General features: G+C 62.2%; 54 protein-coding genes (2 of these 54 cut by a window edge). 34 read left to right on the top strand and 20 right to left on the bottom strand.

The genetic code is table 11. The features are described from left to right. From AC1DY9_RS18820 to AC1DY9_RS18790, 7 genes are all read right to left on the bottom strand, one after another. On the bottom strand, positions 1 to 398 hold the beginning of the coding sequence (locus AC1DY9_RS18820; RefSeq protein WP_477667322.1) for a sulfate/molybdate ABC transporter ATP-binding protein. It extends 691 nt beyond the left edge of the window; 398 of the gene's 1,089 nt are visible here — the first part of the coding sequence; the start codon lies at positions 396 to 398; its stop codon lies beyond the left edge, outside the window. An 11-nt stretch (positions 399 to 409) separates the two neighbouring features. Then, positions 410 to 1,420 carry a sulfate ABC transporter permease subunit CysW gene (gene cysW / locus AC1DY9_RS18815; RefSeq protein ID WP_477667321.1) on the bottom strand — a complete coding sequence of 337 codons (1,011 nt, stop codon included), beginning with the start codon at positions 1,418 to 1,420 and terminating at the stop codon, positions 410 to 412. Next, positions 1,417 to 2,310, bottom strand: coding sequence for a sulfate ABC transporter permease subunit CysT (gene cysT / locus AC1DY9_RS18810; protein WP_457282718.1), 894 nt, complete (start codon positions 2,308 to 2,310; stop codon positions 1,417 to 1,419). The genes cysW and cysT overlap by 4 nt, the downstream gene beginning before the upstream one ends. Positions 2,311 to 2,321: 11 nt before the next feature. Continuing rightward, on the bottom strand, positions 2,322 to 3,329 hold the full coding sequence (locus tag AC1DY9_RS18805) for a sulfate ABC transporter substrate-binding protein (RefSeq protein ID WP_477667320.1): 1,008 nt from the start codon (positions 3,327 to 3,329) through the stop codon (positions 2,322 to 2,324). Continuing rightward, positions 3,326 to 3,925: an RBBP9/YdeN family alpha/beta hydrolase gene (locus AC1DY9_RS18800; RefSeq protein WP_477667319.1), complete on the bottom strand. Its 600-nt coding sequence runs from the start codon at positions 3,923 to 3,925 to the stop codon at positions 3,326 to 3,328. Before AC1DY9_RS18800 ends, AC1DY9_RS18805 begins: the two co-directional genes overlap by 4 nt. A 19-nt stretch (positions 3,926 to 3,944) precedes the next feature. Continuing rightward, on the bottom strand, positions 3,945 to 4,595 hold the full coding sequence (locus tag AC1DY9_RS18795) for a peroxiredoxin (RefSeq protein ID WP_457282715.1): 651 nt from the start codon (positions 4,593 to 4,595) through the stop codon (positions 3,945 to 3,947). A 387-nt stretch (positions 4,596 to 4,982) separates the two neighbouring features. Then, the gene (locus AC1DY9_RS18790; RefSeq protein ID WP_477667318.1) at positions 4,983 to 5,915 is read right to left on the bottom strand and encodes a LysR family transcriptional regulator; all 933 of its coding nucleotides are present in this window, start codon (positions 5,913 to 5,915) and stop codon (positions 4,983 to 4,985) included. 183 nt (positions 5,916 to 6,098) lie between these two features. Between AC1DY9_RS18790 and AC1DY9_RS18785 the strand changes: the two genes are divergently transcribed. From AC1DY9_RS18785 to AC1DY9_RS18735, 11 genes are all read left to right on the top strand, one after another. Further along, on the top strand, positions 6,099 to 7,610 hold the full coding sequence (locus AC1DY9_RS18785; RefSeq protein WP_457282795.1) for an ABC transporter substrate-binding protein: 1,512 nt from the start codon (positions 6,099 to 6,101) through the stop codon (positions 7,608 to 7,610). 76 nt (positions 7,611 to 7,686) lie between these two features. Beyond that, positions 7,687 to 8,604, top strand: a complete 918-nt coding sequence (locus tag AC1DY9_RS18780; protein ID WP_457282713.1) for an ABC transporter permease — start codon at positions 7,687 to 7,689, stop codon at positions 8,602 to 8,604. Between the two features lie 9 nt (positions 8,605 to 8,613). Further along, positions 8,614 to 9,525: an ABC transporter permease gene (locus AC1DY9_RS18775; RefSeq protein WP_457282712.1), complete on the top strand. Its 912-nt coding sequence runs from the start codon at positions 8,614 to 8,616 to the stop codon at positions 9,523 to 9,525. Positions 9,526 to 9,537: 12 nt separating this feature from the next. Continuing rightward, a complete protein-coding gene (locus tag AC1DY9_RS18770; RefSeq protein ID WP_477667317.1) occupies positions 9,538 to 10,524 on the top strand; it encodes an ABC transporter ATP-binding protein in 987 nt (328 codons plus the stop codon). Further along, entirely contained in the window at positions 10,521 to 11,381 is an 861-nt protein-coding gene (locus tag AC1DY9_RS18765; protein ID WP_477667316.1) for an ATP-binding cassette domain-containing protein, read from the top strand. The genes AC1DY9_RS18770 and AC1DY9_RS18765 overlap by 4 nt, the downstream gene beginning before the upstream one ends. Before the next feature lie 55 nt (positions 11,382 to 11,436). Next, positions 11,437 to 12,840: a M20 family metallopeptidase gene (locus tag AC1DY9_RS18760; RefSeq protein ID WP_477667315.1), complete on the top strand. Its 1,404-nt coding sequence runs from the start codon at positions 11,437 to 11,439 to the stop codon at positions 12,838 to 12,840. Beyond that, a complete protein-coding gene (locus AC1DY9_RS18755; protein WP_477667314.1) occupies positions 12,837 to 14,024 on the top strand; it encodes a M20 family metallopeptidase in 1,188 nt (395 codons plus the stop codon). The genes AC1DY9_RS18760 and AC1DY9_RS18755 overlap by 4 nt, the downstream gene beginning before the upstream one ends. 779 nt (positions 14,025 to 14,803) lie before the next feature. After that, a complete protein-coding gene (locus AC1DY9_RS18750) occupies positions 14,804 to 15,205 on the top strand; it encodes a hypothetical protein (protein ID WP_477667313.1) in 402 nt (133 codons plus the stop codon). Positions 15,206 to 15,252: 47 nt separating this feature from the next. Beyond that, on the top strand, positions 15,253 to 15,636 hold the full coding sequence (locus AC1DY9_RS18745) for a hypothetical protein (RefSeq protein WP_477667312.1): 384 nt from the start codon (positions 15,253 to 15,255) through the stop codon (positions 15,634 to 15,636). A gap of 191 nt (positions 15,637 to 15,827) precedes the next feature. After that, on the top strand, positions 15,828 to 16,610 hold the full coding sequence (locus tag AC1DY9_RS18740) for a hypothetical protein (protein ID WP_477667311.1): 783 nt from the start codon (positions 15,828 to 15,830) through the stop codon (positions 16,608 to 16,610). An 866-nt stretch (positions 16,611 to 17,476) separates the two neighbouring features. Next, entirely contained in the window at positions 17,477 to 22,267 is a 4,791-nt protein-coding gene (locus AC1DY9_RS18735) for a calcium-binding protein (protein ID WP_477667310.1), read from the top strand. A gap of 340 nt (positions 22,268 to 22,607) precedes the next feature. Here AC1DY9_RS18735 and AC1DY9_RS18730 read toward each other — a convergent pair whose 3' ends face one another. Next, positions 22,608 to 23,513: a LysR substrate-binding domain-containing protein gene (locus AC1DY9_RS18730; RefSeq protein WP_457278533.1), complete on the bottom strand. Its 906-nt coding sequence runs from the start codon at positions 23,511 to 23,513 to the stop codon at positions 22,608 to 22,610. A 243-nt stretch (positions 23,514 to 23,756) separates the two neighbouring features. On the opposite strand from AC1DY9_RS18730, the gene AC1DY9_RS18725 reads away from it, so the two are divergent. Next, positions 23,757 to 24,407 (top strand): FMN-dependent NADH-azoreductase, encoded by a 651-nt coding sequence (locus tag AC1DY9_RS18725; RefSeq protein WP_457278534.1) that lies wholly within the window; start codon positions 23,757 to 23,759, stop codon positions 24,405 to 24,407. Between the two features lie 125 nt (positions 24,408 to 24,532). Here AC1DY9_RS18725 and AC1DY9_RS18720 read toward each other — a convergent pair whose 3' ends face one another. Both AC1DY9_RS18720 and AC1DY9_RS18715 read right to left on the bottom strand, forming a co-directional pair. Beyond that, entirely contained in the window at positions 24,533 to 24,889 is a 357-nt protein-coding gene (locus tag AC1DY9_RS18720) for a cyclophilin-like fold protein (protein WP_457278535.1), read from the bottom strand. A gap of 206 nt (positions 24,890 to 25,095) precedes the next feature. Further along, on the bottom strand, positions 25,096 to 26,241 hold the full coding sequence (locus AC1DY9_RS18715) for an alpha/beta hydrolase (protein ID WP_457278536.1): 1,146 nt from the start codon (positions 26,239 to 26,241) through the stop codon (positions 25,096 to 25,098). Between the two features lie 185 nt (positions 26,242 to 26,426). Here AC1DY9_RS18715 and AC1DY9_RS18710 point away from each other — a divergent pair, with 185 nt between their 5' ends. Together AC1DY9_RS18710 and AC1DY9_RS18705 are read left to right on the top strand one after the other, a co-directional pair. After that, positions 26,427 to 27,329: a LysR family transcriptional regulator gene (locus AC1DY9_RS18710; protein WP_457278537.1), complete on the top strand. Its 903-nt coding sequence runs from the start codon at positions 26,427 to 26,429 to the stop codon at positions 27,327 to 27,329. 142 nt (positions 27,330 to 27,471) lie between these two features. Continuing rightward, positions 27,472 to 28,383, top strand: a complete 912-nt coding sequence (locus AC1DY9_RS18705; protein WP_477667309.1) for a TauD/TfdA dioxygenase family protein — start codon at positions 27,472 to 27,474, stop codon at positions 28,381 to 28,383. A gap of 343 nt (positions 28,384 to 28,726) precedes the next feature. On the opposite strand, the gene AC1DY9_RS18700 is transcribed toward AC1DY9_RS18705, so the two are convergent. After that, complete coding sequence (locus AC1DY9_RS18700) at positions 28,727 to 29,275, bottom strand: NADPH-dependent FMN reductase (protein WP_477667308.1); 549 nt, start codon at positions 29,273 to 29,275, stop codon at positions 28,727 to 28,729. Positions 29,276 to 29,607: 332 nt separating this feature from the next. Here AC1DY9_RS18700 and AC1DY9_RS18695 point away from each other — a divergent pair, with 332 nt between their 5' ends. From AC1DY9_RS18695 to AC1DY9_RS18670, 6 genes are read left to right on the top strand one after another with little or no spacing between them, the layout of a single operon-like run. Then, entirely contained in the window at positions 29,608 to 30,636 is a 1,029-nt protein-coding gene (locus tag AC1DY9_RS18695) for an ABC transporter substrate-binding protein (protein WP_477667307.1), read from the top strand. Continuing rightward, the gene (locus AC1DY9_RS18690) at positions 30,633 to 31,487 is read left to right on the top strand and encodes an ABC transporter ATP-binding protein (RefSeq protein ID WP_477667306.1); all 855 of its coding nucleotides are present in this window, start codon (positions 30,633 to 30,635) and stop codon (positions 31,485 to 31,487) included. The genes AC1DY9_RS18695 and AC1DY9_RS18690 overlap by 4 nt, the downstream gene beginning before the upstream one ends. Next, the gene (locus tag AC1DY9_RS18685; protein WP_477667305.1) at positions 31,480 to 32,319 is read left to right on the top strand and encodes an ABC transporter permease; all 840 of its coding nucleotides are present in this window, start codon (positions 31,480 to 31,482) and stop codon (positions 32,317 to 32,319) included. Before AC1DY9_RS18690 ends, AC1DY9_RS18685 begins: the two co-directional genes overlap by 8 nt. 28 nt (positions 32,320 to 32,347) lie before the next feature. Next, the gene (locus AC1DY9_RS18680) at positions 32,348 to 33,700 is read left to right on the top strand and encodes an LLM class flavin-dependent oxidoreductase (protein WP_477667304.1); all 1,353 of its coding nucleotides are present in this window, start codon (positions 32,348 to 32,350) and stop codon (positions 33,698 to 33,700) included. Beyond that, positions 33,700 to 35,301: an FAD-binding protein gene (locus tag AC1DY9_RS18675; RefSeq protein ID WP_477667303.1), complete on the top strand. Its 1,602-nt coding sequence runs from the start codon at positions 33,700 to 33,702 to the stop codon at positions 35,299 to 35,301. The genes AC1DY9_RS18680 and AC1DY9_RS18675 overlap by 1 nt, the downstream gene beginning before the upstream one ends. Then, the gene (locus AC1DY9_RS18670) at positions 35,298 to 35,624 is read left to right on the top strand and encodes a 4Fe-4S dicluster domain-containing protein (protein WP_477667302.1); all 327 of its coding nucleotides are present in this window, start codon (positions 35,298 to 35,300) and stop codon (positions 35,622 to 35,624) included. Before AC1DY9_RS18675 ends, AC1DY9_RS18670 begins: the two co-directional genes overlap by 4 nt. 195 nt (positions 35,625 to 35,819) lie before the next feature. On the opposite strand, the gene AC1DY9_RS18665 is transcribed toward AC1DY9_RS18670, so the two are convergent. The 5 genes from AC1DY9_RS18665 to AC1DY9_RS18645 all read right to left on the bottom strand — a co-directional run bounded on the left by AC1DY9_RS18665 (position 35,820) and on the right by AC1DY9_RS18645 (position 40,813). Then, a complete protein-coding gene (locus AC1DY9_RS18665) occupies positions 35,820 to 36,758 on the bottom strand; it encodes a TauD/TfdA dioxygenase family protein (protein ID WP_477667301.1) in 939 nt (312 codons plus the stop codon). A 197-nt stretch (positions 36,759 to 36,955) separates the two neighbouring features. Then, positions 36,956 to 38,092: a sigma-54 interaction domain-containing protein gene (locus tag AC1DY9_RS18660; protein ID WP_477667300.1), complete on the bottom strand. Its 1,137-nt coding sequence runs from the start codon at positions 38,090 to 38,092 to the stop codon at positions 36,956 to 36,958. Positions 38,093 to 38,116: 24 nt separating this feature from the next. Next, entirely contained in the window at positions 38,117 to 38,911 is a 795-nt protein-coding gene (locus tag AC1DY9_RS18655) for a MetQ/NlpA family ABC transporter substrate-binding protein (RefSeq protein ID WP_457278548.1), read from the bottom strand. Positions 38,912 to 39,082: 171 nt separating this feature from the next. Beyond that, positions 39,083 to 39,748: a methionine ABC transporter permease gene (locus AC1DY9_RS18650; protein WP_457278549.1), complete on the bottom strand. Its 666-nt coding sequence runs from the start codon at positions 39,746 to 39,748 to the stop codon at positions 39,083 to 39,085. A 3-nt stretch (positions 39,749 to 39,751) separates the two neighbouring features. Beyond that, complete coding sequence (locus AC1DY9_RS18645) at positions 39,752 to 40,813, bottom strand: methionine ABC transporter ATP-binding protein (protein WP_477667299.1); 1,062 nt, start codon at positions 40,811 to 40,813, stop codon at positions 39,752 to 39,754. Positions 40,814 to 41,066: 253 nt separating this feature from the next. Here AC1DY9_RS18645 and AC1DY9_RS18640 point away from each other — a divergent pair, with 253 nt between their 5' ends. The 10 genes from AC1DY9_RS18640 (at position 41,067) to AC1DY9_RS18595 (ending at position 48,185) form a co-directional block, all read left to right on the top strand. After that, positions 41,067 to 41,666: a DUF2239 family protein gene (locus AC1DY9_RS18640; RefSeq protein ID WP_477667298.1), complete on the top strand. Its 600-nt coding sequence runs from the start codon at positions 41,067 to 41,069 to the stop codon at positions 41,664 to 41,666. A gap of 188 nt (positions 41,667 to 41,854) precedes the next feature. Beyond that, positions 41,855 to 43,186 (top strand): MATE family efflux transporter, encoded by a 1,332-nt coding sequence (locus AC1DY9_RS18635; protein ID WP_457279758.1) that lies wholly within the window; start codon positions 41,855 to 41,857, stop codon positions 43,184 to 43,186. A 28-nt stretch (positions 43,187 to 43,214) separates the two neighbouring features. Further along, positions 43,215 to 44,309: an acyltransferase family protein gene (locus AC1DY9_RS18630; protein ID WP_477667297.1), complete on the top strand. Its 1,095-nt coding sequence runs from the start codon at positions 43,215 to 43,217 to the stop codon at positions 44,307 to 44,309. Positions 44,310 to 44,477: 168 nt separating this feature from the next. Next, positions 44,478 to 44,984: a putative immunity protein gene (locus AC1DY9_RS18625; protein ID WP_457278553.1), complete on the top strand. Its 507-nt coding sequence runs from the start codon at positions 44,478 to 44,480 to the stop codon at positions 44,982 to 44,984. A gap of 64 nt (positions 44,985 to 45,048) precedes the next feature. Then, a complete protein-coding gene (yidD, locus tag AC1DY9_RS18620) occupies positions 45,049 to 45,390 on the top strand; it encodes a membrane protein insertion efficiency factor YidD (RefSeq protein ID WP_457278554.1) in 342 nt (113 codons plus the stop codon). 71 nt (positions 45,391 to 45,461) lie between these two features. Continuing rightward, positions 45,462 to 46,106: a glutathione S-transferase gene (locus AC1DY9_RS18615; RefSeq protein WP_477667296.1), complete on the top strand. Its 645-nt coding sequence runs from the start codon at positions 45,462 to 45,464 to the stop codon at positions 46,104 to 46,106. 74 nt (positions 46,107 to 46,180) lie between these two features. Continuing rightward, entirely contained in the window at positions 46,181 to 46,603 is a 423-nt protein-coding gene (locus AC1DY9_RS18610; RefSeq protein ID WP_477667295.1) for a VOC family protein, read from the top strand. Positions 46,604 to 46,640: 37 nt separating this feature from the next. Beyond that, entirely contained in the window at positions 46,641 to 47,261 is a 621-nt protein-coding gene (locus AC1DY9_RS18605; RefSeq protein ID WP_457278557.1) for an HAD family hydrolase, read from the top strand. Between the two features lie 112 nt (positions 47,262 to 47,373). Then, on the top strand, positions 47,374 to 47,871 hold the full coding sequence (locus AC1DY9_RS18600; RefSeq protein WP_477667294.1) for a hypothetical protein: 498 nt from the start codon (positions 47,374 to 47,376) through the stop codon (positions 47,869 to 47,871). Between the two features lie 59 nt (positions 47,872 to 47,930). After that, on the top strand, positions 47,931 to 48,185 hold the full coding sequence (locus AC1DY9_RS18595) for a hypothetical protein (protein WP_477667293.1): 255 nt from the start codon (positions 47,931 to 47,933) through the stop codon (positions 48,183 to 48,185). Positions 48,186 to 48,296: 111 nt separating this feature from the next. Here AC1DY9_RS18595 and AC1DY9_RS18590 read toward each other — a convergent pair whose 3' ends face one another. Both AC1DY9_RS18590 and AC1DY9_RS18585 read right to left on the bottom strand, forming a co-directional pair. Continuing rightward, entirely contained in the window at positions 48,297 to 48,557 is a 261-nt protein-coding gene (locus AC1DY9_RS18590; protein WP_477667292.1) for a UBP-type zinc finger domain-containing protein, read from the bottom strand. Between the two features lie 12 nt (positions 48,558 to 48,569). Next, a complete protein-coding gene (locus AC1DY9_RS18585) occupies positions 48,570 to 50,306 on the bottom strand; it encodes an FAD-dependent oxidoreductase (protein ID WP_477667291.1) in 1,737 nt (578 codons plus the stop codon). A gap of 199 nt (positions 50,307 to 50,505) precedes the next feature. On the opposite strand from AC1DY9_RS18585, the gene AC1DY9_RS18580 reads away from it, so the two are divergent. Then, complete coding sequence (locus tag AC1DY9_RS18580) at positions 50,506 to 51,303, top strand: extensin-like domain-containing protein (protein WP_477667290.1); 798 nt, start codon at positions 50,506 to 50,508, stop codon at positions 51,301 to 51,303. 102 nt (positions 51,304 to 51,405) lie between these two features. On the opposite strand, the gene AC1DY9_RS18575 is transcribed toward AC1DY9_RS18580, so the two are convergent. Further along, positions 51,406 to 52,554: a DSD1 family PLP-dependent enzyme gene (locus AC1DY9_RS18575; RefSeq protein WP_477667289.1), complete on the bottom strand. Its 1,149-nt coding sequence runs from the start codon at positions 52,552 to 52,554 to the stop codon at positions 51,406 to 51,408. A 31-nt stretch (positions 52,555 to 52,585) separates the two neighbouring features. Next, positions 52,586 to 53,596, bottom strand: coding sequence for an ornithine cyclodeaminase family protein (locus AC1DY9_RS18570; RefSeq protein ID WP_477667354.1), 1,011 nt, complete (start codon positions 53,594 to 53,596; stop codon positions 52,586 to 52,588). A 103-nt stretch (positions 53,597 to 53,699) separates the two neighbouring features. Between AC1DY9_RS18570 and AC1DY9_RS18565 the strand changes: the two genes are divergently transcribed. The 3 genes from AC1DY9_RS18565 to AC1DY9_RS18555 all read left to right on the top strand — a co-directional run. Beyond that, entirely contained in the window at positions 53,700 to 55,178 is a 1,479-nt protein-coding gene (locus AC1DY9_RS18565) for an MFS transporter (RefSeq protein WP_477667288.1), read from the top strand. Between the two features lie 49 nt (positions 55,179 to 55,227). Beyond that, positions 55,228 to 55,521: a hypothetical protein gene (locus AC1DY9_RS18560; RefSeq protein ID WP_477667287.1), complete on the top strand. Its 294-nt coding sequence runs from the start codon at positions 55,228 to 55,230 to the stop codon at positions 55,519 to 55,521. Between the two features lie 138 nt (positions 55,522 to 55,659). Then, positions 55,660 to 56,782 carry the 5' portion of a DEAD/DEAH box helicase gene (locus tag AC1DY9_RS18555; protein WP_477667286.1) on the top strand. It continues 146 nt past the right edge of the window, so the window shows 1,123 of its 1,269 coding nt (coding positions 1-1,123); the start codon lies at positions 55,660 to 55,662; its stop codon lies off the right edge, out of view.

The raw sequence follows: 56,782 nt of genomic DNA, 5'->3' as shown, positions 1-56,782 counted from the left end.
AAGCGCTCGGCCAGCCAGTCAAGCTGCACGAGGTTGAGCAGCGAATGCACTTTTTCCTTGATCTGCGCATCGCTGGGCCGCTGGCCGCGCGGTTTGACGCGCAGGCCGAAGGCCACGTTTTCAAAGACGGTCATGTGGCGGAACAAGGCGTAATGCTGGAACACGAAGCCGACCTGGCGCTCACGCACATGCACCTCGGTGGTGTCTTCGCCGCTGAAGAGGATGCTGCCGCGGTCAGCGGTTTCCAGCCCGGCAATGATGCGCAGCAGCGTGGTCTTGCCGCAGCCCGAGGGGCCAAGCAAGGCGACCAGTTCGCCGGATTGAATGTCCAGGCTGACGTCGCCCAGTGCCTGGAAGTCGCCAAAATGTTTGCTGACGTTGCGGATTTCGATGCTCATGATGTTTTCCTTTAGCGAGCGGCTGCCACGGCGGCCCCGTCAACGGGACTCTGCGGGCGCTCAGGCGGCAAATCGGCCGCGGCTTTCATTTCTGCTTCGTGGCGCCATTCGGCCACCGACTTGATGACCAGCGTGACCAGCGCGAGGATGGCCAGCAGCGATGCCACGGCGAATGCAGCCACCGACTGGTATTCGTTGTACAGAATTTCCACATGCAGCGGCAACGTGTTGGTCTGCCCGCGGATGTGGCCCGACACCACCGACACCGCGCCAAACTCTCCCATGGCCCGTGCGTTGCACAAAATCACGCCATACACCAGGCCCCATTTGATGTTGGGCAGGGTCACATGCCAGAAAGTCTGCCAGCCGGTAGCGCCCAGCACGATGGCGGCCTGCTCTTCGTCGTTGCCCTGCGCCTGCATCAGCGGAATCAGCTCACGCGCGATGAACGGAAACGTCACGAACACGGTGGCCAGCACAATGCCGGGCACGGCAAAGATGATCTTGATGTCATGCGCCAGCAGCCACGGCCCGAACCAGCCCTGCGCACCGAAGATCAGCACGTAGATCAGGCCAGCCACCACGGGCGACACGGAAAACGGCAAGTCAACCAGCGTCGTCAATACCGATTTGCCGCGGAATTCGTACTTGGCAATCGCCCAGGCCGCGGCCACGCCAAACACCAGGTTCAGCGGCACGGCAATCGCCGCGGCAATCAAGGTGAGCTTGATGGCCGACCAGGCGTCGGGCTCCTGCAGCGCGGCAATGTAGGCGCCAAAGCCCTTGCGCAGGCCTTCGGTGAACACGGCGGCCAGCGGCAGGATCAAAAACAGGAACACAAACAGCAACGCCACCGTGATCAAGGTGTAGCGCACCCAGCGTGCTTCGGTGGTGCCGGCGGTGACACGGCGTTTAATGGAGGAGGAAGCAGTCGAGCGCAGCGAAGGGCCGCCCCGAGCAAGCTCAGCCCCCTCGGGGGGCAGCGCAGTACGCGAAGCGACAAGCGTGGGGGCCTGTTTCATGCTGGGGCTCCCGCGTTTCGGCGCTGCCAGGCCTGCAGGCCGTTAATGACCAGCAGCAGCACAAACGACACCAGCAGCATGACCACCGCCACGGCAGTTGCGCCGGCGTAGTCGTATTGCTCCAGCTTGCCAATGATGATGAGCGGCGTGATTTCAGAAATCATGGGCATGTTGCCCGCGATGAAGATGACCGAGCCGTATTCGCCGATCGCCCTTGCGAACGCCATGGCAAAGCCAGTCAGCAAGGCAGGCGTGATGTGCGGCAGGATGACCTTGGTGAAAATCTGCAGGCGCGTGGCGCCCAGCGAGGTGGCGGCTTCTTCGAGTTCTTTCTCGGCGTCTTCCAGCACTGGCTGCACCGTGCGCACCACAAACGGCAGGCCGATGAAAATCAAAGCGATCACCACCCCAGCCGGCGTAAATGCCAACTTGATGCCCATGGGTTCGAGGTACTGACCGATCCAGCCGTTGCCGGCCAGTAAAGCCGTGAGCGAAATACCGGCCACAGCGGTCGGCAAGGCAAACGGCAGGTCCACCAGCGCATCGACGATTTTTTTGCCCGGGAATTTGTAGCGCACCAGCACCCAGGCCAGCAGCAGGCCAAACACCAGGTTCACGAGCGCAGCGATCAGCGATGCCCCAAACGTGAGTCGGTAAGACGCCAGCACGCGTGGCGATGTCACCGCGGTGACGAACTGGTCCCAGCTCAGCGTGAACGTTTTGAAAAACAGCGCGGAGATCGGGATCAGCACGATCAGGCTCAGGTACAGCACGGTGTAGCCCAGCGTGAGGCGGAAACCGGGCAGCACGCGCTTTGCGGCGCGTTTGCTACCCGCAGGAACACCCGGCACCACCGCGGAAGGCGGTGCCACAGAAGACAAGGCAGTCATGGTGGTGCGGTCTACTTGACGGTGTACAGCTTGTCGAACTGGCCGCCGTCGTTGAAGTGCACTTTTTGTGCTTCACCGAGGCTGCCAAAGACGTCTTGCACCGTGAAGAGCTGCAGCGGCTTGAAGGTGCTGGCGTATTTTTTCAGGATGGCCTGTGAGCGCGGACGCAATGCATGGCGTGCGGCGATTTCCTGGCCTTCGTCTGAATAGAGGTAGTTCAGGTAGGCCTTGGCCAGATCGGCCGTGCCCTTCTTGGCCACGGTGCGCTCTACCACCGCCACCGGGTTTTCCGCCACGATGCTGATGGACGGGTAGACCGCGTCCACCTTGCCTTCGCCAAACTCCTTGTTCACCGACAACACTTCGGACTCAAACGTAATCAGCACGTCGCCAATATTGCGTTGCAGGAACACGGTGGTCGCGTCGCGCCCGCCCTTGCCCAGCACCGGCACGTTTTTGTAGAGCTTGCCGACGAACTCGGCGGCCTGCGCATCGGTGGCGCCCTTCTTCTTCGCGTAACCCCAAGCGGCCAGATAGGCGTAGCGGCCATTGCCGCCGGTTTTCGGGTTCACCAGAATCACCTGGATGCCGGGCTTGACGAGGTCGTCCCAGTCCTTGATGCCCTTGGGGTTGCCATTGCGCACCAGGAACAGCATGGTCGACGTGGTGGGCGATGCATTGTCCGGAAACTTCTTCGTCCAGTCTTTGGCGACCACGCCGGCGCCGGCCAGGAAGTCGACGTCGGTCGAGGTGTTCATGGTCACCACATCAGCATCCAGGCCGTCGGCTACCGAGCGTGCGATGGCGCTGGAGCCGCCGTGCGACTGGTCAATCTTGATGTCTTTGCCTGCGGTCTTTTTGTAGTGGGCAATGAAAGCGGCGTTGTATTCCTTGTAAAACTCGCGCGCCACGTCATACGAGCCATTGAGAAGCGTTTGTGCCGAAGCCGTGCCGGAGAACGAAGCGCCCGCGGCCAGTGCCAGCGTTGCAAGCGCGATTTTTATTTTTGAAGAAGTCATGCCGTTTCCAGGGATCCAAAAGAAGAAGACGAAGAATTTGCCGAAGAAGAAAAGTCAAGACGGGGCGCCGTCAGCGATGCATCACCTGCCAGCGACTGCAACAGCGCAATGCCCAGCGGCCATTCGCCGTGGCCCGACTCCACATTGATGTGGCCGGCGTCCTGCATGCGCACAAATTCGCTGCCCCAGGCGCGGGCATAGGCACCGGCCAGGCGCACCGGGCAATACGGGTCGTTGCTGCTGGCCACCAGCACGCTGCGGTAAGGCAGCTTCTGGTAGGGCACGGGCGCAAAGTCGCTCAGCACGGCGCGGCGCTCCGGGTCTGCCGGCGCCACCAGCAAGGCGCCGTGAATACGCTCTGCCGCCTCAGGCGGCAAGTGCGCCGTGGCAATGCAGCCCAGGCTGTGCGCCACGATGACGACCGGCTCGTCCTGCAGCACGATGGTGTTGGCCAGCGACGCGACCCAGGCCTTGCGCGAAGGCGTGATCCAGTCGTCCTGGCGCACGCGCACCGCATTGCTCAGGCGTTCGGCCCACAGGCTTTGCCAGTGGCCGGGGCCCGAGTCACGCCAGCCAGGGACGATGATGAAACGCACTTCGCGTGAACCCGTCTGATTACTTGTTGGGTTGCGGCGTGACGCGCAGGTACGGCTTGATGGCCTTGAAGCCCTTGGGGAAACGCTGGGCAAGTTCAGCCGGGTCTTGCAGGCTGGGCACGATGATCACGTCGTCGCCGTCTTTCCAGTTCACCGGCGTGGCCACCTTGTAGCCGTCGGTCAGCTGCAGCGAGTCGATGACGCGCAGGATCTCGTCGAAGTTGCGGCCCGTGCTGGCGGGGTAGGTAAACGTGGTGCGGATGGCCTTTTTCGGGTCAATGATGAACACGCTGCGCACGGTGGCCGTGGGGCCGGTGCTCAGGGCATTCGGGTGAATCATGTCGTACAGGTTGGCCACCTTGCGGTCGGCATCGGCCAGGATGGGGAAATTCACCGTGGTGTTTTGCGTCTCGTTGATGTCGTTGACCCACTTGCCGTGGGATTCCAGCGCATCCACGCTGATGGCGATGGGTTTGACGTTGCGTTTGGCAAATTCACCGCCCAGGGCCGCGGTTTTGCCCAGTTCGGTGGTGCAGACGGGTGTGAAATCTGCTGGGTGCGAAAACAGCACCACCCAGGAATCGCCTGCCCACTGGTGAAAGGAAATCTTGCCGGCGGTGGAGTCCTGGGTGAAATCGGGGGCGGTGTCGCCGAGTCTGAGAGTGGTCATGCTGTGCTCCTTGATTGCTGATCAAAGCATTGTGGGGAGCAAGCGTTAAAACTCAAAAGAATATATCGCTCTTAATTTATCTCAATAATCGAATAACGATTCGAGGAATTGGTGTTTTCGGTGCTATGTTTTTGATAGCATCTGGCGCATGCTGTTATTGGGCTAGCGGCTATTTCTGTGCTAGATAGCCGTGCCGGAACCCGCCTGGCAGCATCAAAACACAGCCCAACCATCCTCGCCCAGGGTGTTTTTGAGGCATTTTCAAGTATAAAAACGGCCTCCAGCCCAATAACAACATGCGCGAGCAGCTATGTTATTGATAGCAATTCGGCACAGAGTTCTTGTGGCACCGCCCTGCACCGGCAAGCCTTCCCGGCAATTGGCAGCTCAGGCCGGTGAACCCGACAGCTCCGTCTTCAGGTGCGCCAGAAAGGCCTGCGCCGCCCGCGACAGCGTGCGGCCCGTCGCCGTTTGCACTTCCACATTGCGCAAATCCAGGCCACGGTCACGCAGGCGTATGCACGCAAACTCGCCGCGCTGGACCTTGTAGCGGACCGATATTTCGCCCGCAATGGTGACGCTTTCCGGGTAATGGCGCAAAAAGTCGTTCAGGCTGGTGATGTAGTTGCTGGTCAGCACCGGCGACACGGTCAGGCCCTGCAGGCTGCAGGCGATGTCAAACAGCTGGCGCACGGTGGTGTTTGCTTCCGGCAGCACGATCGGGTAGACCAGCAGCTGCTTCAGGTTGATCTGTTTGAACTGGGTCAGCGGGTGGTCAAAGCGCATGGCCGCCATCACCGGCGACGGCTGCACGTGCTCTACCTGGATGCCGCTTTCGGGAGTCCGGCTCATGGTGAGGCCGATGTCGGCATCCCCATGCAGGACGCGGCGTGAGCATTCCGCCGGGGGGTGCGCACCCAGGTGAAACTGGATGCCGGGATGCTTCTTCATGAAGTCGCTGATGGCCTTGGGCAGGAACTCCATTGCAAAACCTTCGGTGCAGGCCAGGCGCACCCGCCCGCGCTGCATGCCTTGCAGCGCCTGGATCTCATGCACCACACGCTCCGAGTCGTGTGCCGATTTGAGCGCGTGCACGGCCAGCATCTCCCCGGCGGCGCTGGGCACCATGCCCCTGGGATGACGGTCAAAAAGCGTTGCACCCAGCAGGTCTTCCAGGTGCGCTATGTGGCGGCTGATGGCAGACCCCGCCACATTCAGGCGCTGGGAGGCTTCGCTGATGGAGCCGCAGCGCACGACCTCCAGGAAGTAGCGCAGCGCGGTGTCCTGCAATTGACGGGCAACCTGGGGAGAAAGGGTCATGGGCGTCGGGTGGTGGCGGAGCGGCCAGGGCATGGGCAGCCAGAGCATTGCTGATTTGGCAACGCAATCATACATATTCTCTAATGCATGGAATGGTCTTTCGGTCTGGTTCTTGCGCAGAATGAGCCGTCTCCACTCCCCACGCCATGACGAAGGACTTTTATGAAGCAATTTTTCACCACGATGGTGCGTCAAAGTTTTGTGCTTGCGGCCTTCGGTGCAGGCCTGACTGCAGCCCATGCCGGCAAAGCCAACGACACCCTGGTTTACGCCTCGGACAGCGAGGTTGAAAACGTCAGCCCGTACCACAACAACATGCGTGAAGGCGTGATCCTGGCCAACCTGGCCTGGGACACACTGGTCTACCGTGACCCCAAAACCGGTGAGTTCAAACCCCAGCTGGCCACCGCCTGGAAATGGGAATCCGCCACCGCGTTGCTGGTCACCCTGCGCCAGGGTGTCACCTTCCACAACGGTGACAAGTTCAGTGCCGACGATGTGGCCTACACCTTCAATGTGGTCACGGCGCCGGAGGCCAAAATCGCCACGCGCCAGAACACGGGCTGGATCAAAAACGTCGAAAAGCTCGGCGACTACCAGGTCCGCATCAATTTGAAGGCGCCGTTTCCGGCCGCGATGGACTACCTGGCCGGGCCCACGCCGATCTACCCCGCCGCTTACATGAAGAAGGTGGGCCTGGAGGGCTACAGCAAGGCGCCCATTGGCACCGGTGCCTACAAGATCACCGCCGTGGTGCCAGGCCAGGGCGTGACCATGGTGAAGAACACGGCCTACTTCAAGGACAGCCCGGCGGGCCAGCCGAATATCGGCACGGTGAAGTTTGTGGTGATCCGCGACCCGGAAGCGCGCGTGGCCCAGCTGATGACGGGCGCGGTGGACTGGATCTGGCGCGTGCCGTCCGACCAGGCCGAGTCGCTCAAGTCCAGGCCCAACACCACCGTGCTGAGCGGTGAAACCATGCGCGTGGGTTTCATGTCGATCAACAGCAACGGCACCACGCCGGAAGCCCTGCCCTTCAAGGACATCCGCGTACGCCAGGCCGTCAACCACGCCATCAACCGCAAGGGCCTGGCCGACAGCCTGGTGCGCGGCGGCAGCCAGCCGGTGTATTCGCCGTGCTTTCGCACCCAGTTCGGCTGCGAAACCGAAAAAGAGGTGAAGTACACCTACGACCCGGCCAAGGCCAAGGCACTGCTGGCGGCCGCGGGTTACCCCAACGGCTTCGACACCGACCTGTGGGCTTACCGCGAGCGTGAATATGCCGAAGCCATGGTGGGCGACCTGCGCAAGGTGGGCATACGCGCACGCCTGCATTTTGTGCAGTACCCGGTGCTGCGCACCGAAATCTACTCGGGCCGCGCGCCGCTGACCTTCCAGTCCTGGGGATCGTTTTCCATCAACGACGCGTCCGCGTTTGTCGGCAACTACTTTGAAGGCGGCCCGGACGACACGGCCAAAGACCCGCAGGTGATCGCACTGCTGAAAACCGCCGACAGCACGGTTGACAAGACCGAGCGCAAGAAGAAATATGCGCAGGCCCTGCAGCGCATCAGCGAGCAGGCCTACATGGCGCCCATGTTCTCCTACTCCACCAACTACGCCTTCACGCCGGACCTCAAATTCACGGCGCATGCGGACGAGCTGCCACGCTTCATCCAGGCCAGCTGGAAGTAGCCACGATGGCCCGGCCGTGCGCCGCATGGCTGGGCTGACCCGCGCAGTCCGCTAACGCAACAACCGGGGCATTCCCATGCTGCAATACATATTCCGCCGCTTTCTGGTGGCCCTGAGCGTCATGCTCACGGTGGCCGTCGTCAGTTTCATGCTGCTGCACCTTTCCGGCGACCTGGCGGCCTCCATCGCCGGTGCCGAGGCCAACGCCGCAGCCGTCGAGGAAGTGCGCGTCCAGTACGGCCTGAACCGCCCCATCACCACCCAGTTTTTTGACTGGCTGTGGGGCGCGCTGCACCTGGACTTCGGGCGTTCGTTCTTCTTCCAGAACACCGTGATGGAACTCATCGGCGAGCGCCTGCCCATCACGCTCAAGCTGGGTGCCGTGTCCCTGCTGCTGGCGGTGTCGGTGGCGATTCCGCTGGGCGTGCTGGCCGCCGTCTACCGCGACACCTGGATAGACCGGCTGGCCTTGATGGTGGCGGTGGTCGGCCAGGCCATGCCCAACTTCTGGTTTGCGCTGACGCTGATCCTGCTCTTCGCCGTCGGGCTGCACTGGTTGCCCGTTGCGGGCAACACCACCTGGCAGCACTTTGTGTTGCCGGCCATTGCGCTGGGCTACTACGCCATGCCGTCGCTGATGCGCCTGACGCGCGCAGGCATGCTCGACGTGCTGGGCGCGGACTACATCCGCACTGCGCGCGCCAAGGGCCTGAGCCCGGCACGCGTGGTGTTCAAGCACGCCTTGCGCAACGCCATCATTCCGGTTGTCGCCCTTGCGGCCGTGGAGCTGGGCTTCATGCTGGGCGGCTCGGTCGTCATTGAATCGGTCTATTCCATGCAGGGCCTGGGCCAACTCGCCTGGGACTCCATTTCGCGCAACGACTACCCCGTGGTGCAGGCCGTGGTGCTGATCATCGCCGTGTTCTACATCGGGCTGACATTCCTGGCCGATGTCTTCAACGCCGCGCTCGACCCCCGCATGCGCACACGCTAGGACATCACCATGAACGCACCTTCCCTGACCGTTTCCGCCGCGCCGGCGCTGCCGCTGCCGCCCGTCCCCGCCTGGCGCCGCAGCCTGCGGCGTGTGCTGGGCCACCGCGGCATGACGCTGGGCAGCATCCTGCTGGGCCTGGCCGTGGTGGCCGCCCTGTTCGCGCCCTGGCTCAGCCCGCATGACCCGTATGCGCAAGACGTGACCCAGCGCCTGATCCCGCCGTTCTGGCACGACAAGGGCAGCTGGGAGCACGTCTTCGGCACCGACAAGCTCGGCCGCGACTACCTGAGCCGCCTTTTGTACGGCGCCCGCGTATCGCTGGGCATCGGGCTGGTCGCGGCACTGGTGTCCGGGCTGATCGGCACCACCATGGGCGTGCTGGCGGGCTATTTCGGCGGCCGCGTCGACGCCGTGGTCAGCTACATCATCACCACCCGGCTGGCCATGCCGGTGGTGCTGGTGGCGCTGGCCACAGCTTCCCTCATCGGCGGCTCATTGCAGGTGGTCATCATCCTGCTGGGCCTGTTGCTGTGGGACCGCTTCGCCATCGTCACGCGCTCGGCCACGCAGCAGCTGCGCGACGCCGAATTCATCGCCGCCGCCAAGGCGCTCGGCGCGTCCACGCCCTACATCCTGGTGCGCGAACTGCTGCCCAACCTGATGGGCCCGCTGACCGTGGTGGCCACGCTCGAGATGGCGCACGCGATCCTGCTGGAATCCACCCTCTCCTTCCTGGGCCTGGGCGTGCAGCCGCCCACGCCGTCGTGGGGGCTGATGGTGGCCGAAGGGAAGGCCTACATGTTCTTCCAGCCCTGGGTCATCCTGGTGCCCGGGGTGGTGCTGGCCCTGCTGGTGCTGGCCATCAACCTGGTGGGCGACGGCCTGCGTGACCTGACCGCGCCCGACGGCCGCAACTGAAAGGGAACCCCCATGGACATTTTGCTGGACGTGAAAAACCTGCGTGTGGACCTGCCGACACCGGGCGGCATGCTGCATGCCGTGCGCGGCATCGACTTCCAGGTGCGGCGCGGGGAAATGCTGTGCCTGGTCGGCGAGTCCGGCTGTGGCAAGTCGATGACGTCGCTTGCGCTGATGGGCCTGCTGCCGCGCAAGGCCGTGCGCACCGCCGACCACATCCGCTTCGGCGGTGTGGACCTGCAGGGACTGCCCGAGCGGGAAATGTCCGCGCTGCGCGGCTCGCGCATGGCGATGATTTTCCAGGAGCCGATGACGGCGCTGAACCCGTCGTACACGCTGGGCGACCAGCTGTGCGAGGCGCTGCGCGCACACCGCAAGGTCAGCATGGCCGAGGCGCGTGAGCGTGCGCTGTACCTGCTCGAACGCGCGGGCGTTCCGCAGGCCGCAGACCGTTTGCGGCAGTACCCGCACCAGCTATCGGGCGGCCTGCGCCAGCGCGTGGTGATTGCCATGGCCCTGATGTGCGAGCCGGACCTGATCATTGCCGACGAACCCACCACCGCGCTGGACGTCACCATCCAGGCGCAGATCCTTAGGCTGATCCGTGAGCTGCAAAAAGAGTTCGGCACCGCGGTGGTCTTCATCACACACGACCTCGGCGTGGTGGCGCGCATCGCAGACCGCGTGGCCGTGATGTATGCGGGCGAAGTGGTGGAAACCGCGCCGGTGGCCGAACTGTTCGCCCACCCCGCCCATCCCTACACCCGCGGGCTGCTCAACTGCATTCCGGTACGCGGCAAGACCCTGCCCGGCAGCCGCCTGCAGGCCATCCCCGGCGTGGTGCCCAGCCTGGTGGGCAAGGTAGAGGGCTGTGCCTTTGCCAACCGCTGCAGCCAGGTACAGGCAGGCTGCGCCGCCACCCCGCCCTATGTGGCGCTGGACGCGGAGCATGCCGTGCGCTGCGTCGCGGCTTCACCCTTGCTGGCGGAGGCCGCATGAACCCCACCACCCCTTTGGCAACGCCCCCCGGCGGCAGCGAAGACATTGCGCTGGAGCTGTGCGCACTCAGCCGCGTCTTCAAACTCAAGCGCGGGCTGTTCACAGCGCCCGGTGAAATCAGGGCGGTGAATAACGTCTCCCTGCGCATCCGCAAGGGCGAAACCCTGGGCCTGGTCGGGGAGTCCGGCTGCGGCAAAAGCACCCTGGCCAAGATGCTGCTCGGGTTGCTGCCGCCCACCTCCGGCAATGTGCTGGTCAACGGCAAGGAAGTCGACAGCAGCCAACGCCGCGCCCTGGCGCGCCACATCCAGCCGATTTTTCAGGACCCGTATTCATCACTGAACCCACGCCGCACGGTGGCAGGCATTGTCGGGGTGCCCCTGGCCCTGCACAAAGTGGGCACTGCGCAGGAACAGCAGCGCAAGGTACGCGAGATGCTCGACCTGGTCGGCATGCCCGAGCGCACGCACAGCCAGTACCCCAACCAGCTTTCGGGTGGGCAGCGCCAGCGCGTGGCGATTGCGCGAGCGCTGGTGCTGCGCCCCGACATCCTGATTTGCGATGAGCCGACATCGGCGCTCGACGTGTCGGTGCAGGCGCAGATCCTGAACCTGCTGATGGACCTGAAGGCAGAGTTTGGGCTGACCTACTTCTTTATCAGCCACGACCTGGGTGTGGTCGAACACCTGGTGGACCGCGTGGCCGTGATGCATCGCGGCGCCATCGTTGAGCTGGGCACGCGCGAACAGGTCTTTGCCCGGCCCGAGCACCCCTACACCCGCATGCTGCTGGCCTCTGCCCTCACGCCCGAGCCCGGGCTGGGCGTGCCGGACATTGCCGCCGAAGCCATCGCCTGACGTTTTACCCATTCATTTCAACCGCGCAATTTCCCTTCAATTTCAAGGACCTCTCATGAGCCGTACCCAAGCCGTGGCCCAGACCCTCGCCTGTTTCGACGACGGGCGTTTCCAGCAAACGCTGGACCGACGCGTTGCCTACAAAACCGAAAGCCAGGACGCCGCCAGCGGCCCCATCCTGCACGCCTATCTGCAGGACGAAATCACGCCCAAGCTCAAGGAGCTGGGTTTTGCCTGCCGCATCGTCGACAACCCGGTGCCGGGCAAAAGCCCTTTCCTGCTGGCCGAGCGCATCGAGCCCGGCGCCGCCTTCACCGTGCTGACCTACGGCCACGGCGACGTGGTGCGCGGCTACGATGCCCAGTGGCGTGAAGGCCTGAGCCCATGGAAGATCGTGGTGGACGGCAACCGTTGGTACGGCCGCGGCACCGCCGACAACAAGGGGCAGCACACCATCAACCTGACCGCGCTGGAACAGGTGCTGGCCGTGCGCAGCGGGCGCCTGGGCTACAACGTGAAAATCATCCTGGAAATGGGTGAAGAAGACGGCTCACCGGGCCTGAACGAGGTCTGTGCCCTGCACCGCGATGCGCTGGCGGCCGACCTGTTCCTGGCCTCCGACGGCCCGCGTGTGTCGGCTTCGCGCGCCACGCTGTTTCTCGGCTCGCGCGGCGTTTTCAACTTCGACCTGCACCTCAAGCTGCGCGACGGTGGCCACCATTCGGGCAACTGGGGCGGCCTTTTGCGCAACCCCGGCATCCGCCTGGCCCACGCGATTGCCAGCCTGGTGGACGCCCGCGGCCGCATCCTGGTGCCCGGCCTGCTGCCCACCGCCATTCCGGCCAGCGTGCGCACCGCGCTGCAGGACATCGAGGTCGGCGGCGGCCCGAACGATCCCGAGATCGATCCCGACTGGGGCGAGCCAGGCCTCTCGCCGGCCGAGCGCGTGATCGGCTGGAACAGCCTGGAGGTGCTGGCCTTCACCACCGGCAACCCGGCCATGCCAGTGCATGCCATTCCGGCCGAGGCACGCGCGCACTGCCACATGCGTTATGTGGTGGGCAGCGACCCGGCGAGTTTTCTGGCGCACATCCGCAAGCACTTGCTGGCCCACGGCTTTGACGATGTGGAAGTGCGCGGCACCGACGTGAACATGGCCGCCACCCGCCTCGACCCCGACAACGCCTGGGTGCGCTGGGGCATGGCTTCCATCGAGCGCAGCACCGGCCGCCGCCCGGCCCTGCTGCCCAACCTCGGCGGCTCGCTGCCGAACGACGTGTTTTCTGAAACGCTGGGCCTGCCCACGCTGTGGGTGCCGCATTCGTACCCCGCCTGCTCCCAGCACGCCCCCAATGAACACATCCTGGTGGACACCACCCGCGAATCGCTGCAGATCATGGCCGGCATGTTCTGGGACCTGGCTGAAGAAGGCGCCGGCGTGATGGAGGAATGCGCATGAGCGCCGCGATGAATGCCGTGACGAACGACGTACAAGTGCCAGGCTGCGCCGCCACCGAATGGCTGGCCGGCCAGCGCCCCGCCATGCAGGCGGCCCTGGCCACGCTGGTCGACATCGACTCCAGCAGCCACGACAAGCCAGGCACAGACCGCGTGGCCCAGGCCATGGCAGGCTGGCTGCAAACCGCGGGCATCAGCGCCGAACACCGCGGTGATGTCGCCGAGGGAGACGTGCTGCTGGCCCGCCTGCCGGGCGCGCAACCTGCGGCAGCGCCGGTGGTGTTAATGGGCCACCGCGACACCGTGTTCCCCACCGGCACCGTGGCCCAGCGGCCCTGGCGCGTGGACGGCGAGCGCAGCTACGGCCCCGGTGTGTCCGACATGAAGTCCGGCCTGGTGCTGCAATGTTTTGTGATGATGGCGCTGCAGAAGCTGCCGCTGCTGCCCTTCCCTGTGCTGGGCCTTTTCACGGCCGACGAAGAAATCGGCTCGCAAAACGGGCGCATCGCCATCGAAAACCACGCGCGCGGCGCGCGGGCAGTCTTCAACTCCGAACCCGGCCGCGTCAGCGGCAACCTGGTCACCGAGCGCAAGGGCGGCGCCACCTTTTTGATCGAAGTCACGGGCCGCGCCGCCCACTCGGGCATGAACCACGCCGACGGCGCCAGCGCCATCGGTGCCCTGGCGCAACTGGTCACCGCCTTGCATGCCTTGACAGATTACAGCTGCGGCATCACCACCAATGTCGGCCTGATCAGCGGCGGCATGTCGACCAACACCGTGGCGCCCGCCGCGCAGGCCAAGCTGGACGTGCGCTTTCGCACCCTGCCCGAACGCCAGGCGGTGTTCGCCAGCATCCACGCCCTGGCCGCCGCGCCCGGCGTGCCGGGTACCACCATCCGCATCACACAAATGTCGGAGTCGCTGCCCCTGGAGCCCGAAGCCAGCAGCGACCTGATGCGGCGCTACAAAACGAGTGCGGCCCAGGTCGGCTTCGACGTTGCCGGTGAAGCCACGGGCGGTTGTTCCGACGCCGGGTTCACAGCCTCGCTCGGTATTCCCACGCTGTGCGGCGTTGGCCCGGTGGGCGCCAAGGCGCATACCGATAACGAATACTGCTGTCTCGATACGTTGGTGCCGCGTGCGCAGGCGCTGGTCAAAACGGTGTTGAGCCTGGCGGCTTGAACTGGCTAGCCGCGGCGATGTGACAAGCAGCGGGTCAGCGCAAGCGCTCCTGTTTTTATAGCTTCTCGCGCTTTCCCCAATTGGCTTGCAGGCATATTTCTCATGAAGAATTGGGCTTTCAGTGGCTGACTACCGGTCCCGCCAGCGTTAAGAATGGGCATTGAGGCATCTGCCCACGACTGGTTGTAAGTAACGTAGAGATGGAGTGATCCCCTCGGGTCAGACTTCAGCGCAACTCAACAAGGTGATGAAAGATTTTGTGGCGACCTAACGATGGACGCCATTTGCTTCTGCGCTCAATTCTCTCGAAAAGGCGCCGTCTGCTCTAAGCGGCCGCGGTGTGGGCTGTTCATGTTCAGTTGTTGTGCCGTAGGTGAATTTTCACTATCGCGTGTAGGTTACCTCTGCCCGGTCCGCACCAAGCCGCTTGATTAAAACGTTTGCTGAACTTCCTCTGCGCTAACTAATGAAAACGACTTGTGGCGGCCAGACGACGAGTGCGATTTAATTTGGTTTGCCGGAGCCGTTCAACATAAACTGGCAGTGGCTACCAATAAATAACGAATGGGCAGGGAGTGTATGACTCAGGCAGAAGCAGCTGTGGCGAAGGAGACGCCAGCGCGCGCACAAAGAACCAATAAGACAAGTTGTATTGCCGCTGTTTGTGTCGCCAATGTGTCTACTTGCGCTGCAGCCTTCGGTTTGCTTGCCCTACGCCCGTTCGCCCGTTTTCATCGGGGGACCATCTACTCGGCCAATCCGGGTTTTCGGCTTGGGTGATGGCTTTCACCACCGTAACCAAACTCGAAACCATCGTGCCCATCGCCGCGGCGCGTGAGACAAACTTTAGAAAACTCGTGGGCCAGGGCTATATCTCCGGCCATGCCACGCAAGACAAAACCCATGAGCGCATGGACGCTGGGCCGTTGCCGACATTCACAAAGCCGATGCCCTTGTCTTCCAGCGTGACTTCGGCCGTGACCTGTGCGTCCTCAGGCACGACGATCATAAAAGCTTGTGCTTCGGTGACGCCGCCGCCTGTGGTGTGGATGGCAAGTTGCTTTACCACAGCCGAGGTCAAACTCAAAACCTTTCTCTACACCCGCTATGGCACCGTGCAAGCCCAAGTTAATCACGTGACAGCCGACGCGGTTTCAGTCCGGTGGAGCGCTCCACACTAGGGGCAGATTTCAGCGATTCACATCTAAAAATTACGAAGAACTCCGCAATGACAATCGGCATTAAAAAGAAGAAGCCAAAAATATTGGGCATACCAGCCGGAGTGATTGTTGGCCTATGTGTATTGGGATATGTCGTTTCACTAAATGGAGTTCATGACGAAATGATCGTATTTCCTCTAATATTTTTTCCAATGCTTGCCACCATTGGTGTTGCTGCGATCGCAAATTTGGCATTCTGGTTTGCAACCGGAAGCACACCAAATAAAGACTCGCCTGGCTCGCCGACAAACGATGAACGTTTGTTAGAGGCCGCGCAACGCCCTGATCGTTTCTGGCTTGTGGCGTGCTATCGCTACCTTCAGCCCATCACGATGGTCGGCGCGGGGTACATAGCAATCTGTCCAGTTATCGGTGTTGTTATTTTGAAGTAATAGATTTGGAGAATGAGTTTCCCAAGAGTCTATTCGCGTCGATACGGCTAGTGTTGATTCAATCGTAGACGTTGCCGCAGAGGAATCGAGGTCAATAGGTGTGACACCGTAAAAGAATTCAAATTTCAGGTATGTGCATGATCAACCTTTAAGAGTTACCGTTTAATACCAATAAATCACGGGGAGAAATAATGAACAAATCCATATCAAATCTCTTGTTGCTTAGGCAACTGCCCATGTGGCTAACCTTTAGCATCTTGGTCTCTTTGGTCGCTCCGGTCTTTGCGGTGGACGCTCAGCAACTAACGCCCCCAACCAAGAGTCGGCCACCGGCGGGCACGCCCTTACCTCCCGCTAATCCTGATATTGCCAAAACATGGCAACCGGAAGTTCGACAAACCGTCGAGGGCGCCATTGCGCTTTTTGGTGCAGAACGCCGTCAAGCGGAAGATCTACCAAGTATTGCTGAGATTGGGCGCGTGCTTGGTGCTGAACTGGTACCGCTCACTCTTGCAAAAGGAATTCCAGACGTCTATGCCGCAGCTTGGCGTATCCGCGGGCTTTCAGTGAGCCCGCCGTGGCCCATTGATACAGAGTTTCGCTTTGGCGACCCACGCAAAGGTGGTCCCCTATTGTGGAAATCGTTTCGATACAGTAGCCGCCCCAAAGCATACAGCTACGTCCTGGATATTCCCTTTGAAACCCAAAAATTCTGTCTAGATCCCTACGAGTTGGCCATCTACTTCGGTGCTGATTTTTCCGGAATGGATGGAGGACCACATAACACCACTCATTACCCGCCCAAGTACGAGTGGGAAATGTTCGCCCGTGCCAAGTCAGGTCTGTACTTCTCCAACAAAGGGTTCCACATCTATGTGGACACCAATGTGGTTGATGGGCAGCTTATCGACGCGCGTTGCGTGAAAGTTCTTTCAATTTCAAGCCAAAGATTTTCTGAGAAAGGCGCCAAATGACGACGCTCAATGCCAATGCACTAGCCAACCTGCGCGCCTCCAGCAGCGGCGTACCCGCCTTCTTTGTAATGCAGCTTGAGGGACTATTGAACAACCCCGCCATGACATCGCTTGAAGGGTTGCGCCAGGAACTCAATGCCGGAACGGCCACTATTCGATTACCTGTTCCAGGCGAGGTGATTCCCGCCGGCGCGCATGCTTTTTACGACAACAACAATAGCATGGTCATACAGGCTCAGTATCTACAGCGCTACTCCCAGCTACCTCAGGCGATTGACGACATCGCTCATGAGTTTCGACACCATGAGTTGAAACGTGATCGAGACGACGCCTATCGAATGCTGCAAAACCCCTCCAATTCTTTGTCTATCCGAGCGGATGAATTCCTAAAAGCGATGCTCGATGATGAAACAGCAAGCCGCCTAGCAGGCTACAGGGCCTTGAAGGAGCTGCCTACTGAGTACGCAGGGCAAGCACAGCGCCTGCTAGCTACAAATGAGTTGTACCGAAAATTCGCGGATTTGGAAGCGGCAGGTAAAACGGATGCCCAGCTTATTGATGAATCACGCAACGTCATGGCCGGCTATGACAGTCGACGATATATCGACAGCTTTTTGAGTGAAGTAAAAACCAGGTTAGCGTTAGATATCGATGAGGTTCAGGCGCTACGCACCCAGTTGAATACGACTTATCCCAACGTACTGGGATATACCGAAACCGAGGAGTATTTCGCCGACGGTAGTAGCCAATACACCATTGAGCATTCTGACGGCTCCACTGAAAAATGGGTTTATGACGCAGCAGGAAAGCTTTACTCTTCACCGGATTATTCCCTTGCGGACTGGATGCTTTCTTCGTTGAAAGACTTGTCATCCGAATTGAATACGTATTTTCTATCGGCCCGCAACCTAATCATCCGCCGTGACCCCTTAGTTCTGGACCTGGACGGCGACGGCCTAGAACTCTCAGCCGCCAGCGGTTCCACTCTCTTCGACCACAACGCCGACGGCATAAAAACCGGCACCGGCTGGGCCCGGCCAGACGACGGCCTCCTCGTGCGCGACCTCAACGGCAACGGCACCATAGACACAGGCCGGGAGCTCTTTGGTGTAGATACCATCAAGAGCAACAACACACTGGCTACCGATGGCTTTGATGCACTGCGTGACCTGGACGCCAATGGCGATGGTTTCATCACCAGTGCAGATGCTGCATTTGGTGAACTCAAGATTTGGCAAGACGCCAACCAGGACGGCATTACCCAGAGCGGCGAGCTCAAGACCCTGATCGAGCTCAACATCACCAGCATTGGAGTCAACGGCAGCAGCGCCGGCCCACAAGCGGGGCAAGTGATCAATAACAACACCGTGGCCCTGAGCGCCACCTTTACCCAGAACGGCCAGACGCATACTGTTGGCGCGATCGACCTCGAGACCAATAACTTCTTTACTGAGTTCCCGCCGGAGGTGGTGGACGAGGCCGGCAACCCCGTTCCCATCACCGAGCAAGCCCGGGCATTGCCGCAGATGAACGGTGCTGGCATGGTGCGCAACTTGCGGGCCGCCGCCAGCATTGACGGTGACTTTTCGAGCGCACTGCAAACTTTCGCCGCTGCCACCACGCGAGATGGCCAGCGCGGTCAGCTGGATGAACTTGTTCAGAAATGGTCTGAGACCTCCAGCTTCCCGGCAGGCTTGCTGGGTTCGGGCGGATTTAACATTATTTACACCCTGCCTCCTGGTGTGTCGCAGTCACACTTCACGAACATGGTGAACGTGCTGGAGAAGTTCAACGGCAGCCGCTTTTATAGCAAAGAAAGTGGCGGCCCCCGGCCCGCCGGCTTTGCCATACAGGCGACGACAGACCCCACCACAGGGAACGTTACCTATACCTATATCGTTAGCCCCCCAGCCCAGCAGGTCGCGTTGCTTCAGCAGGCCTACGACGCATTGAAAGAAAGTGTGTACTCCGCACTTGTTGTTCAGACGCGGTTGAAGCCCTACCTCGACAGCATTGAGCTGGCGATTGATGAGACCGGCGTTCATTTCGATACCACCGCTGCGCAGGCCATGGCCAACACCCGGGCTGTGAGTGACACGTACAACACAGCCATCGACCTGGTTGAGTTGCACAAGTACGCCTCCGCCACGGTTAAAGCAGTGGGCTGGGAACCTTATTTCACGCTTCAGAGCATTCTTGAAAACAACACCAGCACGCCTGAAATTCAGGCCATGCTTGCGGCGGAGCATGTTGCCGTACTGGGAAGCGGCGACACCAACCACGCGGTGCAGGACAACGCAAACTGGGCGGTGGTTGGCAGTGCCGGCGCCAACGTGATTTCTGGCGGCGGTGGCAACGACGAGTTGTATGGCGGCGCCGGCAATGACACCATCAATGGCGGTGCGGGCGTTAACCTGCTGGATGGCGGTGACGGTGACGACGTGCTGTACGCCGACCAAACCTCTACCTCCAACACCCTGATCGGTGGTGCCGGTAATGACACGCTGAGCGCGTTTTACTATGGCCCGAACAACAACGTGTTTGAAGGCGGAACCGGTGATGACAACATCGTCGGCACGTGCTTTACAGACACCTACAAGTTCAACCTGGGCGACGGGCAGGACACCATCACCGAGAACCAGTCCAACTTCAGGCCGACTGACACGCTGGTGTTTGGTGCGAATATTCTGGTTGCAGACATCAGCTTCGTTCGCGTGGGCAACGACATGGTGTTCAGCCACGCCAACGGCACCGACAAGATCACCGTCAAGGGTTGGTATGCCGATTCGGGTTACCAGATCGAGCGGGTCGAGTTTGCCGACGGCACTGTATGGCTGGAGCCAGTCCTGACCTCGGCCGGGCTGGAAGTTACCGGTACGGCCGGTAACGATGTGATGACCGGAACTGTCATGAACGACATCATTCATGGTGGCGCTGGCAACGACGACATCCGCGGAGGCGCAGGTGTGAACATCCTCGACGGCGGCGATGGCGACGACGTGCTTTATGGCGAGCAGAGTTCCACGTCCAATACCTTGATTGGCGGCGCCGGTAATGACACGCTGAGCGCTTTTTACTACGGCCCGAACAACAACGTGTTTGAGGGAGGCACAGGCAACGACACCATCGTCGGCACTTGCCTTACCGACACCTACAAGTTCAACCTGGGCGACGGGCAGGACACCATCACCGAGAACCAGTCCAACTTCAGGCCGACTGACACGCTGGTGTTTGGCGCGGGCATTCTGGTCAGTGATATCAGCATGGGTAGGTCAGGCAATGACATGATCTTCCGCCATGCCAACGGCACCGACAAGATTACGGTGACAGGCTGGTTTGCCGATGCCGGCTACCAGATCGAACAGGTCGCGTTCGCCGATGGCACGGTCTGGGATTCTGCCTATATGGCCAGTATGTCCGGCCTGACCCTGACGGGAACCGGCACTTTGCAGGGATCACAGTACGACGACGTACTGACCGGCATGGGTGCTCTGGGACACCTGATTGGTGGTGCCGGCAACGACCTGCTGACGGTTCCGCACAACACCGGCACGATTGGCGCGAACACCTATGAAGGCGGCACAGGCGACGATACGCTCATTGGCAGTTACGCGGGCGATACCTATGTCTTCAACCTGGGTGATGGCCACGACACCATCACTGATGATGTGCGCTTTTACCCCAATGCGGCTGCGCCAGATTATTTTGCTGCGCATCCGGACGACGAAGGCTACCGGGACACGCTGGTGTTCGGCGCAGGCATTACCCAACAAGACGTAACCGTCTCGCGCACCGGCAATGACGCCGTCTTCACGCTCAATAACGGCGCTGACAGCATCACCATCAAGGACTGGTTTGACGGCACCATCTTCAGCAGGCTGGAGAGAATTTCTTTTGCCGACGGCACGATATGGACGGGTGCGGCTGTGACGGCGGCAGCGTTGACCGTGACTGGCACAGCCGCAGACGACACGCTGGGCGGCACAAGCGCAGCAGATGTGTTCGACGGCCAGGCCGGAGACGATGCCTTGTACGGCGGCGAAGGTAACGACGTCTACCTGTACAGCCGGGGTGATGGTTCCGACACCATCATCGATTACGACGAGACGGCGGGCAACCTGGACACCCTGCGTTTCGACGGCACCGTGCTGGCTGGCGACGTGACCACCAGTCGCGACCAGCAGAACTTGTACCTCAGCATTCRGGGCACCACGGACCGAATCACTTTAGCGAACTGGTTTCTCGAGGATGCACGCAAGGTCGAACGCGTCCAATTCGCTGACGGCACGGTGTGGGATCAGCAGGCCCTTGCCGCTACATCTGCGTATGTGGGCACCGAAGGCCTGGACGTCATTACCGGAGGGGCCGGCAGCAACACCTTCAACAGCGCAGGCGGAGACGACTACATCTTCGACACCGCCGGCGGCAACGACGTGTACCTGTACAAGCGCGGAGACGGTTCAGATCACCTCTACGACCTGGACGCCACGGCCGGCAACATCGACACCGTGCGTTTCGACGCCAGTGTGCTGGCTGGAGACGTCACCGTCACCCGCGACCAGGACAACCTGTACCTGAACATCTCCGGCGGCACTGACCGCATCCAGCTCAGGAACTGGTTCAACGGCGACCAGTTCAAGATCGAGCAGGTCCAGTTCGCCGACGGCACCGTGTGGGACTCGCAAACCCTGGCCGCCTCGGCCACCGTCATTGCACTCAATGTCGTCGGTACAGCCGGCGACGACTACCTGTCGGGTGACCTCGGCAACGACACCCTGCAAGGACTGCAGGGAGACGATGTGCTTTACGGCCGCGAAGGCAACGACGTTTACCTGTACAGCCGGGGTGACGGATCCGACACCACCGTTGAGTACGACGAGACGGCAGGCAACACGGACACGTTCCGCTTTGACAGCACGGTGCTGGCCAGCGACGTGACCACCAGCCGCGACCAGCAGCACCTCTATCTCAATATCGCAGGAACAAACGACCGCATCACCCTGGGCAACTGGTTCCTCGACAGCGCGTACAGGATCGAGCGCGTTGAGTTCGCCGATGGCACGGTCTGGGATCAGGCCGCCCTGGCCACCACGTCTACCTACGTGGGCACTGCCGGTGACGACTTCCTGCTGGGCTCCAATGGCAACGATGTTTTGCGCGGTGACGGCGGTAATGACACCCTTTACGGCGGGGTCGGGCTCGATGTGCTGGAAGGCGGCGCGGGCAATGACTATCTCAACGGAGGCGCTGGAGCCGACACCCTGAGCGGAGGCACTGGTGACGACAAATTCTTCCTGGCTCGCGGCTATGGAAGTGACGCCATTGAGGAAGACGACGCCACGGCCGGCAACGTGGACATTGCCCAATTTGATGCCGGTATCGCCGCGGACCAGCTCTGGTTCCGTGAGGTCAACAACGACCTTGAGGTCAGCATCATCGGCACCGACGACAAATTCATGGTCAGCAACTGGTACTTGGACAGCCAGTACCATGTCGAGCAGTTCAAGACCAGCGGCGGGCTGACGTTGCTCAACACCCAGGTGCAAAACCTCGTGCAAGCCATGGCATCGTTCAGCCCGCCGGCAGCAGGTGAGACCACCTTGCCTGCCAGCTACCAGAACAGTCTGGCGCCGGTGATTGCTGCCAACTGGCAGTAATAGCGTTGAAGCATATTGCTCGCTGAAATCGCCCGACGGCTTCCGCCAGGTTGCCGTCGGCCGTGATTCCCGGCGGGCCCGGGCGCTATTATTTTTGTAGCTGCTTGCGCTTATCCCTGTTGGCTTGCAGCCATTTTTTTCGTGAAAAAAACAAGCTTTCGGGGCGCTATTTCCGGCCTCAACCTGCGCCCACAGGTCCCAAACCGCCTTTTTTCGCCGTTTTGACAGCTTTTCTGAGCATCGAAACCGCCTTCAGCCCAATAGGGACAAGCGCAAACAGCTATTAAATTCATAGCGCCTTACTTGCACTCGCGGCCGGCTAATCCGCCAGGCCAGGCCATCAAACCAGCTCTTCACCCCGCATCCGCTCCCCCAGAAAGTCCAGAAAGCTCCGGACCGCCGGAATCTGTCCGCGCCGCGAAGTGAACACCGCATGCGCCACACCGGGACGAAGCGCCCAGCCGGGCAGCACAGGCACCAGCAACTGCGCCTGCTGCTCTACCGCGCTCAGGGACTCGGGCAAAAAACTCATGCCGGTGCCCGCCAGCACGGCCAGCTTCAGGGTTTGCAGGTCGTCGGCCACATAACGCGGCTGGTGCTGCAGCACAAACTCTTTTCCGTCGGGGCCCAACAGCGTCCACGACGCCCGGCCGTCCACCCAGGACATGGCGACGGTGTCGAGCTTGTGCAGGTCTTCCGGTTTTTCCGGCGTGCCCTGGCGCCTCAGCAAATCCGGGCTGGCCAGCAGGCGCCCGGAGCCGGCACCCAGGTTTTTCACGATCAGGCTGCCGCTGTCTTCCAGCGTGGGCCGCACGCGCAGGGCAATGTCGATGCCCTCTTCCACCAGGTCAATCACCCGGTTGGTCACGCGCATGTCGACTTTCACGTGGGGGTGAAGCGCCATGTAGCGCGGCACCAGATAGCCCACCGTGCTTTGCGCCAGCGTCACCGGGCAGGTGATGCGCAGCGTGCCGCGCGGCTCGACCTGCATTTGCGCCACGGCTTCCGATGCGGCCAGCGCCTCGTCGCGCATGGCGATGCAGTGGCGCAGGTAAATCTCGCCAACCTCGGTCAGTGAAAGCTTGCGGGTGGTGCGCTGCAGCAGCCGCGCGCCCAGCCGCGCCTCCAGCTCGGCCACGCGGCGCGACAGGCGCGACTTGGGCAAACCCAGCGCCCGGCCGGCGGCGGCAAAGCCGCCCCGCTCCACCACTTCGGCGAAGTACAGCATGTCATTGAGGTCTTGCATGGGAAAAGTCCTTTCGTCGCCTTTACTCGCCTTGCGCCAGGTGCGATGGCGCCAGATCGAAGGCATTTCGTGATTTTGCGGTGTTTATTGTCTCATCAGTAGAACGATAAGTCGCATTATTGCCAACTTATCAAACACTCGACTCATCCGCACAATCTATCCCATGGCTGCGGTTCAAGGTGAACACGGCCTGAAAACCGGTTTATCCCACCCGATCAATCACTTCAATTCAAGGAATTCACCATGACCAAGCTTCTTCACATCGACTCCAGCATCCTTGGCGGCAACTCGGTTTCCCGCCAGCTCACAGCCCAGATCGTGGCCTCATGGCGCGCCGCCAACCCCGGCACCGAAGTCAGCTACCTCGACCTGGCAGCCGACACACCTTCCCACCTCTCCGCCGAATCACTCGGTTTCCGCATGCCTGCCGGCACCGCCCTGAGCGACGTGCAAAAGCGCGAAAACGCCGTGTCTGAAGCCCTGGTGACGCAATTCCTGGCCGCCGACGTGATCGTTGTGGGCGCACCGCTCTACAACTTCGCAATTCCCAGCCAGCTCAAGGCCTGGATCGACCGCATTGCGCAAGTCGGCCGCACCTTCAAGTACACCGACAAAGGCCCCGTGGGCCTGGCCGGCGGCAAGACGGTGATCGTGGCGTCCGCCCGCGGCGGCGTCTATTCAACCAGCGACGCGATGACAGCCCTGGAACACCAGGAGAGCTACCTGAAAGTGGTGTTCGGCTTCTTCGGCATCACCGACGTGCGTTTTGTGCGCGCTGAAGGCCTTGCCATGGGCGAAGCCGCCAAGGCTGCCGCACTGGAAGCTGCGCAGATTGAAATCGTGACCCACACGCAAAAGCCTGCCAACCAGGAAAAAGCCGCGCTGGCGGCCTGAGCCACAGGCGTCCGGCACCCATGCCGGAACGCCGTACGGAAAAAAGCCCGCAACTGCGGGCTTTTTCGTTTTCGCCAACATCATCGGCCTGATGCACACGGCCCGACACGTTGCGCCGTGCAGCGTCATGGAGGAGCGTGTTCAACCCTCACCGCCACGGGGCCGGGGCGCCGCATGGCGTCCAGCCCTGAATCAAGCCGCCCGAGCCGAACCAGGCCGTCTGAAAAAGCGAAGTCCTTGTGATAAATCGCCAGATTGCCCCACGGAGCGTAATAACCGATATCGCCGGTGGAGGGCTTGTGCCCCACCGGCGCACCCTTCGTTGACAGCGCACGCGGCAAATCAGCGACTTTTTCCGTGGCCGCGTAGTCTTTCAGGACCAGGTTCAGCGGAAGCAGTGCCGCAAAATCTCTGGCGCTGTCATTGCTGTCAAGTGTTGCCGTCGCAATGACGATGCCATCCACGCTCATCTGAATTTTCATCACGGGTGCCTTCCTGCGGGGCGTCGGGTCAGATGGTTGTTGGGAAACTGCCCGAGTGTCGCCGCCCGCAGCAGCGAGACTACTCGCGCAAAGCAGTGGAAGCATCAGCGAGGCGCAAAACCTCCGTCTGCGCGCGGCGAAGTGAAAGGCGGTCTCGCGTTCGACGCAGACGCCGCTCACCACATTGATGATCGCCCGAACCGCCATCAGGCGCCGGTCTGCACCAGGTGCTTGCCGAAGAACGCAGTCAGCTTGCCCCACGGAATCATCGTCACCCGGTCATACAGATCCACGTGGCCGGCGCCCGGAACAATAAACAACTCCTTCGGTTCAGCGGCCCGCTTGTAGGCGTCTTCGCTGAATTCTTTCGAGTGCGCCTGGTCGCCCGTGATGAACAACATGGGGCGAGGCGAGATCGTCTCGATGTCATTGAACGGGTAAAAGTTCATGAACTTGACGTTGCTGGCCAGGGTCGGGTGCGTGGTGGTTCGCGGCGATCCGCCCGTGGGCGTGTATTCGCCTCGCGGTGTGCGGTAGAAGTCGTAAAACTCGCGCTGGATGGGGTGCGTGTCCGCCGTCAGTTGATGCACGGTGCCACTGGTGTACTGGATCGCACCGCCTTTGAATTCCACATCGCGCTGCTCGGCGGCGGCGGCAATGATCTGCTTGCGCTGCTCGAGCGTCTGCGAATGATTGAGGGCGTCGCGGTTGGCCGCGCCCATGTCGTACATGCTCACTGTGGCGATGGCTTTCATGCGCGGGTCAATCTTCGCCGCACTGATGACAAAACTGCCACTGCCGCAAATCCCGATGGCGCCGATCTGCTGCCTGTCGACAAACGCCTGGCTACCGAGGTAATCCACTGCAGCGCTGAAGTTCTCGGCGTACAGGTCCGGCGCAACGGCATTGCGCGGCTGGCCGTCGCTGCCGCCCCAGAAAGCGAGATCCAGGGACATGGCCACAAAGCCCTGCTCCGCCATCTTGGTGGCGTACAGGTTCGCGCTTTGCTCCTTCACCGCACCCATGGGGTGGCCCACAACGATGGCCGGGTTGCGTTTTTTCCGGTCAAGCGTTTTGGGAATGAAAAGATTCGCCGCGACGTTCATCCGGTACTGATTCCTGAAAGTCACCTTCTGCATGGTCACCTTGTCGCTCTTGTAAAAGTTATCGGCACCACCGGGCCTGCCTGGTATGGCCGGCGTATCCGCCGCAAAGGCAGCGCCTCCAACGGTCGAAAGCATGCCGGCCGCAGCCACGCCTGTTCCAGTCATTCTCAAAAACTCACGGCGACCAGAGGCGTCGCTGGACAGTTCGACCGCTGCGCGGCCGTCGTTCTCTGATGGTGTTTTCATGGTCGATGTTCCTCTTTGGTTGGGTCAGAAGGCACTACGCGTGACGGTTGCCCTTGTTCGACGTGGTCCGTGTTCCGTTCGCAGTTCCTGAAGTTTGCCAAGTACCTTTAACATTGACTAGGTAATGAATTCTTAATGAATTTGTTAGTATGGCTAATCAGTAGCCCACGAAACAGAGACCCGCAATGCCTCGACGCAATCTCAACGACCTCTTGGCCTTCGTCACCGTGGCGCGCCAAGGCAGCTTCACCCGGGCCGCCGCCACGCTGGGTGTGACCCCGTCAGCGCTGAGCCAGGCCATCCGGGGGCTGGAAGAAGGCTTGAAGATCCGGCTGCTCACACGCACCACACGCAGCGTCGCGACGACATCTGCAGGCGAGCGGCTGATGAAGGCGATCGGCCACCGCTTTGACGAAATCGAGTCTGAACTCGACGCATTGACCGACCTGCGCGACAAACCTGCAGGCACCGTGCGCATCACGTGTGGCGACCACGTGCTGCAAAGCACCCTGCTGCCCAAGCTCGCGCCACTGCTTCGCGAGTATCCGGACATCAAGCTGGAGTTCGACGTGAACTATGGTTTTCGCGACATCGTGGCCGACCGTTTTGATGCCGGCGTACGCTTGGGAAACACAATCGACAAAGACATGATCGCCTTGCCCATCGGCCCGCCGCTGCGCATGGCAGTAGCGGCTTCACCCGGTTATTTTGCGGTCCATTCCATCCCCAAAACACCGCACGACCTCACCGCACACCAGTGCATCAACCAGCGCATGCCTACTTCCGGCGGGTTGTACGTCTGGGACTTTGAGCGCCGCGGTCGGCAGGTCAATGTCCGGGTGGATGGCCCGCTGATCTTTAACACGACAACGCCGCAGGTCGACGCGGCACTGGCGGGGTTGGGCATCGCATTGCTGCCGGAAGACGAACTGACGGCGCACATTGAAGCCGGGCGGCTGGTGCGCGTTCTGCAGGACTGGTGCCCAAAATTTTCCGGCTACCACCTGTACTATCCCAGCAGACGCCAGCCTTCACCGGCCTTCTCGCTGGTGGTGAAAGCGTTGCGAGTGAGTGGATCCGATAGATAAGATGGTTGGCGCCCTCGTGTGGCGAAGCCGAACAGACTTAAAAGTAATTAACAAACGACGAATAGGTAGTTCGCTTTGCACGGCGGCACTCCTACATTTATAGGCTGACCGGCGCCCCAGGACGCAGATGAGAAAGATGAAGATGACAGCGACTTTGACTCCGAACGACCGTGCCGATGCATCGGCAGCAACGCATACCCAATCCTCCATCGAGATCCGGCCTTTTGAMGCCCCGCTGGGCGCCGAGGTGCTGGGCATGGATTTGTCCACACCGCTCACCACAGCTGACTTCTGCCGCATCCACCGCGCACACCTGGACCACCACGTGCTGGTCTTTCGCGACCAGCGCATCACGCCGCAGCAACATGTTGATTTCAGCCGCCGCTTTGGGCCGCTGCAAATTCATGTGTTGAAAAACTTCCAGTTGCAAAACCACCCTGAAATCCTGATCGTCTCCAACATCAAGGAAAACGGCGAACCCATCGGCCTGGGCGACGCCGGCCATTTCTGGCACTCTGACCTGTCATACAAGGACAAACCCAGCCTGGGCTCATTGCTGCATGCCCAGGAGTTGCCCTCCGAAGGCGGCGACACCCTCTTCGCCAACCAGCACACCGCCTGGGACACCCTGCCCGACGCGCTGAAGACAGCTGTGCAGGGCCTGCGCGCCGAACACACCTACCTCGCCAAATACGAAGAGCTGCGCAGCCGCAACCCGTGGCGACCCAAGCTCACACAAGAGCAGGTTGAAGAGGTCAAGCCGGTGGTCCACCCGGTGGTACGCACCCACCCTGAAAACGGCCGCAAGGCGCTTTTTGTCAGCGAGCATTTCACCACCCGCATCCTGGGCATACCAGAGGACGAAAGCAAAGCGCTGCTCAGCGAACTGTTCGAACACACCTCACGCCCCGAACTCATCTACCGCCACCAATGGCAGCCGCACGACATGGTGTTCTGGGACAACCGCTCAGTCACCCACCTGGCAGCAGGCACCCCCGACCACCTGCGCCGCAAGCTCTACCGCACCACCATCGAAGGCGACGCCCCGTTTTAAGCAGAAGCCTGCGTCCGCTATTCGGGTTTCGGTTTTAGGTATCCCGGTTTCAGGTATTCCTCGACCCCACCCCTTCTGTATGCGCCGAGGAGCGCAGGGCCAGACGGATCAGGGCAAAAACTTGTTTGAGCCGAAGGCGAGTTGTTTTTGACCCCGGCTGGACCGAGCACCGCAGGCTGCCCGTAGCGAAGCGAAGGGACGCAGACAGCAGGGTCGCCTTTTCTTTGCTTACTTTCTTTTGGCGAAGCAAAAGAAAGTGAGTTGCATGCCGGGCAACCCCCGGCCAACCACTCTCAGCAAAAAGCGTAGCCGCCGAACAAGAGCAGCAACGGGAAACGCAAGCTCAGGCGTGCTTCTTAACCCACCCCACATAAGCATCCACCCACCCCTGCAAAAACTTGCGGCTGCCTTCACTGATGCTGCCATCAGCGTCGTACAAACCTTCCTTGTTGTGGACAAAAGCCTCAGGCTGCCCCAGCGTAGGCACATTCAGGTAGGCCAGGATATTGCGCAGGTGCTGCTGGGCAAGCGCGGTGCCAATGGCGCCAACCGATGCTCCAATCACGCCGGCAGGCTTGCCGTCCCATGCACTCTGGCCATAAGGCCGTGAGGCATGGTCAATGGCATTTTTCAGCACACCGGRAATCGAGCGGTTGTATTCAGGCGTGACAAACAGCAGGCCCTGCGCCGCCTTGATCTCGCCCTTGAGCCGCTTCACCTCTGCCGACGGATTCCCGTCGTCGTCCTGGTTGTAGGGCGGCAGGTCGTCAATGCGCACATGCGTGAAGCTGAAGTCCGCGGGAAACAGCTTTTCAAGCGCGCCTGCGAGTTTTTTGTTGAACGAGTCCTTGCGGATGCTGCCGACGACGACGGCGATGTTGTATTGGGCCATGGGGTTCTCCAGGAAGGTGAGGATGAAAGGGTTTGATCAGCGAATGCACGAATTCGCAAAAGGCATTCCCGGTTTTAAATCAATTCACCGCCGCGCGCTGTAGGACTTCAGGACAGAAATACCCCAAGGTTCCGCAGCGCTGCCCGCTTCCCGTCAACACGCCAGGCCGCCTCTGCGCAAAACCAGACAGCACCCCAACAGCCGACTGCCCGGGATGCAGCAACAAAGCAACCCGGACGCCCTGAAAACCCCGAAATCACCCTTGAATCAGCCCGAAATCACTGGCATGGATGCTGCGATGTTGAGCCTGTCAACCACTCACTCCTCACGCCATGAATATCACTCGCTTCCTCGGTCTCACAGCTTTGTCGTTTGGCCTCCTGTCCACTCAAGGCCATGCCGCCCCCCCACCTGAACGAACCGAAATCCGCTACCAGGGCTGGGCCGGCCAGGTCACCTGGATCGAGTTGGCCGAAGACCTGGGCTACCTTGCGCCGCTCAAGGCCAAATGGGTGGGCAACACCATCAGCGGCCCGCAAGACATCCAGAGCGTGGTCACCGGCGATGTCGACCTGGGTGGCGCCTTCAACGGCGCGGTCGTGAAGTTGCTGGCCAAGAAAGCGCCGATCAAGGCGGTGCTGGGCTACTACGGGGTGGACGAGAACACCTGGAGCGGCTACTACGTCAAGGAAGACAGCCCGATCAAATCCGCACGCGACCTGATCGGCAAAAAAGTTGCGGTGAACACGCTGGGCGCACACCACGAGTTCATGGTCCGCGAATACCTGGAACGTGCCAAGCTCAGCGAAGCGGAAGCCAAACAGGTGACGCTGGTCGTAACGCCGCCGGTCACCGGTGAACAGGTACTGCGCCAGGGCCAGGTCGAAGTCACCACCCTGGGCGGTGTGCTGCGCGACAAGGCGCGGGAGCGCGGCGGCATACGCCCGCTGTTCACAGACCGGGACCTGTACGGCAACTTCACGGCAGGCTCCATCGTTCTGCACAACAAGTTCATCGAACAGAATCCCAACACCAGCCGCCACCTGGTGTCGGCCCTGGCGCGTTCGATCGAATGGGCGCGCAACACACCGCCTGCCGAGGTCCGGGCACGTTTCGTCAAAATCATTGACGGCCGCAAGCGCGCCGAAAGCGCAGACACCATCCAGTACTGGAAGAGCACCGGCGTGGCGGGCACGGGTGGCGTGATCAAGGACAAGGAGCTGCAGATCTGGATCGACTGGCTGGTCAAGGACGGCCTGCTCAAACCCGGCCAGGTCAAGCCCACTGACCTCTACACCAACGCCTTCAACCCTTATTCCAATACCTCCAACAGCGGCGACAAGCTGGCGGCCGCCAAATGAGCGCCGCAAAAATCCGCTTTGAAAACGTCAGCAAGGAGTTCACCGTTCGCGCGGACGACGGTGGCGCGGCCAAACGATTTGTTGCCGTGCACGACGTGACACTGGACGTTCGCCCGGGCGAGTTCCTGGTGCTGGTCGGGCCCAGCGGCTGCGGCAAGTCCACCCTGCTTGACCTGCTGGCCGGCCTGGCGCTGCCCACCAGCGGCCGCGTGCTGATTGACGGTCAACCCATTACCGGCCCGGCACGCGACCGGGGCGTGGTGTTCCAGCAGTACGCCCTCTTCCCCTGGCTCAGCGCACTGGACAACGTGGCCTTTGGCCTGGAGGTGGCGGGCGTGGGCAAACGCGCCCGGCGCGAGAAGGCCGCGCACTACCTAGAGCTGGTGGGCCTGACCGATTTTTCCAACCGTTTTCCGCATGAGCTTTCGGGCGGCATGAAGCAGCGCGTGGCCATTGCGCGCAGCCTGGCTTACGAGCCGCAGGTGCTGCTGATGGACGAGCCCTTTGCCGCGCTCGATGCGCAGACACGCGAGACGCTGCAGGAAGAGCTGGTCGAAATCTGGCAGCGCACCGGCAAGACGATTGTGTTCATCACGCATGGCATCGACGAGGCCGTGGTGCTGGGCCAGCGCGTGGCCATCATGACCACCCGGCCGGGCCGCATCAAGCAGATCGTGGACATCCCCGAGTCCTTGCGCAGCGGCACCGACGACGTGCGCTCGCTGCCGCTGTTCGGCGAGCTGCGCCACGAAATCTGGTCGCAGCTGCATGACGAGGTGGCATCCGCCCGCCGCGAGCGCCGCGCCCGTATTTCCTCACAACCCATCCTCAAGGAAATCGCCCATGTCTGATATTGCCCTGAACGCGGGCGCCGCACCGCTTACCCTTCACACGCCGCCGCTCTGGAAACGCCTGCAGGCACAAGTTGCCAACGCCACCTGGCGCTCCGGCCTGATCGTGGCGCTGGCCCTGCTGTGGGAATTGGCGCCGCGCCTGGGCCTCACCGACCCGACCTTCCTGCCGCCGCTCAGCGAGGTGCTTGCCGCCGGCTGGGCATTGGCACTGAACGGCCAGCTGTGGGAGCACACCTCCATCAGCCTGGCCCGTTCGCTCGGCGGCTTGCTGCTGGCCGTCGTGTTCGCGATTCCGCTGGGGCTGGCCATCGGCTGGTACCGGCGCCTGGGCAACACGCTCAATCCGCTGATTGAGCTGTTGCGCAATACCGCGCCGCTGGCATTGCTGCCGGTCTTCCTGCTGCTGCTGGGCATTGGCGAGGTGTCCAAGGTCTCCATCGTGGTGTATTCGTGCGCCTGGCCCCTCTTGCTCAACACCATCTCGGCCGTGCGGCAGGTGGATCCGCTGCTCGTGAAGTCGGCCCGCACCATGGGCGTGACACCGCGCCAGCTGTTCCTGAAGGTCATCCTGCCGGCTTCCGTGCCCACCATGTTCGTGGGCATCCGCCTGGCTGCGGCTTCGGCCATGCTGGTGCTGATTGCCGCCGAGATGGTGGGTGCCAAGGCCGGGCTGGGCTACCTGATCATCTACGCCCAGTTCAGTTTCCTGATTGCCGACATGTACTTCGGGATCATCGCCATCACCGCCATCGGGGTCACGCTGAACTTCGCGCTGCAGGCGCTGGAGCGTCACTTCACGGCGTGGAAGCCTGCTTCCACCCACAGCTGACTCCTTTACCCACAGAAAGACATCCCTCATGACTCAACGCAAACTTCGCCTGGGCGCATTCATCATGGCCACGGGCCACCACATCGCGGCCTGGCGGCATCCTGGCTCGCAGGTTGATTCAGGCGTCAACATCGACCACTACATCGAGGTCGCCAAAACCGCCGAGCGCGGCCTGTTCGACCAGGTGTTTGTGGCCGACAGCCCGGGCGTCGCATTCCACGGTACCGACGAAGCCTTTAGCCGGCAGGGCCGCGTGTCCTACTTCGAACCGGTCACGCTGTGGGCGGCCTTATCGGCTGTGACAAAACACATCGGCTTCGTAGCGACGGCTTCCACCACTTATGAAGACCCCTTCCTGCTGGCGCGCAAGTTCGCCTCGCTGGACCACATCAGCAAGGGCCGCGCGGCCTGGAACGTGGTGACCACGGGCGCCGACAACGTCTACGGCAATTTCGGGCTCGACAAACACCCCGACCCCGAGGTGCGTTATGAGCAGGCCCATGAGTTCATCGACGTGGTGAAGGGCCTGTGGGACAGCTTCGAAGACGACGCCTTCATCCGCAACCCCGAAACAGGCAGCTACTTTGACCCGGCAAAGCTGCACGAGATCAACCACCACGGCAAATACTTCAAGGTGCAGGGTCCGCTGAACCTCGAGCGGCCGCCGCAAGGCTACCCCGTCATCGTGCAGGCCGGTTCTTCCGAACCTGGGCGCGAACTCGCGGCGGCCACCGCCGAAGCCATCTTCACGGCCTGGACCAGCCTGGCGGAAGCGCAGGCCTTCTACCGCGACGTGAAAGGCCGCCTGGCCAAGTACGGCCGTCGGCCTGAGCAGTTGCTGATCCTGCCTGGCATCTCGCCCGTGATCGGCCGCACGCAGGCCGAAGCTGAAGCCAAGTGGGCCGAGCTGCAAAAGCTCATTCACCCTTCAGTGGGGTTGAACACCATTGCTCAATTCTGGCCCGGCGAAGACCTCACGAAGTGGGACCTGGACGCCCCGCCGCCCTACATTCCCGAACCGCCCAAGGGCCAGAACAGCCGCGCTCACGTGGTGCTGGAGCTGGCGCGGCGCGACAAGCTCACCGTGCGCCAGCTGTATGAATACCTGGCGGGTGCACGCGGCCACTGGGTGGTAGTGGGCACACCAGAGACCATCGCCGACAGGATCCAGGAGTGGTTTGAAAACGGCGCCGCCGACGGCTTCAACGTGATGCCGCCGGTGCTGCCTGAGTCACTCAACGATTTTGTGGACCTGGTGATCCCAGAGCTGCAGCGCCGCGGTATTTTCCGCACCGAATACGAAGGCAGCACGCTGCGCGAAAACCTCGGCCTGGACCGGCCCGTCAACCAGTTCGCCGTCAAGGCCCAGAAGGTGGCGTGATGGGAAGCCGCGACTTCAACTTCACCGCCCTCGCGAACGCGGCCGGCGCCCGGCAACACGATGCCGACGTGCTGGTCATAGGCGGCGGCCCCGCCGGAACCTGGGCCGCCATCAGCGCCGCGGCACAGGGCGCCAAGGTGGTGCTGGCCGACAAGGGCTACTGCGGCACCTCGGGCGCCACGGCGCCTTCGGGCACAGGCGTCTGGTACGTGGAACCGCAAGGCACGCAGCGCGAAGACGCCAAAGCCAGCCGCTACAACAAGGGCGGGCAACTGGCCGAACACGCGTGGATGGACCGCGTGCTTGAGCAGACCTACGCCAACATGCAGCAGCTGGCCGAATGGGGCTACCCCTTCCCGATTGGCGAAGACGGCGAGCAGCGCCGCACCTCGCTGCAAGGCCCCGAGTACATGCGCCTGATGCGCAAGCGTGCCAAGGAGGCAGGCGTGCGCATCCTCGACCACAGCCCGGCGCTGGAGCTGCTGGTCGACGACGAAGGCACGGTCTGCGGCGCCACCGGCCAGCAGCGCCAGACGCTCGAGCCCTGGGTGGTGCGCGCCGGCGCTGTGGTGATTGCCACCGGCGGCTGCGCCTTCCTGAGCCGCGCACTGGGCTGCAATGTGCTGACCGGCGACGGCCACCTGATGGCCGCCGAGGTGGGCGCCGATTTTTCAGGCATGGAGTTTTCCAACGCCTACGGACTGGGCGCGGCCTTTGCCTCCGTCACCAAGTCGCTGTTCTACCAATGGGCCACCTTCTACTACGAAGACGGCAGCGTGATTGAAGGCGCCGGCTCGGCTTTCGGCCGCAGCCTGATTGCCAAAACCTTGCAGACCCAGCGCGTGTTCGGCCGTTTGGATAAAGCCGATGACCAGGTGAAAGCCTGGATGCGCACCGCCCAGCCCAACTTCTTTTTGCCCTTCGACCGCGCAGGCATAGACCCTTTCACCCAGCGCTTTCCCGTGACCTTGCGGCTGGAGGGCACGGTGCGCGGAACCGGCGGCCTGCGCATTACGGGCCGCGACTGCGCGACTTCAGTGCCCGGCCTGTATGCCGCCGGTGATGCTGCCACGCGTGAGCTGATCTGCGGCGCCTTTACCGGCGGCGGCAGCCACAACGCGGCCTGGGCCCTGTCGTCCGGGTTCTGGGCCGGTGCGGGCGCAGCGGGCTTCGCACGCTCCAACGGGCACAGCGCCGCACGCGCGGTGCTGCGCGCCGGCGGCGTGGGCCTGCAGGGCACGGGCAGCGAACACACCGACAGCGAAGTCCTGATCCGGGCCGTGCAGGCCGAAGTGTTTCCATATGAGCGCAACTGGTTCCGCGCTGGTGATGTGCTCGAAGACTCACTGTCGCGGCTTGATGCGTTGTGGATTCGCCTGCGCGAGGCCGCACCGGCCGACAGGCAACAGGCGGTTCGCACACGCGAAGCCGCCGCGCTGCTGGCCCATTCGCGCTGGATGTACCGCAGCGCCCTCGCCCGCAACGAAACGCGGGGCATGCACCGGCGCCAGGAGCACGCCGCGCCCGACCTCACGCAACGGCACCGCCTCATCAGCAACGGGCTCGACGAAATCCGGGTCAGCAAGGAAGCTGTCGCATGATCGAGCTCATCAGCGCTTCGCAATGCACCGGCTGCAACATCTGCGTGACGGCCTGCCCCACCAACGTATTCGACGCCGTGCCCGGTGGCCCGCCGGTCATCGCGCGCCAGGCAGACTGCCAGACCTGCTTCATGTGCGAGCTGTACTGCCCCGAAGACGCGCTGTTCGTCGCGCCCAGCGCCGATGAATCCGTGCAGGTGAACGAAGAAACTTTGCGCCGTGGCGCGCTGCTCGGCAGCTACCGCAAAGCCGTGGGCTGGGGCGGTGGCCGCAAGTCAACCGCCTCGGACGACCACAGCTACCACCTGCTGCAAAGGGCCTGAGCCTCAACCCATCGCCACCAATGCTATCTATTTGATAGCTTATGGCGCACATTCTCATTGGTCTAGCGGCCGTTTTGATTGCTAAAAAAGGCATCAAAACGGCCATTTTTTGCCTGCAAGCAAAAAAAGCCGGCGCGAAGCCGGCAAAAATGACCGGCCGCACTGGCAGCACGGCCCCGCCACACAAGAGCTCAATCAAGCAGCCACGGCCTCGGAGGGCACCACCGGTTGGGCAACCCTCGGTGGTTGCGCCTGGCCGCCGTGCACGCGTGAGCGGCGGCCGTCCACGCTGATCGGCACGTCGCCGGCCAGCGTGACGCGGCGCACGATGCGCTTCTGGTCGCCGTAGTCGTTGATGGCGTAGTGCTGGGTGGCGCGGTTGTCCCAGATCACCACATCGCCCTGGATCCAGCGCCAGCGCACGGTGTTTTCAAGGCGGGTCACATGGCTTTGCAGCACCGACAGCAGGTGCTGCGAATCGGTGCTGGAATAACCCACCAGCTTTTTGGCGAAGTGGCCGAGCACCAGCGTGCGCTCGCGCGTTTCGGGGTGCACGCGCACCACCGGGTGCTCGGCTTCATGCAATGTGCGGGTGAAAACCTCGCGGTAATGCCGCAGGCCTTCGCTCGACACTTCGTCTTCGCTGCGTGAGGCGGCGTAGTCGTAATCGTTGCCATGAATCACCCAGAGCTTTTCGGCCAGCTCGCGCAGCGCGGGCGGCAGGCCCTGGTAAGCCAGCGCCGTGTTGGCCCACACCGTGTCGCCGCCGGCGGGCGGGATCACCACGCCGCGCAGCACCGATATCTTGGGCGGGGCCACGGCGAAGGTCACGTCGGTGTGCCAGGAGTTGGCACGCCCGCCGTGTTCCGAGTCCAGCTCAAGGATGAAACCCGTGCCCTGGCGCACCGGCACCGTGGGGTGCGGCACCGGCTCGCCCAGGCGCTTGGCAAACGCCTCCTGTGATGCGTCGTCCAGATGCTGCTGGCCGCGAAAGAACAGCACCTTGTGCTTGAGCAGCGCCTGGTTCAGCGCGGTGATGGTGGCGCCTGGCAGGTCGGCAGACAGGCGCAGGCCGCGCACCTCGGCGCCAATGCGGCCGGCGACCGGGTGAATATCCACGGGCAATGTTGTCATGAAGAAGCTCCTTGTATCGTTGATAAAACGGGCGGCAGAAATGACGCTGCTGACAAGCTTCTACGCATGACTTGTGCCAGTGAAAACCGGGCACCGTACGGCTTTTTTTCAATCTCTTGCTGCAATCGAAGCAGCCGGGCAGGAGTGGGTGAGGGAAAGTGTTCAACGGCTGCTGTGAATACAGCACCCACCTGCAGTTACTGTGACAACGAAGCGGTTTGATCTTCTGCCACGTCATCAGCCTGCGCAGGTCGGTCGAGCAAACCATGGCGCTTGAGCAAGGTTCGCAGCACGTTGCGCGAAAGGCCCAGCAAGTTGGCCGTCTGCACCTGGTTGCCATGGCAGAAGTCGAAGGCCGTCCTCACCAGCGTGGCCTCGACAGTTTCAAACAGTTCAGGTTCGGCCTGGTTCATGCGTTGCAGCAGCACCTCGCGCAAACTGTCGGGTGCAGCGCCCTGCGTCGCTTCTGTTGAAACCTCTGCTACGGAAGCGGGTGCCGGCAATGCGGCCGGAGCCGCGCGGGACGCCAGGCGCGCAGAGCGGTGGATGCCCTGCAGGTCCGCGACATGCAGCGTTGCGGCCGGCGCGACGATGAGCGCGTAGTGGATGACGTTTTCCAGCTCGCGGATATTGCCGGGCCAGTCATGGGCCAGCAGGGCCTGCTCTGCCTCGGGCGAAATGCTGGCATCCCTGATGCCCAGGCGCGCGGCGTAGCTCGCCAGGAAATGTCGCGCCAACGGCAGGATGTCGCCGGGCCGCTCAAACAGCGGGCGCAGCTCCAGCGTGGCCACACTCAGGCGGTAGTAAAGGTCGGCGCGAAAGTGGCTGGCGTTCACCGCGTCGCGCAGGTCGACGTTGGTTGCGGCAATCAGGCGCACGTCCAGCGCAATCGGCTTGCGCGAACCGATGCGCACCACCTGGCGCTCCTGCAGCACGCGCAGCAGCTTGACTTGCAGGCTCAGCGACAGGTCACCAATTTCGTCAAGGAACAGCGTGCCGCCGTCGGCCGCCTCAAACCAGCCGGCGCGGGCGTGCGCAGCGCCGGTGAAAGCGCCGGTTTCATGGCCAAACAGTTCGGCATCGATCAGCGACTCGCTGAAAGCGCCGCAATTCACGGCCACAAAAGGCCCGCTGCGCCCGCTGCCTTGGTGGATCCGGCGCGCCAGCAATTCCTTGCCGGTGCCGGTTTCACCAATGATCAAGACCGTGGCTTCGGTCGGCGCGACCTGGTCGACGCGCTCCAGCAAGGCCAGCGAGCCGGGGTCTTCGAACACCAGCGCCTTGGCGCGAATCGACAAGGCGCCGGCATTGGGAAGGGTCAGCAACCGGCTCATGCCTTGCGCTCCGCCTGGCTACGCTCAGAACCCGGGCAGCACAGCGCCCTTGAACTCGGCCTGTACGTACTTGCGGATTTCTTCCGAGTGGTAGGCCTTGACCAGCTTGGCTACCCACGGCTTGTCTTTGTCCTGCTCACGCACGGCCAACAGATTCACATACGGTGACTTGGCGGCTTCCTGGGCAATCGCGTCCTTCGGGTTCAGCCCGGCGGAGAGCGCGTAGTTGGTGTTGACGGCCGAGGCGTCCAGGTCGTCCAGCGAGCGCGGCAGCTGTGCGGCATCGAGCTCCACAAACTTCAGTTTCTTCGGGTTCTCGATCACGTCGAGCGGCGTGGCTTTCAGGCCTGCGTCGGGCTTGAGCTTGATCAGGCCCTTGTCCTGCAGCACCAGCAGCACACGGCCGCCGTTGGTCGGGTCATTGGGAATACCGAAACGGGCACCCTCCTTCAACTCGGCCAGGCTTTTGACCTTTTTTGAATAGAGGCCGATCGGGAAGTTGACGGTGTAGCCGACGTTGACGATCTTGTAGCCGCGGTCCTTGACCTGCTGGTCGAGGAAAGGCTTGTGCTGGTAGCTGTTGCCATCCAGGTCGCCGGCGGCCAGCGCGGCGTTGGGCTGGATGTAGTCGCTGAACTCGACGATCTGGATCTTCAGGCCGTCTTTTTCGGCGATCTTTTTGACCTGCTCAAAAATCTGCGCGTGCGGACCGGCGGTGACGCCGATCTTCAGCGGCTTGTCTTGCGCCAGCACAGCGCCGGTGAACGAGGCGGCCAGCGCGAGTGCGACGGCGGACTGGATGAGGGTGCGTTTTTTCATGGTGTTTCCTTTTTTTGAAGATGAATGAATTTTTTTTTTTGCCCTGAAGATCAATTTGAGGGCCATTTTTAAGAAGTAAATCGGGCTCCAGCCCAATGGGGTCGTGCGTTAGCAGCTATCAAAACCGTAGCAATCAACATCGCCGCGCATGGCTGTCGTGGATGGAAGGGGTCATCTGTGGCTCAACCTGCGCACAGCCCAATCGCCCAGGCTTTGCACCGCCTGTACAAACAGGATGAGCACGAGCACCACGGCCAGCATCACCTCCGGCAAGAAGCGCTGGTAGCCGTAACGTATGCCCAGGTCGCCCAGCCCGCCGCCGCCGATGGCGCCGGCCATGGCCGAGTAACCCGTGAGGCTCACGAAGGTGATGGTCAGGCCCGCGACGATTCCGGGCAGCGCCTCTGGCAGCAGCACCTTGAAGACAATCTGCCGTGTGGTTGCACCCATGGCCAGCGCGGCTTCGATCAGCCCGTGGTCGACTTCGCGCAGCGAGGTTTCCACCAGCCGCGCAATGAACGGCGCGGCCGCGATGGTGAGCGGCACCACGGCCGCTGCCGTGCCGATGGAAGAACCGGTGATGAAACGCGTCAGCGGAATGATGGCCACCAGCAAAATGATGAAGGGCGTGGAACGCACCGCATTGACAAGGCCGCCGACGACGCGGTTCACGCCAGCGTTCTGCAACACGCCGCCCTCGTCCGTCAGGCGCAAAAACACCCCGAGTGGAATACCGATGAGCGCACCGACCGCGCCCGAGATGCCCACCATGACGATGGTTTCCCATAGCGAGCTGACAAAGAGTTCGAGCAGGGCTTGTGAGAAATTACTGAACACGGCTTAAACCCTCCCGCCCACGGCCAGCTCACCGCCGACCTGGTCTACATGCACCCCAGCGCCGCGCAAATGCGCCACCGTGGCGTTGAGCTGCTCAGCCGCACCGCGCGCAAACACTGCCAGCGAACCGAAGGGCTTGCCCTGGATTTCATCAACCTGACCGTGCACGATGGACAAGTCAATGCCGAAGCGGCGGATCACGTCTGACAACAGCGGACGATCCGACTCGTCTCCCGCAAACGCCAGCCGCAAAAGCTGCCCTTCTTCGGGGTGCTCGGCACTCATCAGCGTGCGTATGCGCGCCAGTACGCTGTCGGGCAAATCCTGCGGCACGATCTCGGCAATGAGGCTGCGTGTGGTTTCGTGTTGGGGGCGCGTGAAGACATCAATCACCGGGCCGCTTTCGACAATGCGGCCGGCGTCAATCACCGCCACGCGGTCGGCCACCTGTTTGATCACCTGCATCTGGTGCGTGATCAACACGATGGTGAGGCCGAATTCCTTGTTGATCTGGCGCAGCAGGCCGAGGATGGAGCGCGTGGTTTCGGGGTCCAGCGCCGAAGTAGCTTCATCCGACAGCAACACCTTGGGCCGGTTGGCCAGCGCGCGCGCAATGCCCACACGCTGCTTTTGCCCACCGCTGATCTGTGCCGGGTAGCGGTCCGCCAGGGCGCTCAGGCCGACGAGGTCCAGCAGCGGTTCAACTCGCGCCTTGATGTCCGCTGCCGACAAACCCGCAATCTCCAGCGGTAAGGCCACGTTGCCGTACACGGTGCGCGACGACAGCAAGTTGAAGTGCTGAAAGATGATGCCGATGTCGCGCCGGGCTACACGCAGTGCTTCGCCGTTCAGCGAAGTCAGTTCCCGGCCGCCAACCAGCACCTGGCCGGCCGTCGGCCGGTTCAGCAGGTTGACCACGCGCACCAGCGAGCTTTTGCCCGCACCGCTGCGGCCGATGATGCCGTAGACCTCGCCCTGGTTGATGTGAAGGTCGACGCCCCGCAATGCTTCGACCGGGCCGCTAGGGCCCTTGTAGGTTTGAAAAATACCTTTGAGCTCGATCATGAAAATTCGCTAAACCTTGTCGCCCCTCACGGTTCTTGTGAAAACGTGTGAGGCTCTTTTTTGAACAGGACGCGAATTTAGCCGAGCTTTCCCCAAACTCAAAAGAATATTAAATAGACTAGTTAGATCATTAATTAGCTATAGAACCCGATTTACAGGCATTTACGCATTTTTCAGCCAAAACTTGATCATTTATACCCGGATGATATAAATTCCTCATTTGACCCGGACAAAATTAACCGTAAATGACTTTATGACCTCTACCATGATCGCCACGCCCCGCACCCTGACGGCCTTCGCCGGTTTCCAGCGCATTGCCTCGGGCCCTCGCCGCGAGCTGCTCGCGCAGTTGCGCGCTACGCCCCAGCCGGCCGACATCCTGCTTCGCATATTCAACGATGCCAACGGGGAACGCCTGGACCTTGACCTGCGGCCCGACGCCGTGGATGCGCCCGACGACACGCCGCCCGACCTTCCCGCCGCCGAACACGAAGCACCGGTAACGCGTCCTGTGGGGCGCCCCCGGCTGGGGGTGGTTGCGCGTGAAGTCACCTTGCTGCCGCGGCACTGGGAATGGCTGAGCCGCCAATCCGGCGGTGCTTCGGTTGCGCTGCGCAAGCTGGTGGAAGAGGCGAGCAAGGCCAACGAGGCACGCGACGCGGTACGGGCCTCCCGCGAAGCCGCTTACCGCTTCATGGCGGAAATCGCAGGCGACCTGCCCGGCTTCGAAGAAGCCACCCGCGCCCTGTTTGCCGGCGACCGGTTGCGTTTTGCCAGCCTGGTCGAGCCCTGGCCTGACGACGTGCGAACCTACCTGGCGGCACTGGCCGCAGCCAGTTGGAGCGCCGCATGAAGCCGCCGGATCTTTCCGCCCTTGATCACCGGCTTGAAACCGAAGTGCGTGAGGGCGACGTGCGCGCGGCGGGCGAAATCGCGGCGCCACCGATTTCCGTAGCAGATCCGGTCCCGCCGCTGGCAACACAGCCCGCGGCGGCGAAACCCGCTTCGCACACCCGGCCCGCATTGAACGACGGTGTGCCGATGTGGAAGACCTTTGCCGCTTTCCTCGGCCCCATGCTGCTCAGCAACATCCTGCAGTCGCTGTCGGGCACGCTGAACAACGTGTATGTCGGCCAGATGATCGGCGTCGGCGCACTGGCGGCGGTGTCCAGTTTCTTCCCCATCCTGTTTTTCTTCATTGCCTTCACCATCGGCCTGGGCGCTGGCGCCTCCGTGCTGATCGGCCAGGCTTGGGGAGCGCGCGACACCGGCAAGGTCAAGGCGATTGCGGGCACCACCCTCAGCGTCGGCCTGATTTTTGGTTTGCTCGTCGCGCTGTTCGGCGGTATCTTTACCGGGCCCTTGCTCAGGGCACTGGGCACACCGGCCGACATCCTGCCGGACGCCACGCTCTATGCCCGCATCATGATGATTGCAGGGCCCGGCCTCTTCGTCTACCTGCTGGCCACCGCCATGCTGCGCGGCGTGGGCGATACGGTCAATCCGCTCTACACGCTGGGCATCTCGACCCTGGTGGGCCTCGCCGTCACACCGGCGCTGATCCGCGGATGGTTCGGCCTGCCGCAGCTGGGGGTGGCCAGCGGTGCGGTGGCTTCGGTGCTGTCGATGGTGACGGCCACGGCCTGGCTGGCCTTCAGGCTGCGGCGCATCCACAGTCCCTTGGCACCTGATGCGGAATTTGTACGCCACATGCGCATCAACGGCAGCATCCTCAAGACCGTGCTCAAGATCGGCGTGCCCACCGGTGTACAGATGATCGTCATTGCGCTGGCTGAAGTCGCCCTGCTCTCGCTGGTCAACAGTTATGGCTCCAACGCCACAGCGGCCTACGGCGCCGTCAACCAGGTAGTGGCGTATGTGCAGTTCCCGGCGATTTCGATTGCCATCACCGCTTCGATCCTGGGTGCGCAGGCGATCGGCGCGGGCCGCACCGACAAACTGGGCACCATCGTGCGCACCGGTTTGCTGATGAACCTGGCGCTGACCGGCTCACTCGTGCTGCTGGGGTACTTGTTCTCGCGCCACCTGATGGGCTTTTTCATCACCAGCGAACCGGTGATTGAGGTGGCGCAGACGCTGCTGCACATCATGCTGTGGAGCAGCGTCATCTTCGGCATGGCCTCGGTGCTCTCGGGCATCATGCGCGCCAGCGGGTCGGTGCTGGTGCCCACGGGAATCGCCATCTCCTGCATCGCGCTGGTGGAGGTGCCCGTCGCCTGGCTCATGAGCCACCGCATCGGCATCAACGGCATCTGGGTGGCCTACCCGGTCACCTTCATCGCCATGCTGGGTCTGCAAACGGCTTATTACCGGCTGGTCTGGAAGAAGAAGTCGATCAGGCGCCTGGTCTGAGCCCGTCATTTCCTGATTGATCCACACCATGACACACACACACCGCAACGCCACCGTCGACATCGCCAGGGGCATCGGAATCATCCTGGTGGTGCTCGGGCACAACAGCCTGGTACTGGAAAACAAGGGCGAGCTTTTCCGGGTGATTTACGCGTTTCACCTGCCGCTGTTCTTTTTCCTCTCCGGCCTGTTCCTGAAAGATTCCGATTCCTTGCGCAAGTTTGCGCTGTCACGGGCCGATGCGCTTCTCAAGCCCTACTTTGTGGTGCTGGGGCTGGTGGGCATCCTGATGGCGCTTGATTCCGACATGGTTCCCACCGCCGACACAAGCGCCTCTGATTATTTTTTCGGCGTGTTGTATGCCACCGCACCCACCATTGCGTGGGCGCCGCTCTGGTTTTTGCCGCACCTCTTTGTCGCGTCGGTGGTGGCCATGGCCATCCTGCGCGCCACCAGGGCCGTTGAACACCGCGCACGCTGGGTTTTTCTGGCCGCCTCGATGCTGCTGGCCGCGGGCATCCGCTGGATTGGGAGCTTCTGGCAAATCGACACGGCCAGCCTGCATTTCATGGGCCTCGCCCGCTTGCCAGGGCTGCCCTGGAGCCTCGATTTGACCCTCATCAGCTCAGCCTGCCTGCTGTTCGGGTTTCTGCTGCGCGAACAGGTCATGGCCGTGAAATTCAACGCCATCAGGCTGCTTGCCGCGGCCATTGCCTTTGCGGCGCTGCACTACCACTTCAACGAGACCATGGACCTGAACCTGCGCATCTACGGCGAGCCGCTCATTGCGACACTGCAGGCCGCGCTGGGCATTTATATGGTGCTTTGCATCTCTGCACTGCTGGCGCGGTATCCGCGGCTGCAGCGCCCATTGACCTACATAGGCTCCGGCAGCCTGCTCATCCTGGTGTTTCATCCCGTCGCGCAGGGGCGGGCCTTCCTGCTGCTTTCCCGCTTCAGCCACAACGACTACCTGGTTGGGGCGGCAAGCCTGGCTGCGGGCATCGCGTTGCCGCTGCTCGTGCTGGAAATTGCGAAACGCCAGCGGTACCTGGCCGCATGGTTGCTGCCGCGCAAGTTCGGGCCCCCAGTCCAGCAAGCGGCCGCAACCAGGTCGCCATAACCACGCGACCCGGGCTGCTTGCCCTTGAGTGTGATCACCACGTCCACCCGGCGTTTACGCGCACGCCCTTCTTCAGTGGCGTTGTCGGCCACCGGCTGCGACTTTCCATAGCCTTTCACCGCCAGGCCTGCGGGAGGCGCTACGATAGCTTCTCCCGGGAGATGTTTCATGAACGAGGAACTTTCACGTCTGGCAGCTGCGATCAACGTTAGCGAACCGCAGCATGAACCGCTTCGCCTTGCCTTTGGGCTGGCCTGCGCACAACGCGCAGAACACCTGCTCGAAAACCCGGAAGCCATCCGTTGCCTGGCGGTCCTTCGGTCTTTCGTCGAAGGAAAATCAGACCGCCCCGCCCTGGCGCAGGCGGCACAAGAAATTGCAGCGGTTGCCAATAGCCACAGGGGCTCCAACTCCATTGATGGCTCGGCCCACGCAGCGGTTTCGGCCACCTATGCCGTGGCCAATGCCCTTGCCGGCCGTGCCCTGGAAGCTGCAGGCTACGCGGCATATGCGGCTGTCTATGGTTATGGCGGCTATGCAGTCACTGACCCATCGGCTTTTGAAGGGGAGTTCGCCTGGCAGGTTGAAAAATTCAAGAGCCTCGCCCACACCTTCACGGCGCATTGCGCGCAGGATCCGCATTTCATAGAATCGGCTCGCAACCTGTCTCCCTGAGATGGGCCGCTCATACAAAAAAAGTTTGGCATGGTCCACGACAATGCCGCCCCGGGAGGACGTCATGCTTCGCTACATCGCAGCCGGTTCCATCAGTGGTTACCAGCGGTATGTCTCGCCCCACAAAGGCTATTGCTGCGCCCATCGCGCACATACGGGGCATTCCTCGTGCTCCGAGTTTGCCCGCAAGATCGTGCTGCGGTATGGCGTGATTGCCTTGTTTCGCGCGCTGCCCCGCCAACTGCAACGGTGCCGCAATGCCTATGCAGTCCTGCTGGCCGCTGCGATCGCCGCAGCGGCAGCCCCGGAACAAGACCCGAAAAAAAAGAAGGACGAGAATTCATGCGGCGACTCTTGCAGTCCGACCGACTGCATTGACCTGGACTGCGGTAGCTGCGATTTTTGACGCATCAGCGACGCCGGCTCCATGGCTTTAACATAGCGGCTCCCATTACCACCAGTTCTGCCGGAGCCCCCATGCAACTTATCGGAATGCTCGACTCGCCCTACGTTCGCCGCGTAGCCATTTCCCTGCAACTCCTCGGCCTGCGCTTTGAACACCAGTCGATCTCGGTGTTCAGCACCTTCGAGAAATTCCGGCAAATCAACCCGGTTGTCAAAGCGCCCTCCCTTGTGTGTGACGACGGCACGGTGCTGATGGACTCCACCCTGATCATTGACTACGCCGAGGCGCTGGCCGCCCAGCAGGCACCACCCAGGAGCCTGATGCCGGCGGCCATTGCCGAACGCCAGCAGGCGCTGCGCGTGATCGGCCTGGCCATGGCCGCCTGTGAAAAAAGCGTGCAAATCATCTATGAACGCAACCTGCGCCCCGCTGAAAAGTTGCACCAGCCCTGGGTATCACGCGTGACGGGCCAGTTGCTGGCGGCCTATGGTGAACTGGAATCCGAACTTCAGCGCAAACCGCTGGCTGCGACCAGCGGCACCATGGGTCAGGACGGTGTGACCGTGGGCATTACCTGGCACTTCACGCAAGCCATGATTCCAGAGGTGGTAAACGCCGCCGACTACCCGGCCCTGTGTGAATTCTCTGCCCGGGCTGAGCAACTGCCTGAGTTCATGGCAGCACCGCACGGAGACAGTATTTATCGCCAGGAATAGACTTCATACGCCTGGCAAGCCTTGATATCAGGGGCGCATGTTTGAGACACATCAACCCAATATAAGGAGTTCCCATGAAGCCACGGATTACGGTCATCACTGTCGGCGTTGATGATCTGGAAAGATCGCTTCGCTTCTACCGCGATGGCCTTGGCCTTCAGACCGAAGGCATTGTGGGAGCCGAGTTTGAACATGGCGCCGTGGCATTCTTCGACTTGCAGGCGGGCCTGAAGCTTGCCCTCTGGCCGCGCAAAAGTATTTCCCATGATTCGGGTGTTCCGCTGGAGAATGCCAGCGCAACCGAATTCACACTGGGCCATAACGTCTCTTCGAAAGCAGAAGTTGATGCCGTCATGGCGCAGGCCAAAAAAGCGGGCGCCGTGATCACCCAGGAAGCACATGACACCGCCTGGGGCGGCTACGCTGGCTATTTCCAGGATCCAGATCGGCATCTGTGGGAGGCGGTATGGAACCCCCAGTGGTCAGCCGGCGATTGAAGCGTAGCGCATACCAAAAATACAACTCATCCATCCCATGACTACACACAAAATCCAGGCCCTGCTGTTTGATCTCGGCGGCGTGCTGATCGATGTCGATTTCAACCGCGTGCTTGAGTACTGGCAGCCTATTTCCCGGTTGTCCCTTGAAGAACTGAAAGCCACCTTCAGCGCCGATCTGCCTTATCAGCAGCATGAACGCGGTGAAATCACGGCAGCGCAATACTTCGCGCACCTGGCCGCGAACCTGGAGTTGCAGGATGATCCGGTGCGCATCGCAGAAGGATGGAACGCCATTTTCGGCGGCGAAATCACCGAGACTTTCAGCCTGGTGCAGGAAGCCCGCGCCCATCTTCCGTGCTACGTTTTTTCCAACACGAACGCCGCGCACCAGGTGGCGTGGACAGCGCTCTACCCCCGCCTGGCGCAGTCATTCGAGCGAATTTTTGTGTCGTCTGAAATAGGTTATCGCAAGCCCGAGCGCCGGGCCTTTGAATACGTCGCTGACGCGATGGGCGTCCCCCTGAACGCCATCCTGTTCTTTGACGACCATCCCGACAACGTCGAAGGCGCAAGGGCCGCCGGGCTGCAGGCGGTCCATGTGCGGGGGCCGGCGGATGTCAGGGCTGCGCTTCAAACCATAGGTTGTGTGAAATAGGTATTTTTCCAAGGCAAACAACGAGCGGCTTTTAATCCGCTCCGTTTGCACCGCGACGCGAATCACGGCAACTAGAATCAAGCGTAGTCCGCGCACCATTAAAATTCATAGCATGAAACTTAAACTCATCGCACCTGCCCTTCTCCTTGTCGTACTTTCCGGATGCGCTAATTACAAGCCTGTCCCGGAAGGCTATACCGGCCCCGTCGCAACCGTCGCTGACAGCGGCTTTGCAGAAGACGGCAGCAAGGCGCAGCTTTTCGTGCTTGATGGCGTGGATGGCAACCGCATTGCAAACAGCTTCGGGGCAAGCGCCAGCGCCAGCCACGGACGGGGCTTCGCATTGACCACGTCAATCGTCGAAAGGCAAGTTCCGGCAAAACCAATGAAAGTCTCCCTGCGCGCCAGCCACACCACGGCAGCACCCATACAAGCCATCGCGAGCCAGATGGCGGGAACCTTCTTTTCGGTTGAAGGCGTGGTGGATTTCACGCCGCAGCCCAATGGAAAGTACGTGGTGAAAGGTGAGCTCAAGAAAGAGTCCTCTTCGGTATGGATTGAAGACGCCGACACCCAGCTTCCTGTCACTGAGAAAATCGTCAAAAAATAGGCAGTTAGGGCCGCTCGTCGGCAGTGGACTCGCCGGCCGTAGGCCGCTAGGATGGCTGCATGGTCACAGAATCCGAGCCAGCTCCAGGCCCCACCCCGGAGCTTTCCGAAGAAAAGGTCAATGAGGCACACGACGCCTGGTGCCGGACCTACGTGCACGTCTGGGCCGACCTTTCAAAAGGCGTCTACGACAAGGACGCGGTGGAAAAAGCGGCCGACGAACACTGGCAGCGCAGCCCGAAATCCAGTCCGGTGATGGTGGCCACGACGGAGTTCACCAAGACTACCAAGGCGGCACCCCCGCCTTCCGTCTAAGAGCCGTTCACAAAGCCCAGCGAAGCGGTCCTGGCTAGGCGCGACGCCGCAGACAGTGCACCGGCACGGCAAGGCGACGCAACAACGCCAGGAAGGTTTTGTGAACGGCTCCTAGCCCACTTGCAGTTGGTGTTCATAGCACCACATCCAGTTTTCCCCCGGTTCAAACGACTGGATCACCGCATGCCCGGTCGCCGCATGGTGTTTGCTGGCATGTTGGTTCCTGGAGTCATCGCAGCAGCCGATATGGCCGCAGTGCACGCACATTCTCAAATGCATCCAGGTGTCGCCCATCTTCAGGCATTCTTCGCAACCTCTTGCATTGGGTGAGTGAATCTCCGCAGGAACGTGGGTACAAGGTTTGATACGCATACAAAACTCCAGTCAGGCAGCAACCGCCGTGCGCTCCATCGCTGCCAGGTGCTGGTGGATCATGGCCACTACCGCAGCGCCCTCGCCTATCGCGCCGCCCACGCGCTTGACGGAGCCGCTGCGCACATCGCCAATGGCAAAAAGGCCCGGAATGTTCGTTTCCAGCGGAGCGGGTTTGTAGTCGGAGTGCTTGCAGGTCACGGCCTCCCCGGTGCGGACAAAACCGTGTGCATCAATGGCTGCGCCGCAACTTGTCAGCCAGCTGGTTTCGGGATCGGCGCCGACAAACAGGAACACGTTGCGCACATCCGCCGCGTGTTCGGTGCCGCTCTTGCGGTTTCGCCATGTCACACCGGAAAGGCCTGTGCCGCCATTGCCGTCGCCATCATCATCGCCGTGCAGCTTCACCACCTCGGTGTGCGGCAGCAGTTCGATGTTGGGTGCGGCTTCAATGCGGTCTATGAGGTAGCGCGACATGCTGGCGGCCAGGCTGGGGCCGCGCACCAGCATGTTGACCTTGGCCGCATGCTGCGACAAAAACACCGCCGCCTGGCCGGCCGAATTGCCGCCGCCCACCAGCACCACGTCGGTCTGGCTGCACATTTTTGCTTCCAGCGCAGAAGCCCAATACCAGACACCGCGGCCTTCAAATTCTTCCAGGCGCGGGACTTCGGGCCGGCGGTAGCGGGCACCGCTCGCCACCACCACGGTCTTGGCGCGCAGCTTGCGGCCGTCAGTCAGCTTCACCTGCAACTCGCCCTTGATGGCCTTGTGGGCGCAGTCCAGCGACTGGGCCTGCGCGGGGATCAGCATTTCCACACCAAACTTTTGTGCCTGCACATACGCACGGCCAGCCAGCGCCTGGCCCGAAATGCCGGTAGGGAAACCCAGGTAGTTCTCAATGCGCGCGCTGGCGCCGGCCTGCCCGCCGTAGGCGCGGCAGTCGAGCACCAGCACATGCAGGCCTTCCGATGCGGCGTACACCGCCGTGGCCAGCCCGGCGGGCCCGGCACCGACCACGATCACGTCAAACAGCTCGTCGTGTTCTTCCGTGTCGACCATGCCGATACAGCGCGCGAGCTGGTTCTCGTCGGGGTTCACCAGCACCGAACCATCCGGGCACACCGCCAGCACATCACCCGCGGCCACACCGTATTGCTCCATCAGTGCGGCGGCGCCTGCGTCCTGGGCGATATCCACCACATGGTTGGGCTCGCCGTTGCGGTTCAAAAAGCTTTGCAGGCGCACCACACCGGCCGAGTTGGGCTGGCCGATCAGCACCGGGCCACTGGCGCCGGCTTCTATCAAGGCCACGCGCCGCAAAATCAGCGCGCGCACCAGCCGTTCGCCCAGGTCGGCTTCGGCAATGATGAGCGCGCGCAACTGGCCGGGCGGCACCAGCAGGGTTTCGACATCTTCTTCGGCATGGCCATCCACCAGCGCGTTCTGGCCAGACAGCTGGCCAACCTCGGCCAGAAACTGGCCCGGCCCCTGGTTGACGATGGGCACCACATGGCCCAGGCCGTCGCGCTGGGTGATGGTGACCGAACCCTTGAGCAGCACAAACATGCCGGGGCCGGGCTCGCCGGCGGCAAACAGCCTCTCGCCTTTCTTGAACTGCAACACCTTGCCGAAGCGCTGGATGCGTGCAATTTCAGCGGCGCTGAGCACCGGAAACATCTGGTGGTGCCGGCTGGTGTCGGCAGCCAGCGGGGATTGGGCTGGGGTGTGGGTTGCGTTGTCGGCCATCAAATTACTCCGTTAAGCCTGTTGCCCGCGGCTTGTGCGCGCGGGCTTTGGCATCAGTCAGACGATGCCATTAAACGACGAATTGCATGTCGAATCCTCCTGCAGCAGTCGGGATTTCGGCGCAAGAGAACAAATCCGGCCATCTTGGGCTAGCAGGCCTGTACGCTCATGGCTGCACCCCCGCTTATCAACGAACGCCATGCCCCTTCCCCCAGACTCCGGCCTTCCGCCCGACGCAGTGCCTGCCAGGCGGCTGCGCTGGGGCCGCTGGGTATGGCTGGCCGCATGGAGCGGCCTGCTCACGGCGGCGTACGGGGTTTACAACGGCGCCCTGCAGATTCCCACGCACATCAACCCGTGGGCGCCACTGGAAGTGACGGCGCCGCCCAACATGCTGACCTTTTACAAACTGTCACGTGCCCGCAACGACCCTGCTCGTTGCCTGGCCGCGCTGGCAAGCACCGGCATGCAGTACGACGAATTGCCCGACCGCAGCACGGGCGACGGCTGCGGGTTCAGCAATGCGGTGCGGCTGCGCGCGGCGCCGGTGCGCATAGGCGCGGCCCTGCCGCTCAGTTGCCCCATGGCGCTGTCGTTCTTCATGTGGGAAAGAAATGCGCTGCAGCCAGCCGCGCAGCTGCATTTTGGCCAGCGCGTGGCGGGCATTGACCACCTGGGCAGCTATGCCTGCCGCAACATCAACGGCGGCGGCGAAGGCGCGCCGCCCAATGCACCGGCCCGTGCCCGCAGCCGCCATGCCACCGCCAATGCGCTGGACATTTCTGCCTTCACACTGGCCAGCGGCAAGCGCGTCACGGTGCTGAAACACTGGCCCGACGAAGACGACGCTGCGCCGCCCGGGCCCGAGGCGCTGCTGCTGCGCGACGCCCACAAAGGGGCCTGCAAATACTTCAAGGGTGTGCTGGGCCCCGACTACAACGCCGCGCATAAGGACCACTTCCACCTGGAGACCGGCGGCTACAGCATGTGCAAGTGAGTCAGCTCAAGGAATTCTCAAGAAAAAAAGGCCTGAAGCCCAATAGATGATTGCGCGAGCAGCTATGCTTTTAATAGCATCCGGCCACATGGAAGCCAGAGATCACCAGCCGTGCAATCGGCTCCAGGTCGCCAGCGCACCGTCTTCCGCCAGCGCGTGATATTCCGGATACTGCGCGCCAGTAGCGCAGGCGTGGTTGGGCAAGATGCGCAGCTGTGTGCCGATGGGAAAGCGCGCGGCAATGTCGGTGTCGGGCGCGCCTTCATGCGACAGGATGCCGTGCTCCTGGTTGGCACCGCTGAGGACATACCCCGGCAATACCGTGCCATCCGTGCGGCACACCTGGCCGTAGCCAAAGTCATGCTGCTGCTTTTGCGTGCCGCGGTCGCGGCTCATGGCCATCCAGCCCGCGTCCACAATCGCCCAGCCTTTTTCGGGCTGGTGCCCGATCACCGTGGTCAGCACGCTGAGCGCGATGTCGTCTGCCCCGCACACGCCGATGTTGTGCATCACCAGGTCAAAAAACACATACACACCGGCGCGCACTTCCGTGACGCCTTGGAGCTGCGCAGCTGACAGCGCCGTCGGCGTGGAGCCCACGCTGACAACAGCGCACGGAAAGCCCGCGGCGCGCACGCGTTCGGCAGCTTCCACACAGGCGGCGCGCTCCTGCTCGGCCATCGCCACCAGCGCTTCGGGGGTGTTGAGGTCATAGCTCGAACCGGCGTGTGTCATCACGCCGCCCAGCTGCATGCCGCCTTCGTGCAGCGTGCGGGCAACGTCCAGCAAGGCAGCCTCGCCGGGCTTGATGCCGGAGCGATGGCCGTCGCTGTCGATTTCTATCCAGACTTCAAACTTTTCACCGTGTTCACGGCCAAAGGCCGCAATGGCGGCGGCCGACGCCACGCTGTCGGTGATGATTTTCAGATCACAGCCCTGGCGCCGCAGGGCCAGCGCCTGCGGCAGCTTGGTGGCGACCATGCCGACCGCGTAGAGGATGTCGGTGAAACCGTCGGCATGGAATTGCGCGGCTTCCTTGAGTGTGGACACGGTAATGCCCTGCGCACCCGCGGCCACCTGCGCACGCGCGACGGGTGTGCATTTGCTGGTTTTGACGTGCGGCCGGAAGCGAACGCCCAGCGCGTTCATGCGTTGCTGCATGCGCGCGATGTTGCGCTGCATGCGCGGCAGGTCAATCAACGCGGCGGGCGTGTCGAGTGTGGCCAGGGGGTTGGGTTGTGTGGCGGTCAAGGGAATCTCCAGAACGATATGGGCGTCAAACTCACCAGGGCCAGGCAATGCTTTGGCCCTTGCCGGCAAGGCGCGCGCGCTGCTCCAGCAGGCGGGCGACCGTGAGGTCCTGCAGGGCGATGCCGGTCATGTCGAAGAAGGTAATGTCGCCGGCGCCGCGCACAAAGGTGGCCTTGCCCGACAGCACATCGCCGATTTCAGTGCAGGCGGTGTCGGGCGCCCATTGCAGCTCGCCGATGCTGCGCGACTGGGCGGCGTCGTCCACAAACACGCGCGCTTTGGCAAGCAGGCCTTCGGGCAGCTCGCGTTTGCCTTTGGTGTCGCTGCCCACGGCATTGATGTGGGTGCCGGGCCGGAGAGCAGCCAGCTCGAACAACGGGCCCTTGCCGGTGGTGGCCGCGATCACCACATCGCTTTGGGCCACGGCGGCATTCACGTCTGCCGCGTGCGAGATGGCGCACGGGCCACCCGCAAACATCGCTTCAAACGCCGCCTTGGGCAGGCCACTGGCCGTGGCGTAAAACACCTGGCGCAGCCCGGGCAACTGGCGAAGGGCATAGCGCAGTTGCGCCTGCGCCTGCACGCCGGTGCCGAAGACGCACACCGTGCGGCTGTCCTGCCGCGCCAGTTCCAGGCCCAGGCCACCCGCGGCGCCGGTGCGCTCGGTGGTGACGGCGTTGCCGTCAATCAGGCAGGTCGGCCGGCCTGTGGCGGGGTCGAGCAGCATGATGGTGGCCTGGTGGGCGTCGGCGCCCCGCGCGAGGTTGCCAGGCCAGAAACCGGCTGCCTTGAAGCCCAGCAGAGACTGCGCACCCACGTCGCCCGACTTGATGCCGAACACGCCGCCGGTGGCCAGCCTTTCACGCACCAGGGAGAACACGCGGCCCTCCCCCTGGCTGTGGAGCACAAAGGCTTCGCGCGTGGCCGCAAGGACATCGGCGGGCAGCAGCAGGGATTCGACCGCGTGTTTGTCCAGCAGCAGGAGTTGGGCATCAGCCGGCCTGCTTGCCTTTGACGGCAGGGAACTGGCAGGATGGGGCATGGGTGGCTGCGCGAGGTGTGTCGTCATCTGGAAATATTATCTATTGTCAGACAATTTGTCAAATCAAAGAATCACCTCCCAACCAGTTACCGCAGGAGACCCCATGCCCGCCAACCCGCACGCCCCTTGTGACGAAGGCATCATCCGCGCCCAGGGCGGCGACTGCGGCAAGACGGCGCACCCCAAGCTGGCGCTGGCGGCCACGGTGCTGGGCTCTTCGATGGCGTTTATCGACGGCTCGGTCGTCAACATCGCCCTGCCCGCCATCCAGCGCGACCTGGCAGGTGATTCGGCCGGCGGGCTGGCTGCCATGCAGTGGGTCATCAACGCCTACCTGCTGGCGCTGGGCTCGCTGGTGCTGGTGGGCGGATCACTGGGCGACAGGTTTGGCCGCCGCAAGATATTCATTCTGGGCATCGCCATTTTTACGGCCGCCTCGGTGGCCTGCGGCTTTGCACCCGGGCCGCTGGCACTGATTGCCGCGCGCGCCATCCAGGGTGTGGGCGCGGCGCTGCTGGTGCCGGCCAGCCTGGCCATCATCGGCAATGTGTTTGAGGGCGAAGCGCGCGGCAAGGCGATTGGCACCTGGGCCGCGTGGGCCGCGATTACCGGCGCGGCAGGGCCGGTGCTGGGCGGCTGGCTGGTCGACGCCGTGTCGTGGCGGTCCATCTTCTTTTTGAACGTGCCCATGGCGGTGGCCACCGTGTGGCTGGCGCTGTACGCCGTGCCCGACAGCCACGACCCCGAGGCACCACAGCAGCTCGACTGGCTGGGCGTGCTGCTGGTGGCCGGCGGCCTGGGCGCGCTGACCTACGGCCTCACGCTGGCGCCCGAGCGCGGCTGGCAGGCCATCAGCGTGCTGGGCCCGTTTGCGGCGGGCGTGGTTCTGCTGGTGGCGTTTGTCTACGCGCAGGCACGCACACGTGCACCCATGATGCCGCTGGGCCTTTTCAAGTCGCGCGACTTTGTCGGCACCAATTTGTTGACCCTGCTGCTGTACTTTGCGCTCAGCGGTGCGTTGTTCTTTTTGCCCTTTGTGCTGATCGGCGCCTTTAAATATTCCGCCACCGCCGCGGGCGCCACGCTGCTGCCGCTGTCGCTGCTGCTGGGCTTTTTGTCACCGGCTACCGCCAAATTCACGGAGCGCTTCGGCGCGCGGCGCATGCTGATGGCCGGCCCGGCGGTGGCGGCTGCGGGCTTTGCCCTGCTGGCCCTGCCCGGCGTGGGCTGGTCTTACTGGGCCGGTTTCTTTCCGGCCATGGTGATGCTGGGCCTGGGCATGACGATTGCCGTGGCGCCGCTTACCACCACGGTAATGAACGCCGTGCCTTCTACCCACGCAGGCATTGCCTCCGGCATCAACAACGCCGTGGCGCGCGTGGCCGGCCTGCTGGCGGTGGCCGTGCTGGGCGTGGTGTTTGCCGCCAGCCTGGGCGGGCCGCTGCAGGCCGCTTCACCCGAAGTGCTGGTGGCCGCGTTTCGCTGGGTTGTGCTGGGCTGCGTGTTGTGCGCGCTGGGCGCATCGGCCTGCGCGCTGCTGTTTCTGGCGCCTGCGCAGCAACCCGCAGAAGAAAGAACTTGACCAATCTAACGAAGCCAGGATGATTGCTTAAGCTATCAAAGGAGACAGCATGAAAAATTTCTTCAAGTGGGGGGCTATAGGCATCATCGGCCTGCTTGCAGTCTCATGGTCGCTCAATAGCGGCGAATCAGAGAGTCGCTGGATAACCTTGTACGTTCTATTAGGAATTGGCGCATATCAAGGAATGAGGATGTTTGAGGACTACAAACGTCAATCCCTGCAATTGCTCACTGAGATTGAGCAGCGGGTTTACAAGCTCTCTCAGCAAATGAATGACTACAGCCCTGTTTGGGAGGAGCTTTTGCAAGAAGCTCGAAGTCACGCTTCCAAAGTGCCGGAGTAAAGGGTATCTAGCTATACAGGCAAAATAGCTGCAGGCCCGAGGCTTAAACTTGGGGCTTCAGACGGCAGCGCACCGCCCCACCGCACGCGCCCTCCGCGCGCTCCTCGCCTCTTCTTCCCCCTCCTCTACACCCTCTCCATGCCCTTTAGCTCCCTTGGTTTTACACCTTCGCTTTTGCCGCTGCTGCTGCGCGCCCTGGAGGAAAAAGGCTACACCGCGCCCACCCCCATCCAGTCCGCCGCCATTCCGGCCATTCTTGAAGGGCGCGATGTACTCGGCTCGGCCCAGACGGGCTCGGGCAAGACGGCGGCTTTTTCGCTGCCGCTGCTGCAGCAGCTGATCAATTCGCAAGCCTCCGCTGCTGGCCAGCACCGGCCCGTGCGCGCGCTCATTCTTGTACCCACACGCGAACTCGCCGCCCAGGTCGGCGAAGCGATTGTCAGCTTTGCCAAATACCTTCCGAAGCGAATCAAAGTCGCGATTGTGTTTGGCGGCGTGTCGATCAACCCGCAGATGATGAACCTGCGCGGCGGCGCCGACATCGTGGTCGCCACGCCGGGCCGCCTGCTTGACCTGATTGATCACAACGCCTTGACACTGGGCAACACCGGCACGCTGGTGCTCGACGAAGCCGACCGGCTGCTCGACCTGGGCTTTGGCGAAGAGCTGAATCGCATCCTGGCCTTGCTGCCGGCCAAACGCCAGACATTATTTTTCTCAGCCACCTTCCCGCCCGCCATTGAAGCGCTGGCAGCCAGCCTGCTGCGCAACCCGCAGCGCATTGAGGTGGAGGCCGTTGTACAGGCCATACCCGACATCACCCAACGCGCCATCGAAGTCGACGCCCCCCGCCGCACCCAGCTGCTGCGCCATTTGGTGCAAACCGAAAAATGGGAACGCGTGCTGGTCTTCGTCGCCACCAAACACGCCGCCGAAATCGTGGCCGACAAGCTGCGAAAAGTAGACATCGAAGCCGAACCCTTCCACGGCGAACTCAGCCAGGGCAAACGCACCCAAGTGCTGCAAGACTTCAAGATCAAGGCCGTGCAAGTGGTGGTGGCCACAGATGTCGCCGCCCGCGGCATCGACATTGCGCAGATGCCCGTGGTGGTGAACTACGACCTGCCGCGTTCAGTGACCGACTACACCCACCGCATAGGCCGCACCGGGCGCGCCGGTGAATCGGGGGTCGCCGTGAGTTTTGTGAGTGCGGCGACCGAAGCCCATTTCAAGCTGATCGAAAAGCGCCTGGGTATCAAGG

Source organism: Polaromonas sp. P1_F6, assembly GCF_056405695.1.
This window is presented reverse-complemented; position numbering and strand designations above follow the sequence as displayed.

Bases quoted from the DNA above. Each gene is read 5' to 3' on its own strand.
- cysW (WP_477667321.1), bottom strand. From the start codon at position 1,420: ATGAAACAGGCCCCCACGCTTGTCGCTTCGCGTACTGCGCTGCCCCCC.
- cysT (WP_457282718.1), bottom strand. From the start codon at position 2,310: ATGACTGCCTTGTCTTCTGTGGCACCGCCTTCCGCGGTGGTGCCGGGT.
- AC1DY9_RS18805 (WP_477667320.1), bottom strand. From the start codon at position 3,329: ATGACTTCTTCAAAAATAAAAATCGCGCTTGCAACGCTGGCACTGGCC.
- AC1DY9_RS18795 (WP_457282715.1), bottom strand. From the start codon at position 4,595: ATGACCACTCTCAGACTCGGCGACACCGCCCCCGATTTCACCCAGGAC.
- AC1DY9_RS18790 (WP_477667318.1), bottom strand. From the start codon at position 5,915: ATGACCCTTTCTCCCCAGGTTGCCCGTCAATTGCAGGACACCGCGCTG.
- AC1DY9_RS18785 (WP_457282795.1), top strand. From the start codon at position 6,099: ATGGTGCGTCAAAGTTTTGTGCTTGCGGCCTTCGGTGCAGGCCTGACT.
- AC1DY9_RS18780 (WP_457282713.1), top strand. From the start codon at position 7,687: ATGCTGCAATACATATTCCGCCGCTTTCTGGTGGCCCTGAGCGTCATG.
- AC1DY9_RS18775 (WP_457282712.1), top strand. From the start codon at position 8,614: ATGAACGCACCTTCCCTGACCGTTTCCGCCGCGCCGGCGCTGCCGCTG.
- AC1DY9_RS18770 (WP_477667317.1), top strand. From the start codon at position 9,538: ATGGACATTTTGCTGGACGTGAAAAACCTGCGTGTGGACCTGCCGACA.
- AC1DY9_RS18765 (WP_477667316.1), top strand. From the start codon at position 10,521: ATGAACCCCACCACCCCTTTGGCAACGCCCCCCGGCGGCAGCGAAGAC.
- AC1DY9_RS18760 (WP_477667315.1), top strand. From the start codon at position 11,437: ATGAGCCGTACCCAAGCCGTGGCCCAGACCCTCGCCTGTTTCGACGAC.
- AC1DY9_RS18755 (WP_477667314.1), top strand. From the start codon at position 12,837: ATGAGCGCCGCGATGAATGCCGTGACGAACGACGTACAAGTGCCAGGC.
- AC1DY9_RS18750 (WP_477667313.1), top strand. From the start codon at position 14,804: ATGGCTTTCACCACCGTAACCAAACTCGAAACCATCGTGCCCATCGCC.
- AC1DY9_RS18745 (WP_477667312.1), top strand. From the start codon at position 15,253: ATGACAATCGGCATTAAAAAGAAGAAGCCAAAAATATTGGGCATACCA.
- AC1DY9_RS18740 (WP_477667311.1), top strand. From the start codon at position 15,828: ATGAACAAATCCATATCAAATCTCTTGTTGCTTAGGCAACTGCCCATG.
- AC1DY9_RS18730 (WP_457278533.1), bottom strand. From the start codon at position 23,513: ATGCAAGACCTCAATGACATGCTGTACTTCGCCGAAGTGGTGGAGCGG.
- AC1DY9_RS18725 (WP_457278534.1), top strand. From the start codon at position 23,757: ATGACCAAGCTTCTTCACATCGACTCCAGCATCCTTGGCGGCAACTCG.
- AC1DY9_RS18720 (WP_457278535.1), bottom strand. From the start codon at position 24,889: ATGAAAATTCAGATGAGCGTGGATGGCATCGTCATTGCGACGGCAACA.
- AC1DY9_RS18715 (WP_457278536.1), bottom strand. From the start codon at position 26,241: ATGAAAACACCATCAGAGAACGACGGCCGCGCAGCGGTCGAACTGTCC.
- AC1DY9_RS18710 (WP_457278537.1), top strand. From the start codon at position 26,427: ATGCCTCGACGCAATCTCAACGACCTCTTGGCCTTCGTCACCGTGGCG.
- AC1DY9_RS18695 (WP_477667307.1), top strand. From the start codon at position 29,608: ATGAATATCACTCGCTTCCTCGGTCTCACAGCTTTGTCGTTTGGCCTC.
- AC1DY9_RS18690 (WP_477667306.1), top strand. From the start codon at position 30,633: ATGAGCGCCGCAAAAATCCGCTTTGAAAACGTCAGCAAGGAGTTCACC.
- AC1DY9_RS18685 (WP_477667305.1), top strand. From the start codon at position 31,480: ATGTCTGATATTGCCCTGAACGCGGGCGCCGCACCGCTTACCCTTCAC.
- AC1DY9_RS18680 (WP_477667304.1), top strand. From the start codon at position 32,348: ATGACTCAACGCAAACTTCGCCTGGGCGCATTCATCATGGCCACGGGC.
- AC1DY9_RS18675 (WP_477667303.1), top strand. From the start codon at position 33,700: ATGGGAAGCCGCGACTTCAACTTCACCGCCCTCGCGAACGCGGCCGGC.
- AC1DY9_RS18670 (WP_477667302.1), top strand. From the start codon at position 35,298: ATGATCGAGCTCATCAGCGCTTCGCAATGCACCGGCTGCAACATCTGC.
- AC1DY9_RS18665 (WP_477667301.1), bottom strand. From the start codon at position 36,758: ATGACAACATTGCCCGTGGATATTCACCCGGTCGCCGGCCGCATTGGC.
- AC1DY9_RS18660 (WP_477667300.1), bottom strand. From the start codon at position 38,092: ATGAGCCGGTTGCTGACCCTTCCCAATGCCGGCGCCTTGTCGATTCGC.
- AC1DY9_RS18655 (WP_457278548.1), bottom strand. From the start codon at position 38,911: ATGAAAAAACGCACCCTCATCCAGTCCGCCGTCGCACTCGCGCTGGCC.
- AC1DY9_RS18645 (WP_477667299.1), bottom strand. From the start codon at position 40,813: ATGATCGAGCTCAAAGGTATTTTTCAAACCTACAAGGGCCCTAGCGGC.
- AC1DY9_RS18640 (WP_477667298.1), top strand. From the start codon at position 41,067: ATGACCTCTACCATGATCGCCACGCCCCGCACCCTGACGGCCTTCGCC.
- AC1DY9_RS18635 (WP_457279758.1), top strand. From the start codon at position 41,855: ATGTGGAAGACCTTTGCCGCTTTCCTCGGCCCCATGCTGCTCAGCAAC.
- AC1DY9_RS18630 (WP_477667297.1), top strand. From the start codon at position 43,215: ATGACACACACACACCGCAACGCCACCGTCGACATCGCCAGGGGCATC.
- AC1DY9_RS18625 (WP_457278553.1), top strand. From the start codon at position 44,478: ATGAACGAGGAACTTTCACGTCTGGCAGCTGCGATCAACGTTAGCGAA.
- yidD (WP_457278554.1), top strand. From the start codon at position 45,049: ATGCTTCGCTACATCGCAGCCGGTTCCATCAGTGGTTACCAGCGGTAT.
- AC1DY9_RS18615 (WP_477667296.1), top strand. From the start codon at position 45,462: ATGCAACTTATCGGAATGCTCGACTCGCCCTACGTTCGCCGCGTAGCC.
- AC1DY9_RS18610 (WP_477667295.1), top strand. From the start codon at position 46,181: ATGAAGCCACGGATTACGGTCATCACTGTCGGCGTTGATGATCTGGAA.
- AC1DY9_RS18605 (WP_457278557.1), top strand. From the start codon at position 46,641: ATGACTACACACAAAATCCAGGCCCTGCTGTTTGATCTCGGCGGCGTG.
- AC1DY9_RS18600 (WP_477667294.1), top strand. From the start codon at position 47,374: ATGAAACTTAAACTCATCGCACCTGCCCTTCTCCTTGTCGTACTTTCC.
- AC1DY9_RS18595 (WP_477667293.1), top strand. From the start codon at position 47,931: ATGGTCACAGAATCCGAGCCAGCTCCAGGCCCCACCCCGGAGCTTTCC.
- AC1DY9_RS18590 (WP_477667292.1), bottom strand. From the start codon at position 48,557: ATGCGTATCAAACCTTGTACCCACGTTCCTGCGGAGATTCACTCACCC.
- AC1DY9_RS18585 (WP_477667291.1), bottom strand. From the start codon at position 50,306: ATGGCCGACAACGCAACCCACACCCCAGCCCAATCCCCGCTGGCTGCC.
- AC1DY9_RS18580 (WP_477667290.1), top strand. From the start codon at position 50,506: ATGCCCCTTCCCCCAGACTCCGGCCTTCCGCCCGACGCAGTGCCTGCC.
- AC1DY9_RS18570 (WP_477667354.1), bottom strand. From the start codon at position 53,596: ATGCCCCATCCTGCCAGTTCCCTGCCGTCAAAGGCAAGCAGGCCGGCT.
- AC1DY9_RS18565 (WP_477667288.1), top strand. From the start codon at position 53,700: ATGCCCGCCAACCCGCACGCCCCTTGTGACGAAGGCATCATCCGCGCC.
- AC1DY9_RS18560 (WP_477667287.1), top strand. From the start codon at position 55,228: ATGAAAAATTTCTTCAAGTGGGGGGCTATAGGCATCATCGGCCTGCTT.